Source organism: Sphingomonas sp. S-NIH.Pt3_0716 (assembly GCF_003950715.1).
Lineage (GTDB): Bacteria > Pseudomonadota > Alphaproteobacteria > Sphingomonadales > Sphingomonadaceae > Sphingobium > Sphingobium yanoikuyae_A.
In genome coordinates, this window is sequence record NZ_QLJK01000029.1 from 1 (window position 1) to 57671 (window position 57671).

47 protein-coding genes (1 of these 47 running past the window's edge) are annotated in these 57671 nt (G+C 65.1%); 17 read left to right on the top strand and 30 right to left on the bottom strand.

The window, feature by feature from the left end; genetic code table 11:
* Positions 1-259: 259 nt before the first annotated feature.
* Genes BRX37_RS20300 through BRX37_RS20325 form a run of 6 tightly spaced genes read left to right on the top strand, consistent with a single transcriptional unit; the run spans position 260 to position 7978 of the window.
* Complete coding sequence (locus tag BRX37_RS20300; protein ID WP_125989086.1) at positions 260-526, top strand: hypothetical protein; 267 nt, start codon at positions 260-262, stop codon at positions 524-526.
* Positions 527-545: 19 nt separating this feature from the next.
* Positions 546-2132: a hypothetical protein gene (locus BRX37_RS20305; RefSeq protein ID WP_125989088.1), complete on the top strand. Its 1587-nt coding sequence runs from the start codon at positions 546-548 to the stop codon at positions 2130-2132.
* Position 2133: 1 nt separating this feature from the next.
* The gene (locus BRX37_RS20310; RefSeq protein WP_125989090.1) at positions 2134-2955 is read left to right on the top strand and encodes a hypothetical protein; all 822 of its coding nucleotides are present in this window, start codon (positions 2134-2136) and stop codon (positions 2953-2955) included.
* A gap of 28 nt (positions 2956-2983) precedes the next feature.
* A complete protein-coding gene (locus tag BRX37_RS20315) occupies positions 2984-6838 on the top strand; it encodes a hypothetical protein (RefSeq protein ID WP_125989092.1) in 3855 nt (1284 codons plus the stop codon).
* The gene (locus BRX37_RS20320) at positions 6835-7413 is read left to right on the top strand and encodes a hypothetical protein (protein ID WP_125989094.1); all 579 of its coding nucleotides are present in this window, start codon (positions 6835-6837) and stop codon (positions 7411-7413) included. Before BRX37_RS20315 ends, BRX37_RS20320 begins: the two co-directional genes overlap by 4 nt.
* 25 nt (positions 7414-7438) lie before the next feature.
* Positions 7439-7978, top strand: coding sequence for a hypothetical protein (locus BRX37_RS20325; protein ID WP_125989096.1), 540 nt, complete (start codon positions 7439-7441; stop codon positions 7976-7978).
* Between the two features lie 23 nt (positions 7979-8001).
* On the opposite strand, the gene BRX37_RS20330 is transcribed toward BRX37_RS20325, so the two are convergent.
* The 16 genes from BRX37_RS20330 to BRX37_RS20395 all read right to left on the bottom strand — a co-directional run bounded on the left by BRX37_RS20330 (position 8002) and on the right by BRX37_RS20395 (position 27263).
* Complete coding sequence (locus BRX37_RS20330) at positions 8002-8670, bottom strand: response regulator transcription factor (RefSeq protein WP_164522497.1); 669 nt, start codon at positions 8668-8670, stop codon at positions 8002-8004.
* A 107-nt stretch (positions 8671-8777) separates the two neighbouring features.
* Positions 8778-8948, bottom strand: a complete 171-nt coding sequence (locus BRX37_RS26835) for a hypothetical protein (protein ID WP_164522498.1) — start codon at positions 8946-8948, stop codon at positions 8778-8780.
* 611 nt (positions 8949-9559) lie between these two features.
* Complete coding sequence (locus tag BRX37_RS20335) at positions 9560-10801, bottom strand: TolC family protein (protein WP_125989100.1); 1242 nt, start codon at positions 10799-10801, stop codon at positions 9560-9562.
* The gene (locus tag BRX37_RS20340; protein ID WP_125989102.1) at positions 10798-11097 is read right to left on the bottom strand and encodes a DUF3240 family protein; all 300 of its coding nucleotides are present in this window, start codon (positions 11095-11097) and stop codon (positions 10798-10800) included. The genes BRX37_RS20335 and BRX37_RS20340 overlap by 4 nt, the downstream gene beginning before the upstream one ends.
* Positions 11094-14165 (bottom strand): efflux RND transporter permease subunit, encoded by a 3072-nt coding sequence (locus tag BRX37_RS20345; protein WP_125989104.1) that lies wholly within the window; start codon positions 14163-14165, stop codon positions 11094-11096. The genes BRX37_RS20340 and BRX37_RS20345 overlap by 4 nt, the downstream gene beginning before the upstream one ends.
* 6 nt (positions 14166-14171) lie before the next feature.
* Positions 14172-15272 carry an efflux RND transporter periplasmic adaptor subunit gene (locus BRX37_RS20350; protein WP_125989106.1) on the bottom strand — a complete coding sequence of 367 codons (1101 nt, stop codon included), beginning with the start codon at positions 15270-15272 and terminating at the stop codon, positions 14172-14174.
* Positions 15273-15327: 55 nt separating this feature from the next.
* Entirely contained in the window at positions 15328-16347 is a 1020-nt protein-coding gene (locus BRX37_RS20355; protein WP_125989108.1) for a sensor histidine kinase, read from the bottom strand.
* Positions 16344-17021: a winged helix-turn-helix domain-containing protein gene (locus tag BRX37_RS20360; protein WP_026108710.1), complete on the bottom strand. Its 678-nt coding sequence runs from the start codon at positions 17019-17021 to the stop codon at positions 16344-16346. Before BRX37_RS20360 ends, BRX37_RS20355 begins: the two co-directional genes overlap by 4 nt.
* A gap of 18 nt (positions 17022-17039) precedes the next feature.
* Entirely contained in the window at positions 17040-17207 is a 168-nt protein-coding gene (locus BRX37_RS27660; RefSeq protein ID WP_419248230.1) for an ArdC-like ssDNA-binding domain-containing protein, read from the bottom strand.
* Positions 17153-17422 (bottom strand): ArdC-like ssDNA-binding domain-containing protein, encoded by a 270-nt coding sequence (locus BRX37_RS20365; RefSeq protein WP_412457941.1) that lies wholly within the window; start codon positions 17420-17422, stop codon positions 17153-17155. The genes BRX37_RS27660 and BRX37_RS20365 overlap by 55 nt, the downstream gene beginning before the upstream one ends.
* A 544-nt stretch (positions 17423-17966) precedes the next feature.
* Positions 17967-19547 (bottom strand): alpha-N-arabinofuranosidase, encoded by a 1581-nt coding sequence (locus BRX37_RS20370; RefSeq protein WP_125989110.1) that lies wholly within the window; start codon positions 19545-19547, stop codon positions 17967-17969.
* Between the two features lie 25 nt (positions 19548-19572).
* The gene (locus BRX37_RS20375) at positions 19573-20394 is read right to left on the bottom strand and encodes an NAD(P)-dependent oxidoreductase (RefSeq protein WP_048938501.1); all 822 of its coding nucleotides are present in this window, start codon (positions 20392-20394) and stop codon (positions 19573-19575) included.
* Between the two features lie 42 nt (positions 20395-20436).
* Positions 20437-21615 carry an L-rhamnonate dehydratase gene (locus tag BRX37_RS20380; protein ID WP_017498931.1) on the bottom strand — a complete coding sequence of 393 codons (1179 nt, stop codon included), beginning with the start codon at positions 21613-21615 and terminating at the stop codon, positions 20437-20439.
* On the bottom strand, positions 21612-22826 hold the full coding sequence (locus tag BRX37_RS20385; protein ID WP_125989157.1) for an MFS transporter: 1215 nt from the start codon (positions 22824-22826) through the stop codon (positions 21612-21614). Before BRX37_RS20385 ends, BRX37_RS20380 begins: the two co-directional genes overlap by 4 nt.
* 55 nt (positions 22827-22881) lie before the next feature.
* Positions 22882-24564 (bottom strand): GH39 family glycosyl hydrolase, encoded by a 1683-nt coding sequence (locus tag BRX37_RS20390; protein WP_125989112.1) that lies wholly within the window; start codon positions 24562-24564, stop codon positions 22882-22884.
* Positions 24565-24590: 26 nt separating this feature from the next.
* A complete protein-coding gene (locus BRX37_RS20395) occupies positions 24591-27263 on the bottom strand; it encodes a TonB-dependent receptor (RefSeq protein ID WP_125989159.1) in 2673 nt (890 codons plus the stop codon).
* A gap of 195 nt (positions 27264-27458) precedes the next feature.
* Between BRX37_RS20395 and BRX37_RS20400 the strand changes: the two genes are divergently transcribed.
* Entirely contained in the window at positions 27459-28187 is a 729-nt protein-coding gene (locus BRX37_RS20400) for a FadR/GntR family transcriptional regulator (RefSeq protein ID WP_017498927.1), read from the top strand.
* Positions 28188-28259: 72 nt separating this feature from the next.
* Here the strand turns inward: BRX37_RS20400 and BRX37_RS20405 are convergent, their stop codons facing one another.
* From BRX37_RS20405 to ectA, 8 genes are all read right to left on the bottom strand, one after another.
* Positions 28260-29564, bottom strand: a complete 1305-nt coding sequence (locus BRX37_RS20405) for a mechanosensitive ion channel family protein (protein WP_125989114.1) — start codon at positions 29562-29564, stop codon at positions 28260-28262.
* Positions 29561-30895 (bottom strand): MFS transporter, encoded by a 1335-nt coding sequence (locus BRX37_RS20410; RefSeq protein WP_125989116.1) that lies wholly within the window; start codon positions 30893-30895, stop codon positions 29561-29563. Before BRX37_RS20410 ends, BRX37_RS20405 begins: the two co-directional genes overlap by 4 nt.
* Entirely contained in the window at positions 30892-32127 is a 1236-nt protein-coding gene (locus BRX37_RS20415) for an MFS transporter (protein WP_097384403.1), read from the bottom strand. The genes BRX37_RS20410 and BRX37_RS20415 overlap by 4 nt, the downstream gene beginning before the upstream one ends.
* A 20-nt stretch (positions 32128-32147) precedes the next feature.
* Positions 32148-33590 carry an aspartate kinase gene (locus BRX37_RS20420; protein ID WP_125989118.1) on the bottom strand — a complete coding sequence of 481 codons (1443 nt, stop codon included), beginning with the start codon at positions 33588-33590 and terminating at the stop codon, positions 32148-32150.
* Positions 33587-34507 (bottom strand): ectoine hydroxylase, encoded by a 921-nt coding sequence (thpD, locus tag BRX37_RS20425; RefSeq protein WP_125989120.1) that lies wholly within the window; start codon positions 34505-34507, stop codon positions 33587-33589. The genes BRX37_RS20420 and thpD overlap by 4 nt, the downstream gene beginning before the upstream one ends.
* Positions 34508-34683: 176 nt before the next feature.
* Positions 34684-35097 (bottom strand): ectoine synthase, encoded by a 414-nt coding sequence (locus tag BRX37_RS20430; RefSeq protein WP_004208301.1) that lies wholly within the window; start codon positions 35095-35097, stop codon positions 34684-34686.
* Positions 35098-35112: 15 nt separating this feature from the next.
* The gene (gene ectB, locus BRX37_RS20435; RefSeq protein WP_125989122.1) at positions 35113-36423 is read right to left on the bottom strand and encodes a diaminobutyrate--2-oxoglutarate transaminase; all 1311 of its coding nucleotides are present in this window, start codon (positions 36421-36423) and stop codon (positions 35113-35115) included.
* A 14-nt stretch (positions 36424-36437) separates the two neighbouring features.
* Positions 36438-36929, bottom strand: a complete 492-nt coding sequence (ectA, locus tag BRX37_RS20440) for a diaminobutyrate acetyltransferase (RefSeq protein WP_125989124.1) — start codon at positions 36927-36929, stop codon at positions 36438-36440.
* A gap of 264 nt (positions 36930-37193) precedes the next feature.
* Here ectA and BRX37_RS20445 point away from each other — a divergent pair, with 264 nt between their 5' ends.
* The 6 genes from BRX37_RS20445 (at position 37194) to BRX37_RS20470 (ending at position 42309) form a co-directional block, all read left to right on the top strand.
* Entirely contained in the window at positions 37194-37682 is a 489-nt protein-coding gene (locus BRX37_RS20445; protein ID WP_169861750.1) for a MarR family winged helix-turn-helix transcriptional regulator, read from the top strand.
* A gap of 156 nt (positions 37683-37838) precedes the next feature.
* On the top strand, positions 37839-38111 hold the full coding sequence (locus tag BRX37_RS20450; RefSeq protein WP_125989128.1) for a hypothetical protein: 273 nt from the start codon (positions 37839-37841) through the stop codon (positions 38109-38111).
* Positions 38112-38244: 133 nt separating this feature from the next.
* A complete protein-coding gene (locus BRX37_RS20455; protein WP_125989130.1) occupies positions 38245-38742 on the top strand; it encodes a Csu type fimbrial protein in 498 nt (165 codons plus the stop codon).
* Positions 38743-38763: 21 nt separating this feature from the next.
* Positions 38764-39507: a fimbrial biogenesis chaperone gene (locus BRX37_RS20460; protein ID WP_125989133.1), complete on the top strand. Its 744-nt coding sequence runs from the start codon at positions 38764-38766 to the stop codon at positions 39505-39507.
* Positions 39494-41803 carry a fimbria/pilus outer membrane usher protein gene (locus BRX37_RS20465; protein ID WP_318276811.1) on the top strand — a complete coding sequence of 770 codons (2310 nt, stop codon included), beginning with the start codon at positions 39494-39496 and terminating at the stop codon, positions 41801-41803. Before BRX37_RS20460 ends, BRX37_RS20465 begins: the two co-directional genes overlap by 14 nt.
* An 11-nt stretch (positions 41804-41814) precedes the next feature.
* Positions 41815-42309 carry a Csu type fimbrial protein gene (locus BRX37_RS20470; RefSeq protein WP_125989137.1) on the top strand — a complete coding sequence of 165 codons (495 nt, stop codon included), beginning with the start codon at positions 41815-41817 and terminating at the stop codon, positions 42307-42309.
* Positions 42310-42330: 21 nt separating this feature from the next.
* Here the strand turns inward: BRX37_RS20470 and BRX37_RS20475 are convergent, their stop codons facing one another.
* The 3 genes from BRX37_RS20475 to BRX37_RS20485 are packed head-to-tail and all read right to left on the bottom strand — an operon-like array spanning position 42331 to position 46498.
* Positions 42331-43275: a diguanylate cyclase gene (locus BRX37_RS20475; protein ID WP_125989139.1), complete on the bottom strand. Its 945-nt coding sequence runs from the start codon at positions 43273-43275 to the stop codon at positions 42331-42333.
* The gene (locus tag BRX37_RS20480) at positions 43272-46109 is read right to left on the bottom strand and encodes a response regulator (RefSeq protein ID WP_125989141.1); all 2838 of its coding nucleotides are present in this window, start codon (positions 46107-46109) and stop codon (positions 43272-43274) included. Before BRX37_RS20480 ends, BRX37_RS20475 begins: the two co-directional genes overlap by 4 nt.
* Positions 46106-46498, bottom strand: coding sequence for a hypothetical protein (locus BRX37_RS20485; RefSeq protein WP_048938471.1), 393 nt, complete (start codon positions 46496-46498; stop codon positions 46106-46108). Before BRX37_RS20485 ends, BRX37_RS20480 begins: the two co-directional genes overlap by 4 nt.
* Before the next feature lie 441 nt (positions 46499-46939).
* Between BRX37_RS20485 and BRX37_RS20490 the strand changes: the two genes are divergently transcribed.
* Genes BRX37_RS20490 through BRX37_RS20500 form a run of 3 tightly spaced genes read left to right on the top strand, consistent with a single transcriptional unit; the run spans position 46940 to position 52567 of the window.
* Entirely contained in the window at positions 46940-48469 is a 1530-nt protein-coding gene (locus BRX37_RS20490; RefSeq protein WP_037507621.1) for a Wadjet anti-phage system protein JetA family protein, read from the top strand.
* The gene (locus BRX37_RS20495) at positions 48459-49127 is read left to right on the top strand and encodes a DUF4194 domain-containing protein (RefSeq protein ID WP_099232737.1); all 669 of its coding nucleotides are present in this window, start codon (positions 48459-48461) and stop codon (positions 49125-49127) included. Before BRX37_RS20490 ends, BRX37_RS20495 begins: the two co-directional genes overlap by 11 nt.
* On the top strand, positions 49124-52567 hold the full coding sequence (locus tag BRX37_RS20500; RefSeq protein WP_125989143.1) for an SbcC/MukB-like Walker B domain-containing protein: 3444 nt from the start codon (positions 49124-49126) through the stop codon (positions 52565-52567). Before BRX37_RS20495 ends, BRX37_RS20500 begins: the two co-directional genes overlap by 4 nt.
* A 50-nt stretch (positions 52568-52617) precedes the next feature.
* On the opposite strand, the gene BRX37_RS20505 is transcribed toward BRX37_RS20500, so the two are convergent.
* The 3 genes from BRX37_RS20505 to BRX37_RS20515 all read right to left on the bottom strand — a co-directional run bounded on the left by BRX37_RS20505 (position 52618) and on the right by BRX37_RS20515 (position 56318).
* Positions 52618-54042 (bottom strand): CapA family protein, encoded by a 1425-nt coding sequence (locus BRX37_RS20505; RefSeq protein ID WP_125989145.1) that lies wholly within the window; start codon positions 54040-54042, stop codon positions 52618-52620.
* Positions 54043-54134: 92 nt separating this feature from the next.
* Positions 54135-55625: a sensor histidine kinase gene (locus tag BRX37_RS20510; protein ID WP_125989147.1), complete on the bottom strand. Its 1491-nt coding sequence runs from the start codon at positions 55623-55625 to the stop codon at positions 54135-54137.
* Between the two features lie 27 nt (positions 55626-55652).
* Positions 55653-56318 carry a response regulator gene (locus BRX37_RS20515; protein WP_010338501.1) on the bottom strand — a complete coding sequence of 222 codons (666 nt, stop codon included), beginning with the start codon at positions 56316-56318 and terminating at the stop codon, positions 55653-55655.
* 279 nt (positions 56319-56597) lie between these two features.
* Between BRX37_RS20515 and BRX37_RS20520 the strand changes: the two genes are divergently transcribed.
* Positions 56598-57671, top strand: the 5' portion of a protein-coding gene (locus BRX37_RS20520; RefSeq protein WP_125989149.1) for a serine hydrolase domain-containing protein. It continues 561 nt past the right edge of the window; only the first 1074 of its 1635 coding nucleotides appear in the window; the start codon lies at positions 56598-56600; its stop codon lies off the right edge, out of view.

Sequence of the window (57671 nt, forward strand, 5' to 3'; positions counted from 1 at the left end):
CCGCGGGGTGGGTCTCGTCCGGTGCGTCCTACGGACGCCGTCACGCGCGTGCCGCAGACCCCCCTGTCGCGTAATCGGCCCCGCCGGCGGGTTCCCCCCCGTCCCGCTCGGCGGCCGCCCCCCCGGCGGCTAAGTGCTGCCCCCCTTCCGGCCGGGCCCCCCCGCCGCCCGCCGGGGGTGGAACGCCGGCCTCGTCCGCGGCCGTACCCCGCTCGGCTGCCCCGGCGCGCCGAGCGTCAGCCGCGCGCCGGAGCTGTTCGTGGAGATCCCCGCCCCCCCCGCCGAAACCCGCCGCTACCGCATGGTGATCGAGGCGATGCTTGGCCGCCTCGTCCCCGCCGGCGTCCGCCTTCGGACCCGCTGGACCGCGCTGGCGGCGGCGACGGGCGCAGATGTCCTTACCGTCCTCGACGATGGCCGCCCCATCATCCTCGGCGATGCCCGTCCGCTCGGGATCGCGCCGCTCGGCGGCGACGACAGCCTGATCGGCGGCGCCGGCTCGTCCATCCCGGTGACATTGCCATGATCCAGCAGGAGACATCATCATGAGCTGCGACCCGCCAGCCCCAAAGGCCGCGACCACCTGCGGCCCGTGCAGCGCGTCCGAGCGCAACCGTTACTTTCCCGGCCGACGCCTGACCGTCGCCGACTATCAGCTCGAACAGCGCCATCTGATCGAACGGCGACGCCTCATCAACCGCGCCATGCTCGGCTGGGGCGTTGTCGAGGGGATGGCGGTCGAAACCATCACGCAGGACGCCGAGAAGAACCGCGGCGTCGTCGTCGGCCCCGGCTTCGCGCTCGACCCGCGCGGCCGCGAACTGGTCGCCTGCGACGCGGTGGAGCTTCGTTCGGCCTGCGACATCCTCTGGCTCGAACGCAGCAAGGGCTGCCCGGAGCCTGCCGAACCGCCGCAGCAGGAGGAAGGCGACGCCGCGCCGCGCCATTATCTCGTCAGCGCCCATTACGCCGAGCGGCCGGTGGACTCGGTCAGCATCGGCGACGACTGCACGCCCGCCCGCTGCGAAGCGACGCACATCTGCGAGACGGTGGTCTATTCGCTCATCCGCATTGATGCCTGCCCGTCCGGCCTCGCCCCCTGCCCCGACCCGTTCTGGCCGCGCGGCGACTGTCCCGCCGTCGACGAACGCTGGTGGAGCTTGCCGGAGCCGGACCCCGGCGCTGATCCCGCCATCGCCCGGATCAGCGACCGCGGCACGCATCGCCAGCTCGCGAAATGGAGCCTCGACCGGCTCGACAAGGGGCTGTGCCGCATCGACTGCCTGGACCGCCTCGGTCCGCTCCTCGTCGCGCTCGACGACGGCGTGCCGCTCGCCTGCGTCACCGTCGGCTTTGATTGCGGCAAGCCCTATGTCATGAGCGTGGACGACAACTGGTATCCGCGCCGCCTCGCCAGCCCCAACCCGACCCTGTTCGACCTGATCCGCGGCTGCGACCTCACCCGCATCAAGGATGTCGGCTGGGCCGAATGGTTGCCGCACGACAGACGCGTCGTGCCGTTCAACGCCTTCGCGAAGAAGTTCTCGGCCCCGCCTCCGGTCAGCAACCCCAAGGCCAAGCGCTACAAAGGCGAGCCGGTCGCGACCGACTTCTGGCTCTGCTTCACCGGGCCGGTGCAGACCGCCTCGCTAACGGCGGACATTTTCGCCATCACCCTCATCCAGCGCGACGAGAATGAGGATGTGGGCGAGGTGCGCCGGATGCCGGTACGCGCCATCGACGTCGCGCCGCAGACCGCGGGCGATCCCGACGGCACCACCCGCGCCTGCCGTCCCCGGGTCAGCTTCCGCTTCTGGAACGGCGAGATCAATCCCGACAACAGCTCCGGCTTCGAGCAGGAGACGCTGGTCGAGATCGAGGTGCGCACCGCCTTCATCATCGACGCGCTCGGCCAGAAGGTCGCGGGCGGCGGCCGCTACGTCCCCAGCGACGACTGCGCGCCCGGCGGCCGTTTCCTCAGCAGCTTCGTCGTCGAACCGTCGCCGGAGGAGCCTGACGGCGGAGAGGCCGATGGCGGAGACAGGGACAATGTGCCGGCAGGTCCGCCGGACGTGAAGAAGCAGGACGACCCATCGCAGCGAGCGGCCAGGCCGCCAGCGCAGGAGGCTTGAAATGACCCATGACTGCAACTGCCACGGCGGCGGCGACCACCGGCTGGCGACCATCGTTCCCGGCAGCCTCGAACGCCCGCTCTACGCGCCCGGCCTCATACTGCAGGACAGCGACCTGACGGCCGCGGTGGACTATACCCGCGAGTTGAACCGGCTGCTGTTCCGCACGCTGTTCGGCTGCGGCGTGCTGTGCGGCCTCACCGTTTCCGTCAAGGAGAATTGCGGCCTCATCGTCACCGTCGCCCCCGGCCTTGCGCTGGATGGCTGCGGCGACCCGCTCCACCTGCCCGGCTCGGCCGTGATCAAGCTGGAGGAACGCGACGGCGTCCTCTCGCCGGCCGGAACCAATGGCGCGCCGCGCTTCACCCAATTCTGGGTACTGGCCTGCGCGAAGGACGGCAAGTCCCGCCCGCGCCCCACCGTCTGCGACGACTCCCTCGACGACCGCACGCAGGCGACGCGGGCGCGCCTCAACACCGAAATCTCAGTGACCTTCGATCCGCCGACCTGCGCCTGCGGCTGCATGGATTTCAGCAATCAGCATGGCGATGAGGAAGGCGGGAGCGAAGGGGAGATCGGCAGCGGCGATATCGAAGTCGACAACTTGCCCGACCGCGTGACGGACTGTTACGACAAGCACAATTATGATCCCGCCTGTCCCGAGGATTGCGGCTGCGGTTCCGCCTGTTCCTGTGGCTGCTGCGTCCTGCTCGCCGAGGTGCGCTGGGTGGAGAATGACGGGCGGAATGGCTGGCAGGTGCGCCACAAGGGCGTGCGCCGCTTCGTCCGCCCGGCGCTGATCCCCGACCCCATCTCGTCCTGACGTCCACGGGCGACAGGGGAGACGCGGCGTGGAGCCAGTCCGCAAGCCCGCCAAGACGCTGCCTCCGCCGACGCCGGCGAAGGCGCCGCCAAAGGCCGCGCAGGTTCCGCTGTCACAGGCGGCTCTGTTGCAAAGCCGGATCGGCGCGGCGGGCGTCGGCAAGCTGATCGCAGCGCGCTCGGGCGGCGGCAAGGCGCCGGCCGCCACGCCCGGCGCCCCCTCTCGCCACGCATCCAATGATCAAGCTCCGCAACCCAAGGGGCCGCATGCCGCAAAGGCGAAGAAGGACGCCGACGGCCCCCCCGGCAAGGCGCGGGAGGCCGTCCCCGAGGGCGAAGCGCCTATGGCAGCCGGCGGGGAAGGCAAGGATGCGAGCGGCGTCAAACTCCACATGCCGGAGCCGCCGACCAAGCCGTCCAAGGCCACCATGGACCGGATCGCGGGGGTGCAGAAGCGCGCGGGCGGCGCCGCCACCGCGCAAGGGGCGCTCCCCACCGCCGACAAACAGGTGGCCGACGCGCAGAAGGCGGTGACCGAACCGGACGCGCAGCGCATCGCCGAAGCCCGCGCGCAGCTCATTGCGGAGATGCACGCCGCGCCCAGTCCGGAAATCGAGAAGCTCTGCACCGACATCGCGGACGCCATCCGCCGCCGCCGCCCGCCCGACGAGGACGCGCTGGACAAGGCCGAACCCGCCAAGGAGGCGATGGAAGCAGGCGCGACGCTCAACTCCACGGTCGAGACGCAAAGCAAGAAGGTCACCGACAATTATGGGCCGCTGGACAAGCCGCCCGAGCCGGTGCCCGGCGCGCCCGCGCCGCCCCTCGCCCCACAGCCCGCCGCCGCCCCCGCAGCCGCGCCCGGCGCAAAAGCAGCCGTTCCCGATGCAGTGGGCGCCGACAAGCTTTCGCTTGACAAGGACGCAGAGGAAGCGCGCAAAAAGGTCGACGACACCGGTATGAACAAGCCGGCGGCCGCGCTCGTCCAGTCCGGCCCGGTCGCAGAGGCGCGCGAGGCGCAGGGCGAGCTGGACCAGACAGCGAAGGAAGATCCCGCCAAGATCGTCGCGCAGCAGAAGGAAGCGCTCGCCAAGGCCAATGAGGATATGGGCGCGCTTCAGGTGCGGGCGCTGGCCGCCCTCACCGCGCATCGCGCCGGCACGGTCGGCAAGACGACGCAACGCCAGACCGCGATGGTCGGCACCGAGGCGCAGATGCGCGAACAGGCGGGGACGCAGGCCCGCGCCGCCTTCACCAGCGCCAAGGAGGATGTGCAGGGCCTTCTCAAAGACCTTGTTCCCAACGCCATGAACAAGTGGGAGGCGGCGAAGACCGACCTCACCACTACTTTCAAAGCGGACCTCAAGGGCGTCGCCGATCAGGTCAAGAAGCGCCATGAAAGCACGCTCGCCGCGATCGCGGACTATTTCACCGGCCTGCCCGACTGGGCGACCGAGGGCTATGACCGGGCGGAGAAGAACTTCGCCGACGGCGTCATCAAGAAACTGCGCGAAATCTCGACCGAAGTCGACGCGATCATCAAGGCGTGCGAGGCGCGCATCAAGCAGGCGCGCGACGAGATCGCGGTCATCTTCAACGCCCTGCCCGCCTCGCTCAAGGAGTGGGCGACCAAGGAACAGGCCGGCTTCGACACCCAGCTCGACAAGCTGGGGCAGGAAGTCCACCAGACCCGCGACGCATTCAACAAGGATCTGGGCCAGCGCGCGGCGCAGGCAGTGGACGAGGTGCGCGCCGAGATCGCTGAACTGCGCAAGAAGGCGGGCGGCCTCGTCGGGCGCATCGTGGACGCCGTCAAACGCTTCGTCGACGATCCCGTCAAGTTCATCATCGAGGGGCTGCTGGAACTGCTCGGCATTTCCCCGCCCGCCTTCTGGGCGGTGGTCGCGAAGATCAAGAAGGTGGTGCGCGACATCATCGACGACCCGGTGAACTTCGCCAACAACCTCCTGAAGGGCATCGGCCAGGGCTTCAGCCAGTTCTTCGACAATTTCCCCACCCACATGATCAAGGGCTTCCTCGGCTGGCTGCTGGGCGACCTCAAGGACGTGCAGGTTCCCAAGGACTTCTCGCTCAAGAGCGTCATCACCTTCTTCCTCCAGATCATGGGCATCACCTGGCCCAATATCCGCAAGATCATCGTCAAGAAGATCGGCGAGAAGAATGTCGCGCTGATCGAGCAGGTCTGGTCGCTCGTCTCAATGCTCATCGACAAGGGGCCGGAAGGCATTTTCGAGATGATCCGGGAGAAACTCGACCCGCAGTCGATCCTCGACCAGGTGATCCAGATGGCGGTCGACTATATGGTGACGGCCATCGTGAAGGCGGTGGCCGCGCGCCTGATCCTGCTGTTCAACCCGGCGGGCGCGATCCTTCAGGCGATCGAAGCGATCTACAAGGTGCTGAAATGGGTTTTCGAGAACGCCGCGCGCATCTTCACGCTTATCGAGACGATCGTGAACGGTCTGGCGGACATCATCGCGGGCAATGTCGCGGGCTTCGCCAATGCCGTGGAGAAGGGACTGGCGATGCTGATCGCGCCGGTGTTGGGCTTCATCGCGGACTATCTCGGGTTTGGCGACCTGCCCAAGGCGGTCGCCAAGCAGATCAAGAGCTTCCAGAAATGGATACTCGGCATCATCGAGAAGGCGTTCGACTGGCTGATCGAGAAGGGCAAGGCGCTGCTGGCGGCCCTCGGGATCGGGGGGAAGAAGGACAAGGATAAGAAGGACGACGACAAAAAAGACTTTGACGGCAAGATTGGCGCGGTCGCCCACTGGGCCGGCCCGCACGAAAGCCACGAAATGTGGATAGCCGAGACAACTGGCGGCGTCGAAGTGATGATGGCGAGCGGACAAAAGGGGCCGGTGCGCGCGAAGCTCACAAAATATGAGAACAAGGCGATCAACCTCTCGAAGGGGCCGGGATCGAAGGAGGATATCGAAGACCGCCAGAAGCGGGCGTCCGATGCGATCAAAAGCGCGCGCCAGAAGCTCGACGCGACCGAACAGGCCGCCAAGGCCACCAAGGCGGCGATCGCGAAGAACGACGCCAAGCCCGACGATGTGAAGGCCAAGGACCAGCAGACCGAGGACTGGCAGGAGAAGCTCTGGCCGGAACTCCAGATCATCGAGATCGCGATTGACGATATCCCAATGCCCAAAACCAAGATTCATGGCGGATCAGGGCAGGCCACCATCGTCACGGCGCGACCGCTCAGCAAAGACGGCAGCAGCGGCAGCAAACCGAGAGGCAAGCTACGTGGCTGGCCGCTCGTTGCGGGGAGAAACCCGCAATGGGTCGCCGCGCACCTCCTATCTGAAAAGCTGCACGGCCCGGGCGACCCATGGAACACCACACCCATGCGCACCGGGGACAATACACGGATGGAGATCGCCGTCGAAGACGACGCGAAAACGGCGGTCGCCCGGGGCGAGGTGCTCTATTACACCGCGTCAGTCACCTATCATGATGATAGCGAAGACCCCCGAATGAACGACTTTCCCGCGTCCATTTCAGTTCAATGGGGAGCCATGCGCTTCAGAGACAAGGCGTGGGCCGATGAAAAGGAGTACAAGCCCTATTACGCCAACCTGAAAAAACCTGATCTGGAGGACGGCGCCCGGCCAGACATCAACGAACTCCGCCGCACCGCACTGTATAAGCGCAACGTGCCAATCCGGTTCGCAATGGCGATGGACGAGGAACGCGACCTACGCGGAGCCTTCACCGACCCCGGAACGTTCACCGCAAGGATGACCGCATTCTACAAAACGAAGGGCGGCAATCCGGATGACAAGCTGAGCGAAGGAGTCGCCGCCGTTCTGCTGCTGATCACGGAGAAAAAGGCGAAGTGGCCAAAATGACGAAAGCTGCTGACAAACGCCTGCATGAGGCGTTGACCGACATCCGGACGATGGCCGAAGAAATGGCGCAGCGTTCCTCCTTCCATGTCACATTCGAGGACTTCCGCGTGATGCCATCGGATGAGATACGCGACTGGCAGGACATCGTTCGGGAGGAAACTGACGACAGCGGCTACATGTTGCCGGCCGATCTGATCGAACTCTATACGGCCACAGGCGGGTTCGACTTTCGTTGGAGTTGCGACGCGGGCGTTGTCGAGGGCGTGATCGCCCTCGCCTCCTTGCCGGAACTATTCCAGCGCGACGACGAACAGGACAGGAGCATGGGCCAGTGCCTGACCGAATGGCGCCGCTTGGACAGCGTCACGCCCGACAGCTACACCGCGATCCGACTGGATGACGGTGTAGCTGGCCTGAAATGCGTGCATTTCAAGAATCGCCAGCCGATCCGGATGAACCTCACGCCCCGTGACTATGTCATCGCAGCCGCCGATCATTTGGGCGTCATTGGCTGGCAGATTAGCGACACCGACAAACAGGAACAGATCGTCCGTAACCTCGCGGCGCGAGAGTGAAGGGAGATGCGCTGTGGCAGGAGAGATGAACGACATTCTCTGGCGCAACGAGGAGGACCAGCGTCACTTCATCATCCCCACCGATGCGCCCTTGCGTAATGGATGCTACCGCATCACGCGCTTTGACGGAGGCGAGGCGCACTGCAGCGAATCGTGCCTCGCCAGCTTCGAAGTCACCGAAGCCCAGGCCCATGAATGGGCGAAACAGGAATTCGGGGCCGCGCTCTCCGACATCCGCCAGCGCATCGACCGCAAGATCGGCCGCACTCGCGCCGCGCTCAAGGCGGCCCGCGATACGCCGATCGCCCCGGACAGTGCCGTCACGGCCGACGCCCTGCCGGCACTTCTGGCCCTCGCCAAAGCGCTGCCCGGCGCAATTCTCGGCTCGCTGTCCGGCGACCCGGAGAAGCTCCGGACCGCGCAAAGCAATCTGTCTGACGTTCAGAAGCGGCTGAACGCCGCTGGGGTCGACGTGGAAGACAAGCTCGCCGCCTTCCCCGATCGCCTGGCGGCACTGCGCGAGGATTTTCGGCGGCGGGCGAGCAAGACCGGCGAGAAAAGCTAAGTCAGTGGATTGCGAAGTCGGCCTCAGCTCGACGCACGGGTCGGCTCGGTCACCATGTCGAACATCCGCGTCCGTCGTATCAACTGCCGGCGGGTGGGCAGCTCCAGCTTGCTAAGGATAGAATGAACGTGATGCTTGACGGTGGACTCGCTCAGGTCGAGCAGCAGCGCGATCTCCTTGTTAGACAGCGCATCGGCGACATGCCTTGCGACCTCCTCCTCGCGGGTGGTCAGCGTCGCGTTCCTGCCATGGCCCGGGTCCGCGCTAGCCGATCCGGGAGCGCGAAACAGGGCGCGCATGATCGAACCGGCAATTTCCGGCGAGCAGGTCATTCGTCCTGCAATCGCATCGCGCACCGTGGCGTACAGCCGCTCGATCCCGTCCTCCCGGCGCACGTAGCAGCCAAAGCCGGCACTGCCATGCGCCACTACGGCCTGCTCCTGCTCCTCCAGGCCGAGGGCGAGCAACGCCAGATCGGGATAGCGACGATGAAAGGCGCGCACGGCGTCGAGATCCACGCCCTGTGTCAGATCCAGAATGGCAACATCGAACCGCAGGCCGCGCGCCATGAGGTCGCTCAGATCCGCAATCGTACCCGTCAGCAAGACATCGAGCGCCGAATCGCGCGTCATCAAGGAATGAGCGACGCATTCGCCAAGCAGTCGGATTTCGCTGGCAATCACCACCCGCATATACACCCCACGCATAAGCAAACTCGAACTCACCCGTCAGTGGTCGTCGCATTTGCGCAGGGCTGTATGAATTTTGCGACCGATTGCCCTCGTCGCTTGCCATGAAGCTACACCTTCAGCGCCGGTTCCGCGATATCGACCGCTCTGTTCGGGCGCGAAATCAACTCAATCCGTCGCGAGAAGCGGAAATCGGGGAAAAATTCCGGGTCAATTCGCCGACGATCGGCAAAGTCCCCGAGCGTTTTTGAACACCGGCGATCAACAAGCTCGCTCGCCATGCAGATTGGGCCGTGAGCTCATAAATGGGTTGATTGGGCGATAAGGGCTGTTGGCGCGAGTGGTTCCCATGGGAGCGATTGTCCGCCTGCTCCCGTTGGCAGCTATGGGAGTAGGGCCGTGGCGATGTGGTTCTTGCCGGTACCAGGCAGGTCGGTGAGACCCGCTCGGCATGTTCGACAAAGCCATCGAAGGCTCGTCCCAGCGCCATCAGGTTATCATGAACAGAAGGCAGCTAACAGGTGGCTCAATTCCGGCCCGCAATGTCTGGAATGTTGGCGGATGTGGCGAGCACATACATGCGATCCGAATGTCCGGTTTTCTATTTTTGCACTCAGAACCAGACCGAACAGAATGTCCCATCGTTCGCCATTATTCGCTGGTCCAAAATCTATCAGATGCAGATAAAAGTAACCCCACCGGAAAGATCTCCACGGCGGGACCAGAATTCAGGGAGGGCCGCTCCACAGGGGAGGAGCGGCGGGCCGGCTACGGTGCACCGCGATGACGTTATGATGACGATGCCCTCTGCCATTTGCCGAAATCCTAGACCGTCCAGAACATGGGATTGCGCAGCCAGTCGTCGATGGCAGATTCGCGCCCATTGTAGACTTTAATCCTCATGCCCTTCCTGCGAGGTCCAGACCTCGTGCGCGTCGATCTGGATGCGCAGGATGGCGCGCAGCAGGGTGGCGCGGGCGTCAATTTCCTGGCGGCGCGTCTCGTTCGCCTGGCGGCGGGCGAGCAGCGTATCGGCGAGGTCGATCTGGCCCAGCTCATAGCCTCTCTTCGTCCGGGTCGCGGCGGCGGCGGCGCTGGCGGCAGCGCTTTCCATGCTGCGCCAGACCGCTTCGCGGGCGCGGACATTGCTGAGGTCGGCGGCGGCGGTCGCCTCTATCTCGCGCCGCACGCGGGCGAGTTCCAGCTCGGCCGCGCTGGCGTCTGCGGTTGCCTGGTCATGCGCGGCGCGGCGATAGCCACCGCCCAGCGGAATCGAGCCGACCAGACCGACGCCCTTTTCCAGCCCGCCCCGTTCGCTGAAGACGCGCACGCCGAATGACGGATCGGCGATGCGATCGGCCGAGGCGCGGCGGGCGACCATGGCCAGCCGCTGCGCCTCCCGCTCCGACGCGCGGATTTCATGGCTGCGCTCGATCACCAGATTGCGCAGATCCTCCAGCGCCGTGGCGGGCATGGCCGGATCGGCGAGCAAGGGCGCCTCTTCAGGCAGAGCAAGGCCGGGGAAGCCGGCGGCGAGCTTCACCCGCGCCTCATCCCGCGCCGCGCGGGAGGTCGCGGCCTGCGCTTGCGCCTGAGCCAGCGCGGCTTCAGCCTGGTCCACGTCCAGTAGCGACGCGTCACGCAACTGGGCACGGCGGCGCACGGCCGCCATGTCCTGCGTCAGGCTGGCAGCGGAATCGAGGTCGGTGCGATGCTGGGCACTGGCGACCAGCCAGTCATGCCAGAGATCGGAAAAGGCGAGCGCGGTCTGATGCCGCACATCCTCCATCAGATTATGCGCCACCTCGACGCCCAGTTCGCCGGCCTTGCGGTCCAGCGACGCCTTGCCGGGCAGGCGGAACGGGCGGGTGAGGTTGACGTCATATTCGCCATAATCGCCCTCCCCCTCGGCCGAGCGACGGGAGACCGTGCCCTGGAAGGTAAACTCATGGCTGCCCCGGCGGAGCATGGCGGCGCCGGCCTCGGCCGAGCGCACGCGCGCTTGTGCCGCAGCCACGGCGGGATAGCTATCAAGCGCTTCGACCACCAAGGGTTCGGGCGGCAGGTCGGTGCGCTGGGCCCAGGCGGGCGTAGTAATGAGGGCGGTGGCCGACAGGAGAAGCGCACGGATCATGCGATACGCCCCCGTGCCGCGACCGGGCAGGCATGCCAGCGCACCGCATGGCCCCGCCGCGCATCGGTGACGGCGGCGACCAGCGGGGCGATATCATCCGCCGGCACGATCAGGTCGATCGCCGCCCGGCGCAGCGTGCCGCGCACCTGCTCGGCCGCGCGGGCATCGCCGAAATCGCGACCCAGCACCTGCTCGTCACGCAGATGGAGCGGCGCCTGGGTGTGGCCGCGCAGCGCGTCGGCCACACCGTCGCGGTCGATCGCGGCGCAATAGAAGGTCAGCAACATGTCGGTCATGATCGGGCTTCCGTGGCGCCTTCACCGAAGCGCTCGAACAAAATGGGCAGGAGGATGAGGGTGAGCAGGGTCGAACTGATCAGCCCGCCGATCACCACGATGGCGAGCGGTTTCTGGATTTCCGACCCTGGCCCGGTCGCGAACATCAGCGGGACAAGGCCGAAGGCGGTGATGCTGGCGGTCATCAGCACCGGGCGCAGCCGGCGTTCGGCGCCCAGTCGCACGGCCTGGGCCATGCTCTGCCCCTCCTCGCGCAATTGGCGGAAATAGGCGACGAGGACGAGGCCGTTCAGCACCGCGATGCCGAGCAGGGCGATGAAACCGACCGAGGCAGGCACGGAGAGATATTGGCCCGATACCCAGAGCGAGATGATGCCGCCGACCATGGCGAAGGGAATGTTGGCGAGGATCAGCAGCGACGCGCGCATCGAGCGCAGGGTCATGAGCAGCACCAGCAGGATCAGCAGCAGCGCGGCCGGGATGACCAGCATCAGCCGGGCGGAAGCGCGCTGCTGATTTTCGAACTGGCCGCCCCAGACCATGCGATAGCCGGCCGGCATCTTGATTTCGCGATCGACGGTGGCGCGCGCCTCATCGACATAGCCGACCAGATCGCGGCCCGAGACGAACGCCTGGACCAGCGCGTAGCGCGAGCCATTTTCATGGTCGAGCTTGACCGGCCCCTCGGTGCGCTCGACCCGCGCCATGTCGCTGACCCGCGCGACGGTGCCGTCCGGCGTGCGCAGCGGCAGGTCGGCAAAGCGGGTCGCGTCGCTGCGGATCGTCTCGTCGCCCTTGACCAGGATCGGCACTCGCTTCTGCCCGTCGGCGACGACGCCGGCATGCACGCCCTCGATCTGGGCACGCAGCGTGTCCTGCATCTGGTCGATCGGCATGCCGAAACGGCCGGCGGCGGCGCGATCGATATCGAGCTGGAGATAGTCGACATGATCGTTAGCGACGGTCATCACCTCCGAAGCGCCGCGCGTCTTCGACAATATCTTCTGCACCTGTCCGGCAAGGTCCGACAGGGTGGCGAGGTCCGGGCCGAAAATCTTGACGGCAAGGTCGCCGCGCGATCCGGTCAGCATTTCCGAGACGCGCATCTCGATCGGCTGGGTGAAGGTCGGCTCGATGCCGGGTAGCTTGTCGAGCGACTTGCGGATTTCATCGACGACGAACTCCTTGTCGCCGCGCCATTCTTGCTGGGGTTTCAGCACCACGAAACTGTCGGTCTCGTTCGGGCTCATCGGGTCGAGGCCGATCTCGTCCGTGCCGACGCGGGCGATGATCTGCGCGATTTCGGGCACGTCCTGCATCAGGGACCGCTGCACCGCCGTGTCGCCCAGCACCGACTGGTCGAGATTGATGGTCGGCAGCTTGGCGGTCTGGACGATCACCGAGCCTTCATCCATCGAGGGCATGAAGGTCTTGCCGACCGCGCCATAGGCCAGGCCCGCCAGCACCAGGCCGAGCGCGGCCAAGCCATAGACCAGCCGTTTGCGGCCAAAGGCACCGTCGAGCAGCGCCCGATAGCGCGGCGTCAGCTTGCGCATGATCCAGGGTTCGCCATGATGGCCGGGCTTGAGGCCGAGCGAAGCCAGCACCGGCACTAGCGTGAGTGCGATCAGCAGCGATCCCGCCAGCGCGAAGATGATGGTGAGCGCGACCGGGGCGAACAGCTTGCCCTCCAGCCCTTCGAGCGAGAGCAGGGGCAGGAAGACGAGCGCGATGATGACGATGCCGGCCGACACCGGCACCACGACTTCGCCGGTGGCGCGGTAGACATGGTGCAGCCGGGGCGGGCCGTCATCCTTCGCATGATTGAGCCGTTCGACGATATTTTCGACCACCACGACCGCGCCGTCGACCAGCATGCCGATGGCGATGGCCAAGCCGCCCAGGCTCATGAGGTTGGCCGACAGGCCCATGCCGCGCATCATCAGGAAGGTGACGAGCGCCGACATCGGCAGGGTGGCGGCCACGATCGCCGCCGCGCGCCAGTCGCCCAGGAACAGGATCAGCAGGATGACGACCAGGATGGTCGCCTCGATCAGCGCCTTTTCAACCGTGCCGACGGCGCGGCCGATCAGGTCGGAGCGATCATAGAAGACGGCGATCGTGGAGCCCTGTGGCAAGGTCTTTTCCAGTTCAGCGACGCGCGCCTTGACGCCATCGACCACGGCGCGGGCATCGGCACCGCGCAGCGCGATCACCAGCCCCTGCACCGCCTCGCCCTTGCCATTGGCGGTGACCGCGCCATAGCGGGTCAGGCTGCCGGTGCCGACGGTGGCGACGTCGCCCATGCGGACAATGCGGCCATTGCGCGTGGCGATCACCATCGACTGGAGGTCCGCTTCCGACTGGATCGCGCCGACCGCCCGGACGATCAGCGATTCCTCGCCCTGCGACAGGCGGCCGGCGCCGTCATTGCGGTTGCCGCGCTCGATTGCTTCCTGAAGATCGGCAATGCTGAGGCCCGCGCTGGCGAGCGCGATGGGATCGGGCCGCACTTCGAAGGTGCGGACATAGCCACCCAGCGCATTGACGTCGGCGACGCCGGGCACGGTGCGCAGCGCCGGCCGGATCGTCCAGTCGAGCAGGGTGCGCTTTTCCTCCAGGCTCAAAGGCCCTTCGATCGTGAACATGAAGATGTCGGACAAGGGCGTCGAGATCGGCGCCATGCCGCCCGATACCGCCGGCGGCAGATTTCCCATCACGCCCGCCAGGCGTTCGGCGACCTGTTGGCGCGCCCAGTAGATGTCGGTGCCATCGACGAAATCGATGGTGATGTCGGCGATCGCATATTTGGCCGAGGAACGCAGGATCGCCTGCCCCGGAATGCCCAGCATCTCCATCTCGATCGGGGTGATCACGCGGCTTTCCACCTCCTCCGGCGTCATGCCGGGGGCTTTGAGAATCACCTTCACCTGGGTCTGGGCGATGTTGGGATAGGCATCGACCGGCAGGTTGACGAAAGCCCAGGCCCCCAGCCCGGCGGTCAGCAGGGCGAGCGCGATGACGATCAGGCGATAGGAGAGCGCCCAGGCAGCCAGCGATTTGAGCATCGGGCCTTACTCGCCCATCGCCAGCGGCTTGAGCGCGCTGGTGCCGGCCACGACCACCTGTTCGCCCGGTTCCACGCCGGAGAGGATCAGGACATGATCGCCATCCTTGCCGCCGGCCTTGACTTGGCGCGCGACGACACCGGTGCGGGTGCGCACGAACAGCGTGTCGCCGCCGGGCAGCGTCGTGACGGCGGCGGCGGGCACCATGGAGGCACCGGCCGGCGCCGGGCCGAAGATCGACAGGCTGGTGGCGCGGCCGGCCATGGCACCGGGGCCGGCCGGCAATTTGGCCTTCAACGTCACCGACCGGGTCGCCGGATCGATGGTCGATCCGACCGCCGTCACCGTGCCGCGCAGATCATCGCCCAGCGCCACGGTCATGCCGGGCTTCACCTGCCCCGCCAGCCGCTCGGGCAATTGCGCCTGCGCCTCATATTGGCCGGCCGCATCGATCACATAGGGCGCGGTGGTGCCATCGACGACGCTGCCGGCATGGATCGCGGCGCTGGTCACGCGCCCGGCGATCGGCGCGGTCAGCGTGTAGGTGCCGCTGGCGCCCGATCCATTCACCATCGTCAGGATGCGGCTCTTTTCCGACACGTCGGCGCGGGCCTCACCCAGCACGGCGCGGGCCTCGTCCGCGCGGGCGCCGGCGATGATGCCTTCGCGTTCCAGTTGCGACAGGCGGCTGGCGCTCGACTGCGCCACGCCCAGCCGTGCGCTCGCCCGATTGAGGTCCGCGCCCATGGACAGGACATCACGGCTGGAGACGATCGCCAGCGGCTGGCCGTGCCGCACTTCCTCGCCCTCGACCACCAGAATGCGGGTGACGATGCCGGGGAAGGTGGCGGCGACAGCGACACGGGCGTTGGGCGGCGGCGCGATCAGCGCGGGCACGACCGCAATCGGCGCCTCGATGGCCGCGACGGCCGCGCCGAATTTCAGCCCCAGCCGGGCGATATTGTCCGCCGTCAGCGGGATCGATCCGTCCGCCGGTTGCGCCGCAGCACTGTCATTGGCGGGCGCGGCCTGCTCCCCCGAACAGGCGGCAAGCGACAGGAGAGCGAGGGCACCGGGCAGGCGCACGAATCGGAATAGCGGGACCATGGCCCTGCCCTATGGGATCAAACTGACGAGACCCTGACGAGGGGTTTTCGGACGATCAACGCGGTGGCGTGAAATCCAGCACCAGTTCCTGTGCACCGGCCACGCTGGAGAGGGTCCCGCCATGCGCGGCCATGATGCGGGCGACGATCGCCAGCCCCAGCCCGGCGCCTTCGCTACTGGCATGATCCGCGCGGCGATGGCGCTGGACCAGTTCGGCCAGCCGCTCGGGCGTCAACCCAGCACCGCCATCCTTCACTCGCAGCCGGGGACCAGGACCGGCGATCACGGTGACGGCGCCACCCGCCGGCGTCACCCGCAGCGCATTTTCGACGAGGTTGCGTAGCGCCGCCGCGACCGTCTCGCGCTGCCCCATGATCGGCGCGACATCGCCGACGCGGGTCAGCGACAGGCTCTTGTCGGCCGCTATCGCGCCGGGCGCCATCAGGCTGACGATGTCGGCACTCACATCCTCCAGCCGGACGCTGTCGCGGATCGACTGGGCCACGCTCTGCGCCTCGACCCGCGCGAGCAGCATCAGTTGGTCGATCAGCCGGCGCATCGCGATCACCTCGGCGCGCAGACGCGGCGCGTCGGGATGGTCGAGCCCGTCCAGTTCGAGCGCCAGCACGGCGAGCGGCGTGCGCAGTTCATGCGCGACGTCAGCGGCGAACGCCTCATGATCGCGCGCCGCCTGGTCAAGTTGGCCAAGCAGGCGATTGACCGCCTGGGCGAAGGGCACGGCCTCGGTCGGGAAGGCGGCATGATCGATCAACACGCCGCGCTGATGACGTTCGGCCACCTGCAACTGGGCGACCGCCTCCCCCAGCGGCGCCAGCGCCTTTCGGATCACGATCAGGCTGGCCATGCCCATCGGAATGATCAGCACCAGGATCGGCAGGATCACATGCTCGAACAATTCGCGAAAGGCATGGCGGGCGGCCGCCGGGTCGCCCAGCGCAGTGAAGCTTTGCCGATGTTCGTTGATGATGAAGACCAGCAGCAGCGTGGTGCCGATGAAGCCCACGATCGACAGGCCTATGAAGAGCCGCCGGGCAATCGAGCGACGCTGGCTCATGCCGCCGGCTCCCGCAGCATATAGCCGACGCCGCGCACGGTATGGAGCATGCCGCGTGCGCCAGCCTCCTCCAGCTTGCGGCGCAGGCGCGACACCGTGGCCTCGACCGCATTGGGGGTAACCGGCTCAGCAAAGGAATAGAGCGCGCTTTCGATGCTTTCGCGCCGGACCACAGCGCCGGCCTGGCGCAGCAGCAGTTCCAGCAAGTCGGTCTCACGGCGGGACAGGTCGATCGCCTGCCCTGCGCACAGTGTCATGCGCCGCGCCGAATCGACCAGCAGCGGACCGAAGCGCAATTCGGTCTGGGCACGCGGCCCCGGACGGCGCATCAGCGCACGGATGCGGGCAGCGATCTCGTCCACCTCGGCGGGCTTTACCACATAATCGTCGGCGCCGGCGTCGAGGCCGGTGATCCGGTCCTCAAGGGCGTCACGCGCCGTCAGGATCAGGGCCGGCTGCATATGCCCCTGCCGCCTGATGTCGCGCAGCCAGGCAATGCCGTCGCCATCAGGCAGGCCGCGATCGACGATCAGTACATCATGAACTTCCGCTGCGACGGCCTCTGTCGCAATGATCAGCGTTTCGGCATGGTCGCAATGGAACCCCCGCCGCTCGAGGCCGGCAATCAGCAATCCGGCCAGTCGACTATTGTCCTCAATCAGCAAGAGACGCATGATGAGTCTCATCCCGTTTCATCCATGGTGGATCAACAGATTTCTCTGGAAGTCGCCAAGTTTCTTGGCCCTCGCCGCCTTCTCCTGCTCATCCTTCGGCGTGAAACGGTCGGCATAGCAGACGCTGGTCCCTACCTCGCCCTTGCGGACATTGCCGCCCAGCGCCTGCGCCTGCCGATAGGCGATCCAGCGCTGCGCGCCATAGCCCCGCTCGACAGACGGTCCAACAGGATCAGGATATTGATGCCTGAATAGCAGCGGCCCGTTGCCGCATTGCGGAGAAGCCCCGTGACAGTGAGGCTCGTGTCCCAGGGCTGCACCCATGGCAGCCGTCCCTCTTCCAGCTGTGCGATGATATGCTGCGTCACATCGTCATAGAGCGATCCATTACCCGTACCCATGTCTTTTCTCCTGCCTCTCCAGCACCGGCCGCCGGAATGGCGGGGATGGGCGGCAAGGAGCCGCACGGCAGGCCCGTGCCCATAAGGCGGGCTGCACCCGCAGGGCCGCAACGCAAGAGAAGGAGCCGGTGCAGCCGCGCTGGCAGCAGCCAGCAGCCCAAAAGGCTGCAATGCGTCAGCGACCGACCTATATGGGACGAGTTAGGCAAAGCCGTCTCGAAGGCGCCAGGGCGCCATAGGGCGTGGTCCGCCAGAGGCGGAGACGCCAAAAATAAAGATCCCATCGACAGAAAAATATGACAGACTTCAAATATTTTTACGCACCTCATGAGCATTACAGAAAGATAAATTCAGAACTTTAAAACATTTTAATTTTATGACTGTCAGAGATTTACGTATAAATTGTCGTGACTGCAGTTGAATATATCTGAAATATTATATTTGATTTTAACCGATTTTTTCTCGGCTATTAATTCCACCACTCCACCAATACAATCAGTGAATTTTTGATAAATAAGCAATAATCGCAAAGGACACGGCGACATCAATTGCGCGTGACCTGCCCCAGCGTGAGCATCACCACACTGTGCTCGGGCAATGTCACGGTCAGAGCGCCTTGCGAGAGGGTCGCGCCACTGAACGGGACAGGCCTCACCACATCGGGCGATCCGAAATCATTGTGCGACTGGACACTCGGCGCGGTCAGGATACGCCCCTCGACCATAGAGGCGGTTACCCCCTCCAGTTTCGCGGTCACTGTCATCGGTCGATTGGGGTCGGTGTTGGTAAGGGCGATATGCACAATGCCTGCGCTGTCGCGCACCGCCGCTGCGCTGAGCGCAGGCATCGCCCATTGATCCCTGCTGTACCAGGGGGATGCCAATTCCAAGGGCAGGAAGGTCGCATCCTGGAAGGGCTTGTACATGTCGAACACATGATAGGTGGGCGTCAGCACCATCTTGTCGTCGCGGGTCAGGATCATGGCCTGGAGCACATTCACCATCTGGGCGATGTTGGTCATGCGCACCCGGTCGGCATGGCGGGCGAACAGGTTGATGTTGAGCGCGGCGATGATCGCATCGCGCATACTATTCTGCTGATAGAGGAATCCGGGATTGGTGCCGGGTTCAACATCGGTCCAGATGCCCCATTCGTCCACCGCCAGGTTGACGCGCTTTTCGGGATCATATTTGTCCATGATCGCGCCATGCTTTTCCAGCAGTTCCTCCATGACCAGGGTGCTGGCAAGCGTGCGGGCATAGTCCGTTTCGGTGAATTGGGTCGCCGATCCCTTCACCTTGCCGCGCATGGGATGGGTGTAATAATGCAGGCCGATGCCATCGATCGACTTGCCTGCAACGCGCATCATCACATCGGTCCAATCATAGTCGCGGCTGTTTGCCCCGCTGGCGATCTTGAGGATTTTCACGCCATATGGCGCCTTCACGAAAGTTGCGTAACGGCGTGTGATGTCAGCCGCATATTCGGCGCGCATGTTGCCGCCGCACCCCCATAGCTCGTTCCCGATGCCGAACATGGGAAGTTTCCAAGGCTCCTTGCGGCCGTTCTTGGCGCGCTCCTGCGCCAGCGTACCGGCCGGTGCGGTCATATATTCCACCCACTCCGCCATTTCCGCCGGCGATCCATTACCGACATTGCCCGACACATAGGCTTCCGCACCGATCAGTTCGGCGAAATCCATGAACTCGTGCGTGCCAAAGCTGTTGGGTTCAGCAACGCGGCCCCAATGGGTGTTGATCTTGACCGGACGCTTGCCGCGCGGGCCGACCCCCTCGCGCCAATGATATTCGTCGGCAAAGCAGCCTCCCGGCCAGCGGACCAGGGGCACCGACAATGCCTTGAGCGCCGCGACGACATCATTGCGATAGCCGCGCGTGTTCGGAATTTTCGATTCCGGCCCGACCCAGATACCGCCATAAATGCCATAACCCAGATGTTCGGCAAATTGGCTGAAGATCCGACGATCGACCCTCGCTCCAGGCTTGTCTGCATGCAGCGTAACGGTCGCGGCGGGCATCGCGGTTTCCTGCGCCGTCACCTGTCCACCGGACGTCAGGATCGTCGCTGCAAGCAGCGCGATGGACACCAACAAACGCTTCTTCATTACCCCTCTCCCAATCCTGCGCGTCTCACGCCTTTCTGAGCGGCTCCACGATCGCGGCGATGTCGCGGTCACCTTCGCCAACCAGATCCGCGTCGATGAAGCGCTGCCGTGCGGCCTGCGCAATGGCGGAAACAATCCCTACATCAGCCAGCGCCTGCGCCGCATAGCCCAGATCCTTTGCCATCAACGGGACCACGAAATGCGGGGCATAATCGCGATCGAGCATCCGACGGCCCACGCCCTTCACCATCGGACTGGCGGGGGCACCGTCAAAGAGGATGGACATGGCCTGCTCGATGTCCAGTCCATGTTTCTCGAACAGGGCGATGGCTTCGGCCAGGCTGGCCGCCTGCACGCCGCACAGGTAATTATTGGCAAGCTTGACCGTAGCGGCGCTGCCGACAGGTCCGAGATGGACAAGCGCCCCGCCCATGGCATCGAAGGCTGGGCGAGCGAGTTCGATCGCCTCCGCGTCACCGCCGACGAGGAAGCGGAGCGTACCCTGTGCCGCCTGATCCCGGCTGCCGGTCACCGGCGCTTCCAGGAAGCGCACGCCTCGGGCGACCGCTTGGCGGGCAAGGTCGAATACCCAGTCGCCGGTCAGGGTGCTGGATTCGATCGCGATCGCGCCGGCCTTCATGGCGGCAAGTGCGCCATCCTCGCCGGTCCAAACGGTTTTCGACACATCGTCATTGGCCAGCATGGCGATGACGATGTCGGCATGTTGCACCGCATCCGCCGGCGTCGCGGCCACGCGTCCGCCAGCCGCGCGCAACGCCTCGGCCTTGCCTGCGCTGCGGTTCCACATAGTCAGGTCGAAGCCGGCCGCCAGCAACTGGCGCGCCATGCCCCCCCCCCATGATGCCCAGCCCCAATATTGCAATCTTCATCATCCGATCACCTTGAAACGCGAGAGTGCAGCTTCGTCGATTTCGAGCCCCAGACCCGGGAGATTATCGTCGAGATCGATATGGCCATCGACCGCCTGGGGCTCGCCCTTGAAGATGTACCAGAAGAGCTCGTTGCCCACCTCCACATCGACCATCGGGAAATATTCGGCGATGGGGCTGTTGAGGCTCGCCATCACCACATGATAATTGTGCATCTGGCCGGCATGGGGGACGACGGGGATGGAATAGGCTTCTGCCAGCGCCTGTATCTTTCGCGCGGCGGTGATGCCGCCGACGCGGTTGGTGTCGAACTGGAAATAGTCGAGCGATTTCGCCTCGATCATCTGGCGGAAGCCATAGCTGGTAAATTCATGCTCGCCCGCCGCGATCGGCGTCGTGCCGAACCGGCGCAGTTCATGATAGCCGTTGATATCGTCGGGGATGATCGCCTCCTCCAGCCAGCGCAGGTTGAAGGGTTCGATGAGGCGCATCATGCGCTTCGCATAGTCGAGGCTCCAGCCCATATAGGCGTCCGCCATGATGTCGATTTCGTCACCCACCGTTTCGCGCACGGTGCGGATCAGTTCGACATTGCGTGCCATGCCCTCCGCCCCGTCGATCGGCCCCCAGCCGAAACGCAGCTTCATCGCCTTGTAGCCCTGCGCCTTGTAGGCGGCGGCTTCCTGCGCCAGTTCGTCGAGCGGGATCGAGTAGAGGCGGCTCGCATAGACCGGAATCTTTGCCTTGGTCCGGCCGCCCAGCAGGCGGAAGACGGGCTGTTTCGCCGCCTTACCCATCAGATCCCAGATCGCGATGTCGAGCGCGGAAATCGCAACCAGCGCCACGCCCTTGCGCCCGAACGCCATGGTCTTGCGATACATATGCTGCCACAGAAACTCGCTGTCCCACGGATCCTGGCCGATCAACAAGGGGGCAAGATACTGGTCGATCAGTTGCTTGGTCACGAACGGCGCGAGCGCGGCATTGCCGATCCCGACCAGCCCCTGGTCGGTGAAGATTTCGACAATCAGCCAGCCATGGAAGGTGAAGGTGCCCATGGTTTCGGGCGACAGCATTGGCGACACCATATCCATGGGATTGGTGCAGAAGTGCGGCGGCAGCGGCACGGTTTCGCCTTCCCACTGGACGACGCGGGTGCGGATTTCGGTGATTTTCAAGGGACGACCTTTCGAGTGAAGCTGAGAGGCGAAATGCGAGGAATCGAGCGGCAGATCAGCGCAAAGGCGATCAGGTGCAGGGTGGCAGCAACGGTCAGCACCGGCGCGTAGCCAAGCCCGGCGTCGAGTGCCCAGCCAGCCGCCTGACCCATGACGATGCCACCAAAGGCGCCACCAAGGCCGACCAGCCCGGCAAGACGTCCCAGGGCGCTGCGCGGCGCAAGGTCGGTCGGCAGGGTCATGACGAGGGTCGACCAGCTTTGCTGCCCGAAGAAGGCGAGGCTGAAGATGCCAATGACCGCTGCGACCGAGGCAGTCGCGGGCGCCAGCATGACCCAGGGCATGCAGGCGGCGCTCAGGCCCAGAGCGATCTTGCGGGCGGCATCGACCGAACGGCCGGCGGAAAGAAGGCGGCTGGAGAGCCAGCCACCGCACAGACTGCCGACACCCGATGCCGCATAGGGAATCCAGCCGATGGTCGCCGCCTGTTTCAGGTCGAAGCCATGCGCCTCGAACAGATATTTGGGCAGCCAGAAGAGGTAGAAATACCAGGCGCCGTCGCTCAGGAACTTGGCGCCGACAAGGCCACGCACTTCACGGCGGGCAAGGAGCATGGCCACGGTCGGCGCCAGTCCGGCGTCCTCGCCTGCGGAGACGACGTCCCCGGCGGGCGTGCGATAGGTCAGGAACCACCAGAGCGCCCAGGCGAGGCCGAACCCGCCGGTGATGAAGAAAACCCACCGCCAGCTCGCCAGATCGAACCAGTGCCCGTAGGCTAGAATGCCCGCGATCAAGGGCGGTGCGACGACGGCGCCCACTGCCGTCCCGGCATTGACGAGGCCCATGGCGGCCGCGCGGCGTTCAGGCGGAAACCATTCGGCAATGGCGCGGGTGGCGGCGGGGAAGCCCCCGCCCTCCCCTATGCCGAGCAGCAGCCGGCTGACCACCAGCGCGGCGATGCCGCCCGCCACGCCATGGCTGGCGCAGGCCAGCGACCAGAAGATCATGATCGCCAGAAAGCCGCGCCGCGTTCCCACTCGATCCAGCAGCCAGCCGCCACCCAGATACATGAGGCCGTAGGTGGCGAGGAAGGCGGAATCGAGAACGGCCTTGGTCTGGTTGCCGATGGGGATGTCGGCTTCGATATATTTGATCGCCCAGGGAAGCGTCTGGCGATCAAGGTAGGAGATGGCGATGGCGACGGTGATCATCGCCGCAATCGCCCAGCGTTCCCGGTACGGCTCCGATGCGGCCACAACGGCCATCCTATTGCGCGTCCAGGATCAGCAGGGCGACACCCTGGCGCGGAAGCGCAAGATCGATGCTGGCCGCGCCACGTGGGCCGGCGACAGCGACCGTCTCCGCCTTCATGACCGACGCGGCCTCCAACTGCGCATATTGATCCTGATCGGGCGACTGGGGCGAGCCCATCTTCTTCCAGGCGGCAAAGGCATTGGCATGATCGCCATCCACTCGCCACAGCGTCGCCGAGGACGGCGCAGCCTTCAGTCCCTTCAAGCCGATCTTCAGCTGCGCATCCGGCCCAGCGACATCATCGTCATGATAATGCCAGAGTAGCAAGGCGACCTTGCCGTCCGCTGTGCGGGTGGCGATCGACCCAATATCGGCATCACCCTGGATGCCCTTCGTCATCGCCTGATCGAGCGGGATCTGCGCGCTGTTGACGGTTGAGAGCTTCGTTTCGCCAAGCTGCGCAAACATGCGGAAGACATTGAGAACCGGCAAGTCGACGCCATTGGTCGAGAGCTGGCGATAACCTGCGAACCAGGGCTGATCCTCGAACTCGAACGACCAGGACAGGACACCTTCCAGATTGACCTTTCTCCGTTCCGCCAATTCCCAGATGCGCGCGAAGCTGGCGGCGGTGTAGCTCGAATACATGGTGCCATTGCGATAGTCGTTTTGCGGTCCCGGACAGGCCGCGCAGCCTTCGGGATCGCTTTCGCCGATCACCACCGGCTTCCCGGCCAGCGACGGGATCGACAGCACTTTGGTAAAGCCGCGATCCGCTTCCCGCAAATGGGTCGCGATCCCCATGCGGACATGGCCATCGACAAATTCCGGCCGGCCCTTGGCATGGAAGGACAGGAAGTCGGTGGGCGTCCCGGTCTGGCCGGTCACATAATTCTTGCCGGACGACACATGCTTCAGGAAGCCGTCCATGAAAGCGCCGCCAGCGCCCGCAACGTCCGGACCACCGACCCGCGCGGTTGGCAGCGCGCGGCGCACCGCGCTGATCGCATAGTCATGCAGCTTGTAGAATTCCTCTGGCGAAGCGGTCCAGTAGAAGGGCGAGTTCGGCTCGTTCCAGACCTCGAAATACCATTTCTCGACCTCGGCCTTGCCGTATTTCTCGATATTGTGCAGCGTCCACTGATAGACCAGTTCCGCCCATTTCTCGTAATCCTTGGGGGGATAGGTCCAGCCAGTCGCGATCAGCTTGTAATCGAACCCGGGCCGCCAGCTATGCTGATAGGGCGTGCCCGCCGGCGCGGAAGACATGGCTTCGGGCATGAAACCGATCTGGAGATAAGGTCGGACGCCGCGTGCCAGATAGGTGTCGATGATGCCGTCCACGACTTTCCAGTCATAGACCGGCTTGCCGTCCCTGGTTTCGGTATAGGCGTTGCTGCTGCCCCATTTGAAGGCGGCCGTGCCATCCCCGCTGCTCAACAGGTTATGGGCACGGAAATAGACCTCGCCCTTCTTCAGTTCGCCCAGTTCGACCAGCAATTTCCGGCCGTCCTTCATGGTCGCATAATTGGGCTCGTCTGCGCCGAAGAAGCGCCAGACGGGCGGCAGCTTGCCTGCTGGCTTGGCCGCGTCCACGCTGATCGCGACCTGCCGGGCCGGCGCTGTCTGGGCATGGGCCAGTTGCGGCAGCGCGAGCAGCACCGACAGGGACGTGATCACTCGGGAAATGGTCATGGAACATCCTCTCGATATGGGCTTGTTCAAAGCTTTGCCCGGAAACCAAGGGCGAAGGTGCGCGTGTAGAGAACCGTGTCGCGCGGATAGAGATTGGGGTCGTTGAACGAGGTTTGATAGAGATTTTTCAGAATGTTGGTCGCGTCGAACACGACCGTGAACTGAGGATTGATCTCATAGGACAAAGACAGGTCGAGATTGCTGATCGCGCCATTCGTGATGAAGTTGGGATTGACCCCGGTAAAATGCAGACCGGCATTATATTTGTCGCGCCAGACATAGGAGGCTCGACCGGAAAAGCCGCCCTTTTCATAGATGAAGGTGGCGGTACCGGAATATTTGGACACATTCTGGAAGGGGATGTCCATATAGCCGGTGACGCCGGGCAACGGCGAGAGCGCCTTGTTTTTGCCATCGATATAGGTGCCGTTGGCACTGATGCCGATGCCGTCCAGCCATTGCGGCAATCCCTTGGGGAAAAAGGTGAAGCCGCCCTCGATCCCCTGAAGCCGGCCCGAACCGGAATTTTCCGGGCGGGTGATCTGATAGACGCCATTGTCCAGGCCCAGATAATCGATGTCGAAATTGCTGGTGACCGACTGGATGAAGCCCTTGACGTCGCGACGGAAGATGGTCGCGGTGATCGAGCTGGAGCGGTCGATATACCATTCGAGCGACAGGTCGTAATTGTCGGAACGGATCGGTTTCAGATCGGCGTTGCCGCTGGTGCCACGGCCGAACGGTTGCTGACCGGGTACCGGTGGCGTCAAAGTGAGCGCCGGATTGAGCTGTGCGAAGCTCGGGCGCGTGATCGTCTTGCTGGCAGCGAAGCGCAGGAAGAGATTGTCCTTCAGCTTGTAGCGCAGCGCCAGGCTGGGCAACACATCCGTGCTCTTGTTCCGGATCGTGACGGGTGAGGTGGCGCCGCGCAGAACCAGGAAGGCATTGGATGTGATGTCGGTGCGGATCACGCGCACGCCGACCTGCCCGTCCAGTTGTCCGACCTCGATATTGGCCTGGCCATAGCCAGCCTGGTTTTTCTCCTTGATGTCGAAATGCTGGGTATCCTGGAAAGCCGGATCGCCGGGCGCGAGACCGAATAATTGCCGCAGCGATCCGATATTGTTCAGCAGATAGTCGGTGCCCGGCGTTGCCCATTGCTCCACGAACTTGCCGGTTCCCGTATCGAATCCGCCAGGTGTCACCGTCATCAGCCCCGGCAGGCTGGCCGCCTTGACAGCATAGCATTTGACCGAAACCGCCGGACCGCAATTCACGGTCTGGGTGAAACTGTCCGACTGCGCATCGCGCTGGCTGAGCCGAAGGCCCGTATCCAGCCCGGAAAAGATCAGGAAAGGCGCGCGGTAGGAGAGATCGCCCCGCCAGGCCCATTCCCTGCCGTCGCCGATCGTGCGCGTGGTGGACAGGCGAGACAGATAATAGCGGTCCGGATCGGCAATGTCGTCATTGGGCAGGGAGAAATAGGGGGTGCCCGATCCATCATTGAAGACGGCATCGGTGCGGGACGCGATGAAGTCGACGTCCAGATTATTGCCGACATCGGTGGCCTCAGACCTTGTGTAGGACAGTTCCGTCGCGGCCTTCCAGTCGTTGGCCTCCCAATCCGCACCGATCGCCCCTTGCCAGCGATCCGCCTTGTTTCGGTAGGCCGTGCCGAAATTGGCGACACGCCCGCCGCTGATGCTGAGCGATTCTACCAGCTTGGTATCGCCCACGAATGCGAGCGGCGAGCGCAATGTGCCGTTCATCGACGTGAAATTCTGATTGCCGTTGCCGCGTTCGCGATAGCCGTAGAAAAGGCCGTCGGCATGAATGGTCAGGCGATCATCCGGCGCCCATTGCAGCGTGGCATTGACGGCCGGGCGGGTCCGGGTACCGATGCGGTCGAAGGCACCGATAACGTCGGTCCGAAACACGGCAGGGTCATTTGCGCCGTTACCGCGCGGGTCGAGCGGGACGCCCGGGGTGTAGGGCGCGCGGCTATTGTCGAGATTATAGCCGAAATATCCGCCGCTATAGACCGTGAAGTCGCGATAGCGGGTCTTGTGGTAGGAGACGCTCACCAATGCGCCAATCTCGCCGATGCCGGTCGACCAGCGATTGCTGATGAGCGCGCTGGCATAGGGATCGATCGTATCGGGCTGCTCGCTATAGACTTCGCGTCCGGCCAGCGCGACTTCCAGCCCCTTGAAGTCGAAGGGCCGGCGGGTGCGCACGTTGATGAGCCCGGCAATGCCGCCTTCCAGTTGATCGGCGGAACGCGATTTGTAGACGTCGACGCCGGCAACCAGGTCTGCCGGCACATCGGCCAGCGACAGGGAACGGCCGGTGGTACTGAAAATGTTGCGGCCGTTGACCAATGTCACGACGTCGGGAAGGCCACGGATCAGCACGGTCGCGGATTCGCCGCGCGCGCGGGGCGAAACCTGGATGCCGGGCACGCGCTGAAGCGCCTCGACCACATTGTTGTCGGGTAGCTTGCCGATATCCTCGGCAACGACAGAATCCACCAACTGCTGCGCATTACGCTTGATGTTTTGTGCCGACGAAAGGCTGGCTCGCATGCCGGTGACGATGATGTCGACATCGCTCACGCCCGTCCCGCTCGCCTCCGCATCACCCTGTGCCACGGCCTCTTGCGCCGCCAGCAACGCGACCAATGAGATGGACAGCTTCATAGCGCCTTTCATCACAGCAATCCCTCCGAGTCATTTTTATTTCTCATACTAGATTATGCGAATTAAAGGTGGTTTCAAGCGATATTTTGACGGAGTAATAGGGACATGTCGAAAATTCTCCACTTTTCCTCATACCAGTTCTGGCAAATGTCGGATCTGGCTTGACGATCGCAGCCGCAAATCGGACGAGAACCTATGACGCAAGCAGATGAGCACCCACTGTCCCGCCCCGCCAGCCAGCCCCAGCGCGCCGTGCACGACAGGATCGCGCATGACCTGGGCATCGCCATCGTGGGCGGCCGCTATCAGCCGGGAGACATATTGCCAGGCGAGGAGCGCTATAGCGCCGAACAGGGCATCTCGCGGACCGCCTATCGTGAGGCGGTCCGCGTCCTGTCAGCCAAGGGGCTGGTCCATAGCCGGACGAAGAGCGGCACGCGCATCAACGACCGGCTTCGCTGGAACATGCTGGACCTGGACGTTCTTGCATGGATGTTCGAAGCCGGACCCACGCCCGAGTTTCTCCGCGACATCTTCGAATTGCGTATCGTAGTGGAGCCGGCCGCGGCCCAGTTTGCAGCGCTGCGCCGTGATACGCAGGACATTTCACGCATGGGTCATGCGCTCGAGGAAATGCGGCGCTGCGGACTCCAGACGATGGAGGGACGCGCAGCCGACCAGAATTTTCACCGCCAGATCTTGCTCGCAACCCGCAATGAATCCCTCATCACGCTCGCGACATCGGTCACGGCGGTAGTTGCCTGGACCACGCGCTTTGCGCGCGATGAGCGCCAGGAGTCGCGCGATCCGATGCCCGACCATGACGCCGTTTTCGACGCGATCATGCGAGGAGACGGTGAGGATGCACGTTCGAAAATGCTGCTGCTGATCGGCAATGCATCGAGCGATGCCGGCATGCTGTGAACGAGAAAAACTATTTCTCATACCAGATATTGCAGTATCCGGCAGCAGACCGAACGGAACAACCCGCGCCGTTCACCCCACCTGACACAGCGCTCGCGCTTCGAGCGCGCCCTGCCCGTTCCATATCCGGGTGCCCGACATGAGCTGCCCCAGATCGCTTCCCGCAGGCCGCTGGAACAGGCGCAGCCCGAATTCGGGCAGGATCGCGATCAGATGGTCGAAAATATCGGCCTGTATGCCTTCATATTCGGCCCAGACAATGGTGTTGGCGAAGGCGTAGATTTCCAGCGGCAGTCCATGTTCGCTGGGCGCCAGTTGGCGCACCAGCAGGGTCTGGTCGGGCCGGATATTGGGATGCGCGCGCAGATAGGCCAGCACATAGGCGCGAAAGGTGCCGATATTGGTCAGCCGCCGGCCATCCAGCCTGTTGTCTGCCGCATGGTCCCCATTCCAGCGCGCGAGATCATCCTGCTTGTCGTGCAGATAGGTCCGGAGCAGGCCGAAGCGCGCGACCGCCTCCAGCCCTGCCTCATCGAGAAAGCCGACGCTGTTCTGGTCGATCACCAATGCCCGCATGATCCGGCGGCCGCCCGATTCCTGCATCCCGCGCCAGTTGCGAAAACTCTCGCTGATCAGCCTGTGCGTCGGGATGGTGGTGATGGTGCGATCGAAATTCTGGACCTTCACCGTGTGCAGCGCGATGTCGATCACGTCGCCATTGGCGTCGAGCTGCGGCATCTCGATCCAGTCGCCCACCCGGATCATGTCGTTGGAGCCGATCTGGACGGATGCGACCAGCGACAGGATCGTGTCCTTGAACACCAGCATCAGCACGGCCGCCATCGCCCCCAGCCCCGACAATAGCAGCAAGGGCGACTGGTCCATCAGCGCCGCGATCATCAGGATGCTCGCCGCGCCATAGACCAGCAGCTTGGCCACCTGGACATATCCCTTGATCGGCCGGTTCGCGGCATCGGGGCGGCGCTGATACAGGTCGTTGCCGAGCGTTAGCAGGCCGCTCAAGGCGATGGCCAGCGTCAGGATGATGAAGGCGGTGCTCAGGCTGGCGATGAAGCCGGCGAGCCTGACCGGCAGATGCGGGACAGCGGCGACGCCCGACTGGATGATAAGCGCCGGCACGATGTTGGACAGGCGCGCAACGACGGCACCAATATGCGCGGCCTCGACCCGGAACGGCAGATGATCGATCAGTCGCAGCAGCAGGGTCAGGACGATACGCTTGGCCACCCAGTTGGCCGCCCAGGCGAATGCGCCAAGCAGCAGCAATCCCGTCACGGCCTGCAACCAGACATTGTCGACATAGCCGCGGGTCAGGATCTGGAGGCTGTCCGACGCGATATAGAGCTGGCTGATCATGCGGGACGCTCCCGTCCGAACGGATCGTCGCGGAGCGACCGGCCTGCCGTTTCCGGCATGAAGCGGAGCGCTATCAGGCCGATGATGCAGGCCGCCATCATGTAGAAGGCCGGCATGAGTTCATTGCCGGTCACGCCGATCAGCGCGCTGCCGATCGCCGGCGCCGTGCCGCCGAACAGCGAGGTCGACAGATTATAGGCGATCGCGAAGCCGGCGAAGCGCGCGGCGGTGGGGAACAGCGCCGGGAAGGTCGCCGAAATCGTCGCCAGTTGCGGCACATAGAGCAGGCCGAGCAGGACGAAGCCGATGATCGCGCCGACCAGGCCCGTCGCCATAAGCATGTAGAGCGGCACCACCGCGACCAGCAGGCCAATGAGCGACAGCCGCCACATCGGCCGCCGCCCGATCCGATCGGACATATGGCCGGCGATCGGCAGGAAGAGCATCATGAAGAGCATGCCGATGATCGGCACCACCAGAGCCTCGTCCGGGGACAGGCCGATGCGGCGCTGCAAATAGGTCGGCATGTAGCTGAGCAGCGTATAATTGACGACGTTGAGCGCCACGACCAGCCCGCCCACGACCAGCATCGGCCGCTTATGATCACGCAGCAGCCGGGAAAGGGACGGCGATCCGCTGCCTTCGGCCGCCTGCTCGCGGAAGACCGGCGTGTCCTCCATCCGCGACCGCAGATACATGCCAATGAGGCCCATGGGCGCGGCCACCAGGAAGGGAATGCGCCAGCCCCAGGCATGCATGACCGCGTCCCCCAGCAGCAACGAAAAACCCAGCATCAGCGCCGCACCGAAGGAGAAGCCGGCGAGCGTGCCGAACTCCAGGAAGCTACCATAGAAGCCGCGTCGGGCGTCGGGCGCATATTCGGCCATGAAGGTCGCGGCCCCGCCATATTCTCCGCCAGTGGAAAAGCCCTGCACCATGCGCAAGATGATGAGCAGCGCGGGCGCCGCCCAGCCGATCTGCGCATAAGCGGGGATGAGGCCGACGGCCAGCGTCGCGCCCGACATCAGCAATATGGTCAGCGCCAGCACCGACTTGCGCCCCAGCCGGTCGCCCAGCGGTCCCCAGAACAGGCCACCCAATGGCCGGACGAGGAAGGAAATGGCAAAGGTCGCCAGCGCGAACAGAATGGCATCGTCCACCGCGCCGGGAAAGAGCGCGGCGGAAATATAGGTCACGCCATAGGCATAGATGCCATAGTCGAACCATTCGGTGGCATTGCCCAGCGCCGACGCGGCGATGGCCCGGCGCAGGGTGGCCTTGTCGGCCTGCACCGGGACAGCAGGGCTGGCAGGAACGGCGGAAGCGGTCATTCAGTCTGTCCGTCTACGGTATTGGGATCGAGCAGCGAGGCCACCGGCGTGGTGCGCGGCACGATCTGGAAGTCCTGCTGGTCGGGCACCGGCACGGGCGGCGTCGCCGTCTGGCGCCAGAGGCCGAAGGCCAGCGTCGCGCCGGCACACAGGGCAATGAAGAGAAAGAGGCCGCTCGTCGGCGCCAGGCTCATCAGCAGCGCAGCGCCGAGCGGACCGATCGCCGCGCCGACCGAATAGAGCAGCACCAGCCGCCCGCTCGCCGCGACCCGCTCGGTCGCCAGCAGCCGGTCGTTGCAGTGGGCGACGCAGAGCGGATAGAGGGCGAAACTGAGGCCGCCGAACAGGGCGCCAAGCGCCAGCAGCAGCGGGCCGCCCGACACCAGCATCGCCAGCGCCGTGCAGACAGCCAGCGTCGCGGCAAAGCAGCCGACGATCACCCGGCGCCGGTCGAGCCGGTCCGACAGGCGCCCCAACGGCCATTGCAGCGCGACGCCGCCCAGGATGACGATCATCATGAAACTGGCGGTCGCGCCAAGATCCAGCCCCAGCCGGCGCACATGCACCGCCGCCATGCCATAGAAGGCGCCCAGCATCAGCCCGGTCGCAACCGAGCCGACCGTGCCGAGCGGCGAGGCGGCATAAAGGGCGCGGATGGTGAAGGCTTGGGCATCGACCGGCGCGGGCGCGCTGCTGCGCGTCAGGCAGAGCGGGATGATGGCCAGGGAAATGAGAATGGAGGCGATCTGGAATGGCACCGCCGGCAACGCACCGCTGGCGCCCAGCAGCAATTGCCCGACCGCCTGCCCTGAATAAAGCGCGACCATATAGGCGGCGAGCACGCTGCCGCGCGTTTCCGCCTCCGCCCGGTCGTTGAGCCAGCTTTCCAGACAGATGAACACGCCCGCCACGCAGATGCCGTCGATCAGGCGCAGGCAGGCCCAGAAGAGCGGATATTGGACGAGTGCATAGGCCAATGTGCTGGCCGACAGCAGCGAGACGAAGGCGGCGAAGGCGCGGATATGCCCCACCTGTCGCACGATCGCCCCGGCGCGCAACGCACCCACCACAAGTCCACCGAAATAGGCGGTGGCGACCGCACCGATCGCCATCGTGCCCGCCCCTGCCCGCTCCAGCCGCAGGCCGATCAGCGTGGACAGGAAGCCGCTGCCCGCCATCAACATGAAGATGGCGAGCAGCAGGCTGCGGACGGGGTGGATCGCGGCGAACATGGGGGATGACCGGAGGCGGATCAGGCCGCGCGCCGATCCTCCGCCGGTTCCGCCCCGTCCTCCACCAAGGCGCGGTGCAGCGCCCCCACGGCGGTTTCATAATGATCGACATCGACGATGAACTGGACGTCGACATTGCGGATCTGGTGCTGCATCGCGACGATCGGCACATGGGCATCGGCCAGCGCTCGAAGGGCATCGGGCACCAGCCCCGGCCGCGCGATGTCGCTGCCGATGACCGACACGATCGCCACCGGCTGGGCCGATATGGCAGCGTCGGGATAGCGCGCCTGCAAATCCGCGATCACCCGCTTCACCGTCGCCGCATCGGCGGACAGATAATGGGTGATGGTGTTGGCGTTGGACGCCTTGCTGACGATCCAGGCGCCATGGCGGGCCAGCGCATCCAATATCGCCGCGTCATAGCCTTTCACGCCGACCATATCCTGCTCGAAGAACTGAAGCGCCTGCGCTTGGCGCACGCCAGTGACGATCTCGACGCGCGGCGTGTCGGAGACATAGGCGCCGCAGATCAGCGTCCCGCCATCTTCCCGGTCGAATGTGTTGCGCACCCGCAGTGGAATGTCGGTCTGGCGCAGCCCCCGGCCGGCGCCGGGATGGATCGCCTCCATCCCCAGATTGGCAAGCTGGTCCGCCACGTCATAGTTGGTGCGGCCGATCTTGCGCGCCTTGTCCGTGCCGACCAGGCGCGGGTCCGCACTCGACAGGTGGAACTCCTTGTGGATGATCGCCTCGCGCGCCTTGGTCAGTACGGCAATGCGCGAAAAGGTCATTTCCGAATAGCCACGGGCATAGAGGCGCACCATGCCCTCGCTGCATCCGGCATAGCCGGTGACGATCGGCAGGGTGGTTGCCAGATCGATCGGCGCGAACGCCTGGCCGATCCGGTCGTCCAGCTCGCGCATGTCCTGCTGGTCCCACAGGGTCAGGTCGACAAACTGCGCATTGACGCCCCGGTCGCGCAGCAGCAGCGCGGTCGAATGCGCGCTATGCGCTTCGCCGAGACCCGCCAGCAGTTCGCGCACCGTCACCAGCTGTTCCTTGACGCAGAAGCGACCATGGCTGCGCAGCCGCGCCAGATCGTCAAGGCAGGCGGCGACCGCATCGATCCGCATGTCGACAAAGGCATTGGCCTCCGCCAGCCGGTCGGCGCGGACGAACATCGTCGCATTGCGCTCCTGCATGGCGCGGCGCACCGCCTCCATCGCCTGGCGCCAGCCGTCCGCATCCTCGTCCGCCACGAAGCGGGCATAGACACCCGGTTCGCCGCTTTTCTTGTGCTCCAGCAGCAGGTCGGTCATGCCGGCATAGGCCGACACGACGAAGATGCGGTTGTAAAGGTCCGCGCCCTTGCGGCCGGCAATCAGCACATTGTCGAACAATGTCGCGGTCGCGGCCATGGATGTGCCGCCGATCTTCTCGACGCTATGGGGATTGCTCATGCCAGCGCCTCTTCCATCAGGGGGCCGGTGATGGGCGTGATGACCGGCGGTTCGCCGCGCGCGGCGATGAAGGCAGGGCGCGGCCGGTCGACACCAAAGGGCGCCTCCAGCCGGTTGGACACCGCATTATAGACCAGAAAGGCATTGGCGCGCGGGAAAGGCGTGATGTTGCCGTTCGACCCGTGCATGATGTTGCAGTCGAAGATCACCACCGATCCGGGCTTGCCGGTCGGCGCGACAATGCCATGATCGTGCGCCAGTTCGGCCAGGCTGTCCTCGTCGGGAACGCCATATTCCTGGCGCTTGAGCGACTGGCGATAATGGTCCTCGGGCGTCTCGCCGACGCAGGTCAGATACTGGCGATGCGATCCGGGGATCAGCATCAGCGGGCCGTTATGCGGCGTATTTTCCGCCAGCAGCACGGACATGGACAGTGCGCGCATGCGCGGCATGCCATCCTCCACATGCCAGGTCTCGAAATCGCTGTGCCAGTAGAATTCCTTGCCCTGGAAACCGGGCTTATAGTTGAGCCGCGACTGGTGGATATAGACATCGTCACCCAGCAGGAAGCGGGCCACGCCAGCCAGGCGGCTGTCCGCCGCCAGCCGCTCGATCACCCGGCTCTGGGCATGGATGCGGAAGATGGAACGGACTTCCTTGCCGCCCGGTTCGGTGATCACCGTTTCGGCTTCCAGCGCATCGGGATCAGCCAGCAGCTTGCGGGCCTCGTGCTGGAGGAAGGCGACTTCCGCGTCGGAGAAAATGTCTTCCAGCACCAGATAGCCGTCGCGGTCGAAGGCATCGGCTTGGTCGCGGCTAATCGGCGCGCCGGCGCTCCAGTCGGCATGGACGACCGGATCGTGGCGCGGCAGGAATTCCGCCATGTCGGCATGGCGGGACGGGTAGAGGTCTTTCATGGGACTCCCCCTTTTTCAATCTAAGGTAATAAAGGCGTGGCTGGCTCGGGCAGGCCCCAAGCCAGAGCTTGATCCGTTCATACTGAATCGGATCAAGCTCCAATTTTCGTTGTTGTCCGCATTTTCCGAGTCAGCAGATGTGGCCATCTGCTTTGAAAATGCTGGAGCGTCACGCATCAGTCGGCCAGCGCAGGCTCGCGCGCGGCGCTGATATCGGCGGGATAGGCGCCATTCTCGTCATGCACTTCCTTACCGGTGACCGGCGGATTGAAGGTGCAGGCGCACAATATATCGGTTTCCGGCCGCACGATATGCTGGTCATGGGCATTGAGCGCATACATGACGCCGGGCGCCAGCTGATGGGTGATGCCGGTGCCCAGATCCTCGATCGTGCCGGTGCCCTTGAGCACCAGCACCGCCTCCAGATGGTTCTGGTAGTGCATGTGCAGTTCCTCGCCCGCGTACATGGTGGTGACGTGGAAGGAAAAGCCCATATTGTCGTCCTTCAGCAGAAGGCGGGCGCTTTCCCAGCCCTTGGACTTCACATTGCGGTCGGACTTGCGGATGTCCTGAAGCTTGCGAACGATCATGTCTGAAATCTCCTCTTATTCTGCGGCGACGCCATAGGTGACGGTCAGCGCGGACCGGATGCTCTCCTCGAGAATGTCGAGCCCGGCCGACAGCACGGCGTCCTCGATCACGAGGGGCGCCAGTATCTTGACGATCTCGTCATGCGCGCCGCTGGTTTCGATGATGAGCCCCTGCGCAAAGCAGGCGGCGGTGATGGTCTGAGCGACTTCGCCCGATCCGACGTCGATGCCGCGCATCATGCCGCGGCCGCGCGTCGACAGGCCATGTTCGGCCGCCATCGCGTCCAGCCGCCGTTCCAGCAGCGCGCCGCGACGGGCGATATCCTGTTCGAACTGCGCATCGCCCCAGAAATGGCGCAGCGCGGCGGTGGCGGTGACGAAGGCATGGTTATTGCCTCGGAAGGTGCCATTATGTTCACCCGGCGCCCATTGATCCAGTTCCGGACGGAACAGGGTGAGCGCGAAGGGCAGGCCCATGCCCGACAGCGACTTCGCCATGGTGACGATGTCGGGGGTGAAGCCCATGCCTTCGAAGCTGAAGAAATTGCCGGTGCGGCCACAGCCGGCCTGGATGTCGTCGACGATCATCAGCGCGCCATGGCGCCTGGCGATCTCGGCGATCCGGCGCAGCCATTGCGGCGAGGCGGCATTGAGGCCGCCTTCCCCCTGCACCGTTTCCACCAGGATGGCGGCCGGCGCGTCGAGGCCGCTCGACGGATCGGACAGGCGCCGTTCCAGTAGGTCGGCGGTATCGACATTGGGACCATGATAGCCGTCATAGGGTTCATGGGCGACATGGCTCAGCGGCACGCCCGCGCCGCCGCGCTTGGCGGCATTGCCGGTGCAGGCGAGCGCGCCCAGCGTCATGCCGTGAAAGCCGTTGGTGAAGGCGATCACCAGTTCGCGACCGGTGATCTTGCGCGCCAGCTTGATCGCGGCCTCGACCGCATTGGTGCCGGTCGGCCCGGTGAACATGGCGCGATAATCAAGCCCGCGGGGACGCAGGATCACATCCTCCAGCGTGGCAAGGAAGTCGGCCTTGGCATCGGTGTGCAGGTCGAGGCCATGGGTGATGCCGTCGCCGGCGATATAGTCGACCAGCGCGGCCTTCAGGACCGGGTGATTGTGGCCATAATTGAGCGTGGAGCAACCCGACAGGAAATCGAGATAGCGGCCGCCCTGATTGTCGTGCATCCACACGCCTTCCGCACGGTTGAACTGACGCGGCATGGCGCGGGCATAGCTGCGCACGGCGGACTCGCGCCGCTCATAAATGGCCGTGTCGGGCATGGTGCTGGTGGGTTTGGGCTGGGTCGTGACGGTCATGGTTTCAATCTCTCTCAACTCTGTGCCGGGGTCGGCAGCGGGCCGATGCGCGCCTGCCATTCGGTGGCGTGGGCGCCGGCAAAATGGGCCTGTTCTTCAAAGCGGGCGGTCTTTTCGATCCGAACGCCCCACCGCCGCGCCAGCCCCTGGAACAGGGCCCAGGAGGCGCGATTATCGTCGGTGATGGTCGTCGTCAGATGGGTGACGCCGGCCTGCGCGGGCCGGGCCAGCAGCGCCTCGATCATGCGCCCGGCAAGGCGCTGGCCACGCGCGGCGGACGACACCGCGACCTGCCACACGAAAAGATTGTCGGGCGCTGCCGGCGGGCGATAGCCCGATACCCAGCCGACCACCGCACCGCCGCGCTCGGCGACGATGCAGTTGTCGGCAAAGTCCGTGCATTGCAGCAGGTTGCAATAGGCCGAATTGGGATCAAGCGGCGGACAGGCCGCGATCAATCCGCTGATGGCTGGCCCGTCCGTGGCGACGGGCTTGCGTAAGACGATGTCCTGCCCCTCGCCCGATCGAGAGCGCGCAGAAGCCCGTGGCGGCGAAGCAGCCGCTGTAGCTTGGGAATCGAAGATTGTTCATCTCCCGAATTATATTTTACTCGGAGAAGCAGATTCTCCGGCGAGACGGGCGGTTATATGCCGATCATCAGCGCCATCTTCAACCCCGAAGCCGAAATTATATTTCATATGATGAAGTATAGGATGAGGAACTTTTGGCCCCGTTGGCGCTTTGCGGGACTTCGCGCTATGCGCCTTCCCATGGATTCCGAAATTGCCTCCCTGACCCTGCGCGCGCTGCGCCGCGTCCTGCGCGCGACCGAAATCGGCAGCCGTCAGCTGGCGACGACGACCGGGCTCACCCCCTCACAATTGCTGGTGCTGCGGGAAATCGACACGCGCCTGTCCGTCACCCCGTCCGCCGTGGCGCAGGCGCTGCAATTCAGCCAGGCGACGATCACCGCGATCGTCGACCGGCTGGTCGCGCTCGGCTTCGTCCAGCGCCAGCGCGGCGAACGCGACAAGCGCCAGATTCACCTGACCCTGCTGCCCGCCGGCCGCGACGCCCTGGCCGACGCCCCCGACCCGCTGCAGAAGCGCTTCACCGATCGCTTCGACGCCCTCCCCACCTGGGAACAGGCCATGATCCTCGCCGCGACGGAAAGGCTGGCGATGCTGATGGACGCAGATTCGATCGACGCCGCGCCCCTGCTCGACAGCGGCCGGATCGACCGGTCCGAGCCGCTTTGACGCCCCACGGCGCCCCGCCGTCAGCGTCCCCCCCCTTCATAGACTATGCATAGATTCCCTATTCGACGCATCGTCTGCCCTTCGGCCGCCGGTCAGGAATCGCTGTCAGTTGCCGCTTCGATCCGTTAGGAGGGCGCGATGAACGGGGTTATTTGCATGTTTCGCCATTCCGGCCGCACCCTCCTGATTGCAGGATCGATGGCCATCGGCACTGCTGTGCCTGCGCAGCAAGCCGCGCATGGCTCGCTGCTGGTCGGCGCGGTGGTCGTGCAGCCCTGCCGCATTTCCAGCGAACAGGCTGCTGGAAATTGCGGACAATATCATTATCGCATGGTGAAATCGTCCAGCGACAACGGAACAGTCGCCTCCCTTCGCAGCGGCAATATGGATCACAGCCGGCAGGACGACATCCTGTCCTATGAGTTCTGAGGGACCGCCCCCTTGCCTTGCGACGAAGGCGATTTACGCAAAATATTGGTAAAGCCGCCTTTTGCCCAAAAGCGCGTTATTAACCGACATTGACGATACTCCCTCCATCAAAGCTTGAGGTGTTGGAGGACACATGTTTCGTTTCAAACTGGCCGCATCCCTCGCAGCTACGGCCCTGCTCACGGGTCTTGCAGGCACGGCCCAGGCAGCCACCACCACCACGACCTTCCCGGTTACCGCAACCGTGATCAAGGCCTGCGTCGTGTCGGCGACGGCGCTGGCGTTCGGCAATTATGACCCGACCGCAACCGGGCCGACCGACGCCACCTCCACCCTGTCGGTTCTCTGCACGGTCGGCACCACCTACACGGTCGGCCTGACCGCGGGCACGGCATCGGGGGCAACCGTGACCACGCGCAAGATGTCGAGCGGAAGCAATCTGCTGAGCTATGCGCTGTATCAGGATTCGGCGCACACGACCAACTGGGGCAACACGCCTGCGACCGACACCGCCGCCGCGACGGCGCCGGTCGGCACCAATGCCCTGACCGTCTATGGCCGGATCACGGCCGGCCAGAATGTCCCGATCGGCTCCTATAGCGACACCATCACCGTCAACGTCGTCTATTGATCGATCCGGAGCGAGGCGGCCATGCCCAAGATGTTCGCACGACGCGCGGCAGCGGCCCTGCTCGCCCTAGCACAGCCAACCACCGCCTGGGCCGCGACGCTGAAAATCTATCCGGTCCTGGTCGCGCTTGACGACAAGACCCCGGTCGAGACGATGACGATCGAAAATAGCGGCGATGCCCCCGCCCGCATGCAGGTGCGGGTCGTGTCATGGCGGCAGGATAATGGGCAGGATCTGTTCGAGGAAACACGCGACATCCTGGCCAATCCGCCGCTGTTCGAAATAGCCGCAGGCGGGCAGCAGATTGCGCGCTTCGGCCTGCGCACGGCCGCCACACCGACCGAGAAAAGCTATCGCGTCTTCCTGGAGGAAATCCCGACCGATCGCCCGACCGCCGCTGGCGAGATCCGCACATTGCTACGTGTCAGCATCCCCATCTTCGTGACCGCGCCCGGTGCGCAGGCATCCCTGGCGTGGCAGCTGACCGCCACCAGTGACCGGCAGCTCACGCTGACCGCACGCAATGAAGGCAGCGCGCACGTTCATCTCAATCGCCTTGACCTGAAGCGGGCCGACGGCACCGCATTGGCGACGAGGCAGGAATCGATCTACATCCTTCCCGGCGCGACACGCAGCTTCCTGTTCGACATGCAACGACCGGTGCGCGGCGGAGAGAAGCTGACGCTGGAGGCGGCCACCGGCCAGCGCAGCCTGACCGCGGAGCTCGTCCTCCAGTCGGCATCCCATGCCGGTGGGACGCGCTAGCACCCTTCTTGTCCTGCCCTGCGTCGTGGCCAGTTGCGGCATCGCCAGCGCGCAGGACAGCGCGCCGACGACAGGCGCGATTGCGACGACGGCAGACGCGACGGCGCCCACAATGATGCTGGCCTCGGTAACGCTCAACGGCCGGCTGTTGCCAGGCGACTATCTGCTTGCGCAGCGCGCCGGCACATTCCTGGTGCGCGTGAAGGATCTGGCCGCCTGGCGGATGCGCCCGCCGACCGGCACGGCAATGATGATCGATGGCGACGCCTTTGTCGCGCTATCCGCGCTCGGCGGCGTCGCGGCCGCCTTCGACGAGCCCAACCAGGCCCTGTTGCTGACGGTGGCGCCCGAAGCCTTCGAAGCGACCAGCGTTGCGCCGGCCAGCGCCGTCGCCGCGCCCAGCGACAATATGCTCGCCGCCTTCCTCAACTATGACATTTCTGCCGAATATGCCGGCAAGGCGCGCCTGGGCGCCTTCGTGGAGGCGGGGCTGTCCGATGACTGGGGCGTGGTGTCGAACAGCATGCTGCTGGGCAACGGCACGGTCTATGGCCGGGCGACCCGGCTGGACAGCTATTATCTGCGTGACGATCCGATCAACCTGACGCGCCTCGTCATCGGCGATGGCGTAACGGATGCGCGCGACTGGACGCGGCAGATCCGCTTTGGCGGCGTGCGCTTCGGCACCGAGTTCGCCCTGCAGCCAAGCCTCCTGACCTTTCCGACCCCGTCCCTTGCCGGCAGCGCCGCCGTGCCGTCGAACGTGGAGCTGCTGGTGAACGGCACCCAACGCTTCCAGACCGACGTCGGCCAGGGGCCCTTCTCCATCAATCAGGTGCCGCTGGTCACGGGTGCCGGCCAGGTGACGCTGGTGATCCGCGATCCGCTGGGTGTGGAGCGGCGCGTCACGTCCAGCTATTATGTGAGTTCCCGCCTGCTGCGCGCGGGCCTGGCGTCCTGGTCTATGGAGGCAGGAGCCGAACGGCGCGGCTATGGGCTGCGCAGCTTCGGCTATGACAATCCCTTCCTGGCCGGCACCTATCGCCGCGGCCTGACCGACCGGCTGACGATCGAGGGACGGGCCGAAGCCAGCGCCGACGTCACCATGGCCGGCGGCGGCGTCAACATGATCATCGTTCCGATCGGCGAGATCAGCCTGGCCGCAGCGGGATCGACGAGCCAGGCCGGTGAGGGCCTGTTGTATCGGGCGGCCTTCGCCCGCAACGCGCCGACCTGGAACGTCGCTCTCAGTTACCAGCGGGCGTCGAACCGCTATCGCGAAATCGGCGTGGAGCGCGACAGCGAACGGATCGTGGAACAGGTGCAAGGCTCAGCCGGATGGAGCCTGGGCACCATGGGCACGATCGGCGCATCCTATACCAGCCTGACCTATGCCGACAGCCAGTCCGCCCGTGTCCTGTCGGGCAATTACAGCCTGTCCCTGCGCGACAAGGCCTTTGTCAGCGCCTACGCGATCCGCAGCCATTTTTCGGAAAGCGGTCATGAAAACAGCATCGGCTTCAACCTGACCATCCCCTTCGGCCCGCGCAGCAGCGCCTATCTCCAGGCCGATCGGGGTGGCGTGCGGGCGGAAATGCGCAGCACCCCGCCCCAAAGCGGAGGCTGGGGCTATCGGGCGGCGATTTCGACCGGCAGCAATGCGCAGCAACAGGGCGAGATTCTGTGGCGCGGCAATGCGGCGGAGATGACCGCGCAGGTGGACCGTGCCGGCGGACAAACCGGCTGGCGTGTCACCGGCCAGGGCGGGCTGTTGCTGGCCGATGACGCGCTGTTCCCGACCCGCCGGGTGGAAAGCGGCTTTGCCGTGGTGCGCGTGCCCGGCCAGGCCGATGTGCGCATCTATCAGGAAAACCGACTGGTCGCGCGGACAGACGCCCGTGGCATGGCCGTCATTCCCGACCTGCGCCCCTATGAAGTCAATCGCCTCAGCATCGCGGCGGCGGACGTGCCGATCGACATCCGGATGCCCAATGACCAGATCAGGGTGGTGCCGCGCTACCGGGGCGCCGTCAGCGCACGTTTCGTCGCGGTCCGGGAGCATCCGGCGACATTGCGCATCGTCATGCCGGACGGCGCGCCGGCGGAAATCGGCGCCAGCGTCACCGCGGAAGATGAAAGATCCTTCGTCGGCAATGATGGTGCCGTCTTCATCCGCAGCCTTCACCCCGGCATGATGCTGACCGTCGATACGGCACACGGCCCCTGCCATGTTCGGGTCGACGCCGTGCCGGACGAAATGCTACCAGTGATCGGGCCGCTGACATGCGTGCCATAAGGAGGATGAGGATGCGCACTGGCCATGCCCTCTACGCCGTTGCGGTCGCGCTGACCGCCCTGATCATGGCGGCCCCCGCACAGGCGGCGTGCGATCCCCTGGCCCTGTGCACCTGCACCGTATCGGCAAGCGGCCTGAGCTTCGGCAATTACAACCCGGTCGCCAGCGGGGATAATGATTCATCGGGAACGGTGCGCGTGCGCTGCTCGCTGGTGGTCGCGCTGGGCGGCAGCTACACGATCCAGTTGAGCAAGGGGACATCGTCCACCTATGCGCCGCGCGTCCTGACCAGTGGCGGCTCGACGCTCGCCTATAATCTCTACACCAGCAATGCACGCAATCAGGTCTGGGGCGATGGGACCGGCGGATCGCAGACGGTGACCAGCAATTTCATTGCGCTATTGAGTCTGGATCAAACCACGACCGTCTATGGCCGTATCCCGGCCGGGCAGAATGTCCCGCCCGGCAGTTATTCGGACACGGTGCTGGTCACGGTCATCTTCTGATCAGGCGACTCTGAACAGCGCCTATTCATTGGCTGCCAGGGAATAGCCATGGCAGGTCTGCGCGTCGAACTGGGTGGTCGTGATGCAATCGCGGCCGCGCTGCTTGCTGGCGTAAAGCTGGCGATCGGCTTCCACCATCCACAGCTCGGCGGGCAGGTCGGCATGGCAACGGGCACTGGCGACGCCGATGCTGACGGTGATGAAGGGACTGACCTGCGACTGGGCATGGGGAATGTTGAGCGACTGGATCTGCAGCCGGATTTCCTGCGCAACCAGTTCTGCCCCCTGGGGGTCCGCGCCGGGCAGGATGCAGGCGAACTCCTCGCCGCCATAGCGCGCCGGCAGGTCGGTCGCGCGCTTGACCGCGCGGGTCAGTGCGGCGCCGACCATCGCGATGCAGCGATCCCCGGCGGGATGGCCATAGGTGTCGTTGAACTGCTTGAAGAAATCGATGTCAAGCATGATGACCGACATCCATTCCCCGGTCCGGGTCAGCCGCGCGCTCTCCGCCTGCAGCGACCGTTCCATGTGGCGACGATTGCTCAGGCCCGTTAGCGCATCGGTGACGGCCAGCGTCGCGAGCTGATCGCGCAGGCGCTTGAGTTCGACATGGTTGCCGACCCGCGCGCGCAATATCGCCGGCTGGATCGGCTTGGTCACATAGTCGATCGCGCCCAGCGACAGGCCGCGCATCTCATCTTCCGTATCGCCAAGCCCGGTGGTGAAGATGATCGGTATATCGACCAGCATGATGTCCGCCTTGATCTGGCGACAGACTTCGAACCCGTCGATGCCCGGCATCAGCACATCCAGCAGGATCAGGTCGGGCTGCACCGTGCGTGCAATGTCCAGCGCCTGCTGGCCCGACGTGGCGAAGCAGATCTCATAATCATCCTCCAGCACGGCGTTCATGATTTCGATGTTCGAAATCTCGTCATCGACGATCAGGATGGTGGCCTTGCTCATGATGTCGCTCCTGCCCGATCGATCGACCGGCCTGCTGTGCCCGCGCCCGGCGCATCGATCAGCGCGAGGGCGGTTTCATAATCCAGTTGCTCCAGCGCCCGCTGAACCGGATGGCCGGCGCGCTGATCGGGCGTCAGTCCCATTGCCTGCGCCAGCCGCTCGAACCCGGCGCGGGCGCTGAGGCTCCGACGCGCGAGCAGCCCGCGCAACTCGGTGCGCGCCTGTTCGACCGCGTCATCATCCTGGACGGTGACGATCGCAACGTCCGATGCCTCTGCCCCCGCCGTCAGGCTGCGCGCGGCGGCGATCGCTGGTGCTATCGCCACCTCCAGATCGACGATCGCGGCCAGCGCCGGCCCGGTTTCATCCGCCGCCAACATTCGTTCGATGTCCGACGCGATCTGCTGGACGCCGGGCAGCTCCAGCGATCCGGCCACGCCCTTCAGGCTATGGGCCAGGCGCCGCGCATCGGGCAGCAACCCTGCCGCCAAATGCGCCCGCAAATCCCGGCCGACATGGTCATAGCTGTCACCGAAGGTGACGATCAGCTTGCGCAGCAGCCCGGTCTTGCCATTGACCCGCGCCAGTGCGGCGGGCAGGTCGAAGGGCGGCAGTCGATCGGGCAGCGACGAACCGGCAACCGTCGGCACGACCGGCGACGGCAGCGGCGTGGTCACTCGTCCCGCCTTCAGCCAGCGATCCAGCACCCGGACCAGCACCGGCGGCTCTACCGGCTTGGCGATATGATCGTTCATGCCCGCGGCCTTGCAGCGCTGCTTTTCCTCCTCATAGGCATGGGCCGTCATGGCGATGATCGGCAGATCCTCGGCGTTCCATTGCTCGCGGATGATGCGGGTGGCGCTGATGCCGTCCATTTCGGGCATTTGCACGTCCATCAGCACGGCGGCATAACCGGCCCCCTTCTCGCGCACCATGTCGCAGGCGATGCGGCCATTTTCCGCGAAATCCACCTTCAACCCGGCATCGTCCAGCAGTTCGGCCGCAATCTCGCGGTTGATCTCATTATCCTCGACCAGCAGCACGCGCAGCCCGCGCAGCGCTTCGGCCACCATCGGCAGGGCGGGCGTGGCCGAAGCGGCGACATGGACGATGGGCGCATGTTCCTCGGCGAAAATCTCGGTGATCGTATCCAGCAATATCTTGGGCACGACCGGCTTGGTCAGGAAGGCGGCAACCTTGTCGGTATCGACACCCTGCAACAGATCGTCGGCGCCATAGGCGGTGATGATCAATGCCTTGGGCTGGGGATGGCGCAGCGCCGTGGCGCGCAGCGCATCGACCGTCTCCATCCCGTCCAGGCCGGGCATCTTCCAGTCGAGCAGGGCCAGGTCATAGGGCTCGCCCCGTTCGTCGGCATGTTCGATCGCGGCGATCGCCTCGCCACCCGACGCCACCAGGTCCACCGCCATGCCCCAGCCGGCAAAGACGTCATGGATGATCTGGCGCGACGCCGGATTGTCGTCCGCGGCCAGCACGCGCAGCCGGCGGACATGCGCCGACATCGGCATTTCCAGTCCCATCGCCCGGTCGTCCGCATCCATCAGCATGTGGCAGATGAAGCTGCTGCCCTGGCCGGGTGCGCTTTCGACCGCGATATCGCCGCCCATCTGCTCCACGATCTGGCGACAGATGGCGAGGCCAAGGCCGGTGCCGCCGAAGCGGCGCGTGGTCGAACTGTCCGCCTGGGTGAAGGAATGGAACAGCGATTTCTGCTGCTCGGGCGTCATACCGATGCCGGTGTCGCGCACCGTCAGCTTCAGCCGCACCCGGCCATTCTGCTCGGACGCCGACAGGCCGATGGTGACGGTGCCTTCCTCGGAAAATTTGACGGCATTGCTCATCAGGTTGAGCACCACCTGGCAGAAGCGCATTTCGTCGCCGATCAGCCGCTCGGGCACATCGGCGTCGACCCGCGAGACGACCCTGACCTGCTTCGCCTCGGCATTGGCCGCGACCAGCTGGATCTGGTTCTCGATCGCGCTGCGCAGGGTGAAGGGATGCGCCTCCAGCGTCAGCTTGCCCGCTTCATTTTTCGAAAAATCGAGGATGTCGTTGATCAGCCGCAGCAGCGACACGCCAGCCTGGTTGATCTTGCCGATATAATCCTGCTGCTTGGGGTCGAGGTCGGTCCGGGCGACCAGATGGCAGAAGCCCAATATGGCATTCATCGGCGTGCGGATTTCATGGCTCATATTGGCCAGGAACAGGCTCTTCGCGCGATTGGCCTCCTCCGCCTCGCGGGTCCGTGCCTCCAGCGCCTGATTCTTGGCCAATATCTCCTCGCCCATCTTCTGGTTGCGCTGGAAACTCTCGACCAGCTTGTCGCTCAGCCAGACCAGCACCGCCGTCTGGAAGGCGACGATGCCGGCATGCAGCAGCACCCGTTCCAGATTGCCCTGCCCCGGAAACACCGCATAGGGCAGAAGATAGAGCAGCAGCAGATGATGCAGCGCCGTCGCCGTCGCCGCCGCCAGGATGGCACGCTTGTCGCACCAGGCGATGGTCAGCGCCAGCATGGCGAAGAAATACATGTGCATGTCCATCTGCCAGGCATGGCCGCGCAGCAGGAACAGCAGGATCGCCGGCTCGCCCATCAGTGCGACGGCGGACAGATAGCGGGTCGCAGGGGCGATCCCCTGGCGCCACCAGGTCAGATGATAGGCCCCCGCCAGCAATGTGCCGCCCAGCGCCGCCGCGATCGGCGAATGGCCCGTGAGCAGGGCCACCGTCGCCAGCAACGGCACATGCGCCCAGAAGAGCGGCACGAGGAAGCGGCCGAAATGGAAACGCAGCTTGTCCAGTTCGATAATCATGATGTCTGCCCCCCCGGCAATGGTTCGCCGCATTCGATCCGCGACGGCGTCGCGATCACGCCCCAGGCCCCCGCCCTGCGCAACGCCGCCGCGAAATCCGGCCGGTTCGACCCGGCAATGATGATGTTGGACAGGCGCCCCATGCCGACCAGCCCCCCGTCGGCCGCCCGCACCAGGTTGATCGCCTCGGCCCGCGACGCGCCCCAGGGCGCGATCACCAGATAGCGTCCCGAGCCGCTGCCGCTCATGATCCAGGCGGCGGCCAGCCCGACCAGCCCCGCCAGCAACAGCAAAGCCGCAGGCAAATAGGCGGACATGGCGCAGGACGCGTCCATGCTGCCCGCGCGCGCGGGACGGTTCAAACCCTTGAGCAACCCTGCCTCATCCATCGCATTATTAGGCCATGGAAGCATTTTACAATGGTTAAGAGGCCTTTGCCCGTTCTGTTCGCAAAATGATCGCCTGCCTTTCTCGACATGGCCAATATTTACATATGAAATTACAGAAAACGGGCTTGGATTGGCGGCATAATTTACAAGTTATACGTCAACCGCGCGCTCTTTTCTGCAATTCCGGCATCGGCTTGCCCGGCTCGCCCGAACATGGCATCTGCGCCGCCCGAACCCATATTTTTGCCGGACGAGCCCCTGTCTATGGTCGTGTGCAACGCTGCGCCCGGCCCTTGGAGGCGCTTCTCCGGCATCGCCGAGGACAATGCGCCAGCCTGCCCGTCATCCGTCCCTGTCCGACCATCAGCGCACCGGCGATGACTCCATCGCCGCGACCGCGCCAGATCGCGCGTCCCGCCCGGCCGTTCATGGTGCCACCTGATGCTGTTCGGCCAACTCCATTCCGATATCTTCGCGCTGTTCGCCGGGTCGAACCGCTTTCTCTACGAGCGCGTGCTGATCGGCCTCTATGAAGGCTTCTACCGTTCCGACCTGCATTTCCCGACCCAGGGTGAGGTCGTCCAGCTGATCTATACGCTGCTGGGCGACAATGCGGAGCTGTGGCGCGAGGATGAAAGCCCGGTGGTGCTGGACAAGCTGGCCGCGCGACCGGGCCGCCGCGTGCGCCGGCGCAAGCTGGAAGCCGCCGACGCGCAGGCGACCAGCGCGGCTATGATGCGCGCCCGGCATATCTACAACCGACTGCAGGCGACCGGCTGGATCGAGGAAAGCCGCTATGGCCTGAAGGTCACGGTCGACATGCCGGCCGGCGCCATGCGCCTGGCCGAATTTCTCTGCAGCCTGCGCGAAGGCCTGTCCGACCAGCTTGGCGGCCTTGTCATCCAGGTGAAGAACGAGCTGGAAGCGCTGCAGCGCAACGCGCGGGAAAATGCCCCTGGCCTGCACAAGGCGGCGCGCGACGCCGCCAGCTTCGGCCGCTATCTGCGCAGCGTGCTGAGCGCGCTGCGCGACATCGACAAGCGGGTGGTGGAAAGCGACAGCGTCGGCCGCCGATTGCGCCATTATTTCGAGGATTTCGTCGAGAAGCTGCTGCTGCAGGATTATGCGGCCATCTCGACCACCTCCCACCCCTATCGCTTCCGCCATCGCATCTTCACCGCGCTCGACGCGATCGAGGATTCGATCGCCGACGTCGCCGCCATCGCCGAAGCCTATCATGAGGCCCGGCTGGCGCCCGATCCGTCCGCCGCCCGTGATCTGGTCTATGACGACCTGCACAAGGTGCGGCGCGTGTTCGACCAGATCGAGGAGGCTTTCGAGCGCATCCAGCAGCATCGCAGCCGGCTGGAGACGCGGCTGCGCAACACCGTCCGCTATGCCGGACGGCGCGGCAACAGCTTCCTCCAGCGCAGCGAGCCGATGCTGCTGCAACTCGACCGGCTGCTCGCGCGCACGGATGGACAGGATATGGCGCCGTCCATGTCCGGTCTGCTGGAACCGCGCCGGTCCTACTGGTCCCCCGCCCTGCTCGCCCGGCCGCGCACCTATCGTTCGACGGTTTCGGGCGGCCTGCTGGTCCTGCCGCCGCCCGATCCCCTGCGCGAATGGCGCAAGCGGCTGGACCGGGACTATCTGGCCCGCCTTGCCGTCACGCCCGAACAGGTCAGCCGCTTCCTCGAACGGCGCGTGGCGCCCTTCGGATCGGGCGAGGCCAGCCGCTTCGCGATCGAGACGGTCGATGATTTCCTGACGCTCGAAGCCCTGCGCCTGTCCGTGCTGGCCGCCGATGCCGACGGCCGGGGCAATGCCATCGCCAACCATCTGGCGCCCCATTTCCGCTTCTCGGTCGATACCGGATCGACCATCGACAATGACTGGCTGCACTGCGCGGGCTTCACCGTCTCGCGCATCGGCGACGCCGTGACCCCAGAGATACAAGATGCTCAGTGAATTTCAGACCCTGGAGGCGCGCGATCCGCGCCGGATGCACCGCGTGACCCAGGCGATCAGCCAGTTGCTGCGCCATCAGTTCCTGCATGTGCAGGATCGCGGCTCATCGGCCCTGCTCGAAGTCCTGCTCCGCCCCGATGTCGAGCGGCTTGTGGCGGATTATTTCGAAGTCGCCGGCTATCGGCTGGTGGTGCGCGAAAGCGAGGGCTGGGCCGGCATCCTGCCCGACACCGAACAGATCGGCCATCCGCGCATGCGGATTGACGAAACGCTGGTGCTGCTGCTGTTCCGCCGATTGTGGGAAGAAGGCATCCAGGAAGGCGATGTCGAACGCTATGGCAGCGTGATGGTGACGCTCAACGCCGCCTATGACGCCTATCAGGACATGGTCGCCCGCGCCCGCCGCGCGACGCTGGGCATCAACGAGTTCAAGGCGCTGGTCACCGCGCTCGACCGCCGGGCGATCGTCCATATGGGCGACATCGACGACGAGCTGGAGGACATGCCGATCACCATCCGCGCGCTGATCGCTACCGTCGCGGGCGAAGAGTTCATGGCCCATCTCGAACAATTGCTGGCCGGCGGCGACTATCAGGAAAGCGAGACGGAGGAGCCCGTCATCGACCTGGATGATGCCGACGAGGAGGAGGTCGCATGATGCAGCTTGCCCATATCGCACTGGTGCAATGGCATCTGTTCGGTCGCGAAGACCTGGCCGTCGGCGGCGACACCGCCGTGCTGGGCCAGAACCGATCCGGCAAATCGACGCTGATCGACCTCATCCAGGCGGTGATGACCGGCGGCTCGCGGCGCTGGTATCAGTTCAATCGTTCCGCCGGCGAAACCGGCAGCCGCAAGTCGGAACGCACGCTGCGCGGCTATTGCCTCGGCCAGCTCAACGAACATGAATTTCTGCGCCAGGAATCCGTCACCCACATCGTGCTGACGTTCGACGATCCCGACGGCGTGCGCCCGCCGGTCAGCGTGGGCCTGTGCGTCGAGGCGTCCGCGATCGAGGATGCACAGGTGGTCGGCCGCTATATCGCGCCCGGCGTGCGGGTGGATACCGACCTGCTGATCGAGCATCTGGATGGCGGGCAGCAGCGCTCGGCACCCTGGAGCCTGGTGCGCGAACGACTGGAGCAGGCCTGCGCAGCGGCCGGCACCCAGCTCATTCGCCCCGATGGCCCGCGCAACCATATCCGCGAATATATGCGCCAGCTGTTCACTGGCCGGCGCCACAGCGATCCGGATCGCTTCATCCGCGCCTTCGTCATGGCCCTGTCGTTCGAGGATATGCGTTCGGTCGAGGGCTTCGTGCATAATTTCCTGCTCGCCCGGAACGACATCGACATCGGCGAACTGCGCGAGGGCATCCAGCGCTATCGCGACATCCAGAAGGATGTGCATGAGCTGGAACGGCGGCTCGACGCGCTGCGGGCGCTGGCCGAACTCGTGTCCCGCTTCGTCACCTTGCTGGAGCGGGAGGATGTCGCCCGTGGCACCGCCCGCCTCGCCGCCATGATCGAGGCGGGCGCCGCGCTGATCGCCAATCTGCGCGAACGGCGCGACACGCTGGCGGAACTGGACGACATCCAGCAAGACATCGGCCGCTGCGATGCGGAGATCGCCGCGCTTGGCGATCGGCAGGACAGCCTGCTCGCCCAGTCCGTCGCGGAAGGCGCCGCCGGCAAGCGGGCCGTGGTCGCGAGCGAACTCAAGGCCGTGGACCTGACCCGCACCGGCGTGGTGCAACGGCTCGAAGCCCGCTTCCGTGCGGCCGCGCTCGGCGCCAGCCTGCTCGACCATCGCGAGCGGCTCGCGCCCCTGAAGCTCGGCGCCCTGTTCCAGGCGCTGGAGGCGCTGCGGCAGCAGAGCGACGGGCTGGAGCCGCCGACTTGGCCGCGCGATCCGCTGGCGATGGAGGATCTGATCGCCACCGCCCGCCGCAGCGCCATCGATAGCGTCGCCAAGATCCAGGAACGGCGCGACCAGGCCATTGCCCAGCGGCGCGGCCTGCAGGACGAACTGGCCGATCTGGTCGCGCGCCGCGACAAGGCGCGCGCCGGCCAGGTGAGCCTGGATGATCGCACCATCCGCCTGATGGCCGCGCTGGAGCGGGAGGATATGCGTCCGCGCACGCTCTGCCAGGTGGCCGAAATCGTCGATCCGCAATGGCGCGAAGCGGCCGAGGCCCTGCTTGGGCGCGACCGCGAGGCGATCCTGGTCGATCCCGAACATGCGTCCCGCGCGGTCGAGATCGTGCGCGCCAATCGCGACGGCTTCCGCGGATGCCGGGTCATCAACAGCCGTCGCCTCGCCGAACAGCCGCCCGGCTTTGACACCGATTCCCTCGCCACCGTCTTTGCCAGCGACGATCCGCTGGCGATCGCCTTCCTGCGCTTCCGCACCGGCCAGGTGCGGCTCGCCGGTACCCAGGCAGAATTGCTGGCCGGCGGCCGCGCGATCATGCGCGATGGCGCCTATAATAGCGGCATCGTGGTCGAGGTGCTGCGCACCCGTGATCTCAAGATCGGCCGGGCCGCAGCCCCGCTGATGGAGGCCGAACTGCTTGCCCGGATCGAGGATCGGCAGGCGCTGATCGCCGTCCATGCCGAAACCGAGCGGTTCCATGACGATATTCATCGCAAGCTGCTGCCGCTGATGGCCGATGTCGATCCGGCCGACCGGCTCGACCTGCTGGTCGCCGCGATCGACCAGCATGAGGAAAGCCGCACCGAATTGCAGCACCGGATCGACAAGATCGCGATGACGGTCGATCCGGCAATCCAGCACAATCTGGACAAGGTGAAGCTGCAACTGCGCAGCGCCACCGAGGAAAAGGAAGAACTGATCGGACGGCGCGGCCAGCTTGGCCAGGCCAGGATCGAAATCCAGCGGCGGCTGGATGCGGGCGATGCCCAGCCCGGCTCCTGGCTCTGCCTGCGCTCGCGGCGCGCCCTGTTCAAGGATCGGGTGCGCTCATCGGCCAGCCTCTCGATCCTGCGCGAGGCCTATCGCCAGCAGCGCGGACGCGCCCTGCCCCGACTGGTGCAGGAGATGACGAAGCGCGCGGACGAGGCCCGCGACGCCTATCAGGCGTTGCAGGGCGAAATTCGCGAGACGCTGGGCCATTACCGCGCCGATTTCGACAATAGCGCGCCTATTGCCCTGCCCGGCGCGATTGCGACCGAGGTGAAGCCCTGGCTCGCCGCCAATATCGCGGCGCTGGAGGAAAATGAGCTGATCCAGTATCGGCGCCAGGCCGACGAAGCCGCCGAACAGATCGGCCAGCTGTTCCGTACCGCCTTCATCCATGAGCTGAACGCCCGCTTCAACGATCTGCGTTCGGAGCTGGACAACCTCACCCGCGCGCTGCGGATGCGGCCGCTCCATGGCGAGATCTACACGCTCCATGCCCGTCCCAAGGAGGAATTTGCAGCGCTCCACCGGCTGGCGCGCGAGAGCGAGCATGACGAACTGACCTTCGACGCCCTCTTTGGCCGGGCCGCCCCGCGCGACGCCGAACATGCCCAGGCGCTGGCGGAGGTCGAACGGCTGCTGAGCGACGAGTCCCTCGATTTCTCGGCCTATCAGGATTACCGCAACTATTTCACCTTCGACCTGCGCATGGAGGATGTGAACAAGGGCCGCACCACCAGCTATGACAAGCGCAAGGGCACGGCGAGCGGCGCGGAGCGGCAGGTGCCCTATTATGTGGTCATCGGTGCGGCGCTGGCCAGCATCTATCATGGCGCGCGCCGGCAATATGAGCGGGCGGAGCTGGGCCTGGGCCTTGCCGTGTTCGACGAGGCGTTCAGCAAGATGGACGGCCCCAACCAGCGCACGCTGCTCGAATTTTACGACGATATCGGGCTGCAGGTGGTGATCGCTGCGCCATCGGAAAAGCGCGCGGTCGTCTATGAAAATCTCGACAGCGTGATCGACGTGTTCCGCCATGGCGACAATGCCAGCGCCGAAGCCGTCCGCATCAAGCCCCATGCCCGCACCCAGATGCGCGCCGCCAATCCGCAGCATCTCGACGATGCCGCGCTGGCCGAACGGCTCGACCTCTTCGCGCTCGACAGCGCGGAATAGGCAGGCCGGCTTCAGGGGCGCCGTCCCGCGCCCCTGAAGCCGCCATTCGATCAGGGGCGCGACGCTGCCACGCGGATCACGCCTACGCCCTTGACCGTCTCGATCTTCGTGCCGAAGGGCGCGGACAGGCGCTGCAGCCGTTCCAGGATGCGCGCACCGACCGTGGCATCGGCCAGGTGCGGCACGCCCTTGCCCGCGCCCGTCGCGTTGACGCCCAGGTCAACGGGATAGAGGCGGATTTCACTCAGCTGGCCATCCTTGTAATGGCTCACCGCGATCACCGTTTCATAGAGGTTGGGATCGCCAAATTCCTTCGCGCCGCGCGCCTGCAGCAGCTCGGGCGCGGTCACGCTGCCCGGCGTGATGCCGAACTGGTCGTACATGTCGGCCGGCAGGTCATCCAGGCTGTTGTTCATCATCGCGAAGTTGCCGAGCGAATAGAAGATCGGCTTGCCCTTGTAGATCTCGATCCCGCGCAGCTGGTGCGGGCCATGGCCGACATAGGCATCCGCGCCGGCATCGATCGCCTGATGGGCCAGACCCCGGGCGAAATTGGCGGGCGTCTGGCTGGCATTGCCGGGCTCATGATTATGCAGCGAGAAGACGGCGAAATTGCCATTCTGCTTGGCCTGGCGCACGGCCAGCATGTTGGCGGCGACATCCCTGGCGTTGAGGTCATATTCGATCGTCATCGGTGCGGTCGGGGCTGTCGTCGCCCGATATTCGCGGCCCTTCATCTTGACCGGCGCCCCCGCCTTGGTGCCCGCCAGCCGCGCGATCGTCGCCAGATCGGTGTCGGAGACCAGACCGACCTCGACGCTCCGGATGGCATTGGCGCCGCCACGGCCGGGCACCTGGCCCAGCGGGTCGGAGGCCGGCGACATCGGCGTGAAGCTGGTGGTGGCCGACACCAGTCCGACGCGGCCATGCGGCCCGTCATAATAGGCCGGCGCGCGGGCCGCGGTCATCGAACGGCCAGTACCGGCATGGACGATATGCGCGCCGTCGAGCAGCGCCAGCGTGTCATACAGCCCCTCCACACCCCAGTCGGTGGAGTGGTTGTTGGCGTGGCCGACAATGTCGATGCCCATCTTCGCCACATCGGCCGGGACGGCGGGGTCGGCCAGCATCCAGGTGCCGCCCGACTCCGCCTGGGGGGAGCCCTTGAAGGTCTTGAGGTCGAGCGCGGTCGTCTCGAAATTGCCGAAGGTCACATCCGCGCCACGCAGGATGCGCAGCATGTCAGGCGACTGCTGCTCGATCGTCGCCAGCATTGGACGCAGATAGATGAGGTCGCCCACCGCCGCGAAGCTGAAATCACCGGTGATCGGGCTGGTCGGCACGCGGCTGGTCGACAGCTGGCCACCGCTTTCCTCTTCCTCGGCATGGGCCGCGATCGGCGCGGTCAGCATCAGCGCGGCGCCGGCCAGCGACAGGCTGCGGACCGCGCGGCGGCGAAGGATCATGGACAGCATCAACGGACTTCCCCTTTGTAACTTTGTGTCGGGGATAGCCGGTCGGGCTGACATGAACCTGTCGCCGGGACAGGCTTTTCTGTTCGGTGGCGCTATTCGGCGCGAAACGCGATGGTGACGCACAGCCCCCGGCCGGTCCGGCCGTCGGCCAGACTGATCTGCGCGCCCATCCGGTCGGCCAGAGCGCGGGCGATCGGCAGGCCAAGGCCGGTGCCCGGCGTCGCGCTGTTGCCCGGCATGCGGTAGAAACGGTCCCACACCTTTTCGCGCTGCGCCTCGGGAATGCCCGGACCATCATCGTCGATATCGACCATCGCCTGCCCCTCGCGGCGATAGAGATGGACGGTCACCGTGCCGCCCGGCCGATTGTAGCGGATCGCATTGTCGAGCAGATTGCCGATCAGCTCCGCCGCCAGCCCCGGCTGACCGACCGCCATGGCCGGGCCGACCATTGCCTTGTCATAGCCGATCTCGATATCGGCCGGCGCCTGGGCCGCGCGATCGGCGATCACGTCCGCGGCAACTTCGGATAGGTCGAACGGCCCCATGCGCATGTCGCCATCCTCCTCGCTGCGGGCGAGCGCGATCAACTGGCGCAGCAATTGTTCGAGGCTGTCGATGGCGTGGGGAATATCCTGCAACGCCGCCTTGCCCTGGGGCGAGGCCGCGCCATAGCGATCAAGCACGTCGAGATGGACCCGCGCCACGGCAAGCGGCGTGCGCATCTGGTGCGAGGCGTTGGAGGTGAACTGCCGCAGCGAATTGGTCGCCCGCTCCAGCCGCGCCATCAGCCCGTTGAAGGCCGCGACGAACGGCTTGATCTCGACCGGCGTAGCTTCCGCCATTTCCATGCGGAAGGCCGGCGACGCCTCGCGCCGGGCGGCCTCCACCTGCCCCGTCAGGTCCGACAGCGGTCGCAGTCCCCAGCGGATCGCCCACCAGAAGAGCAGCCCGGTGACCAGCAGCACCGCGACGCCGACCAGCAGCACCTGGCGCAGGAACAGCCGTTCATAGGCGGACCGATCATCCAGATAGTCGGCAATCTGGATCGCGATCAGCTTGTCATCGCCATAGGCACGGCGCATCTCGGTCGCGATCCGCACCGGCTTGCCGTGCAGCGTGCTGCTGCGCAGATAGGCCGCCTGGGTAACATAATGGGCGTCCGCCGGATCGAGATAGCCGCGCACCAGCGGCGTCTTGCGATAGGCGTTCTTGAAGGTCGCGGGCGGATGGCGATCGGTCACGCCGTCCCAGTCCGCGCGATAGTCGGCAGGCGGCTTCAGGCTTGGATCGCCGGCGACCAGCGTATCGCCACGATAGACGCTGTAATGGACCACCGGCCGGGCGCGGCGCTGGAGCAGGTGGATGACCAGCGGCACCAGCCGCTTCTGGTCGGCCGGCGGGCTGTTATAGGCAAGGCTGAGCGTGCGGACCGACCCCACCAGCACGCGGTCGACCGTGTCCGCCTCCGTATTGTGATTGACCAGTGCGGTGATGACGGAAAAGACCAGCACCAGCGCCGTCAACGGCATCATCACCGCGCCGGTCAGGCGCAGCCGCAGCGAGGAAGACAATCTGCGCATGTGCGTGGCGGTCGATCAGTCCGGCGCTCAGGCCGCTTCGATCATATAGCCCAGGCCGCGGATCGTGCGGATCGACGGGCCTGACGGCTGCAACTTGCGGCGCAGGCGGCCGACATAGACCTCCAGCGCATTGGGCGTGACCGCATCGTCGAAGTTGAACACTTCGGCCGACAGCCTTTCCTTGGCCACCACCTTGCCCGGCCGGCCCATCAGCGTTTCCAGTACAGCCAGTTCGCGTCGGCGCAGGTCGATCATGCTGCCTTCCAGATAGACGGTGCGGCTGGAACGGTCGAAGGTCAGTGTGCCGATGCGCAGCACCGGATCGAGCGTGCCCTGGCTGCGCCGCACCAGCGCGCGGACCCGCGATTCCAGTTCGCGCGGATCGAACGGCTTGGCCATATAATCGTCGGCGCCGCGATCCAGACCATTGATCCGGTCGTCGATCATGTCGCGTGCGGTCAGGATGATGATCGGCGTCCGCGCGCCGCGCGCGCGCAGCCGGCTCAGCACTTCCAGGCCGTCCAGGTCGGGCAGGCCCAGGTCCAGGATGATCGCGCTATAGGGTTCCTGATCGGCCAGCCGCAGCGCATCCTCGCCGCTGGTCAATATGTCGACGGCAAAGCCCGCGCCTTCCAGCGAGGCCATGATCCCCCGCGCCAGACGCTCATCATCTTCCACCAGCAACAAACGCATTACAGCACTCCTACCGATCCCGGCAGGCACCCTCGATCGACATTAAATTGCGATACGCATCCGCAGCAAGAATGCAAATACCAAATAAAAAGCCCTTATCTTGCCGTTGATTGCAAGATCGGCCGCATCACCCCTCTCTGTGTCAGGTTCGTGACAGCGACTCCGGTTAGGACTCGCCAGGAAAGACGGACGACGACGGATTTTCCGCCGTACGCGCCGCCAGAAAAAACAGATCGCAGCGCGGCAAGAGCGCTTCGGGCGCACAAGGGGAAAATAGATATGACGACCGTTCGGTCCTCGCTCGCGGGGGCGCTCATCTGCATGGCTGCGGCACTGCCCGCTGCCGCCATGGCGCAATCGGCCAGCCCGGCCCCGGCTGATGCCGCATCGCTCGCCAGCCTCGACGCGCTGTTCGCGCGCTGGAACAGCAAGACGGCCCCCGGCTGCGCCGTTGCCGTCTCGCGCAATGGCCAGGCGATCGCCACCCGCGCCTATGGCATGGCCAGCCTGGAACTGGGCGTCCCCCTCACCCCGGACAGCATCTTCGAGGCCGGATCGGACTCCAAGCAGTTCACCGCCGCCGCGACCCTGATGCTGGCCCATGCCGGCAAGCTGTCGCTGGACGATGACATCCGCAAGGTCGTGCCGGAAATGCCCGATTACGGCACCCCGGTCACGATCCGCCACCTGCTGCACCACACCAGCGGCCTGCGCGACTGGGGCTCGGTCGCCGCGATTGAGGGCTGGCCGCGCAACAGCCGCACCGCCGACAATCAGGACATGCTGAACATCGTCGCGCGCCAGAAGGAACTGAACTTCGCGCCCGGCAGCCATTATCTCTACAGCAACAGCAATTATAACCTGCTCGCCATCATCGTCGCGCGGGTCAGCGGCCAGTCGCTCGCCGACTTCACCCAGGACCATATCTTCAAGCCGCTGGGCATGACCCACACACGCTGGCGCGACGATCATGGCGATGTCGTGCCCGGCCGCACCGGCGCCTATGAATTCGACGATGGCATCTATCGCAACGACCAGGTGATCGAGGACGCCTATGGCAATGGCGGCCTGCTGACCACGGTCGGCGATCTGGTGAAGTGGCAGGCGGCACTCGACGCCGACACGTTCGGCACCGGCTTCACCGCCGAAATGCAGACACCGACCAAGCTCAATGACGGCACGCCGATCGCCTATGCGCTGGCGCTGGTGAATCTCGATCATCATGGCCAGCAGGAAGTCAGCCACAGCGGTTCGACCGGCGGCTATCGCGCCTGGATGGCCCGCTATCCGCAGCAGAAGCTCGCCGTATCGCTGCTCTGCAATACCGGCAATGCCGATACGCCGGTGCTGGGC

Bases quoted from the DNA above. Each gene is read 5' to 3' on its own strand.
- BRX37_RS20355 (WP_125989108.1), bottom strand. From the start codon at position 16,347: ATGAGCCAGCGTCGCTCGATTGCCCGGCGGCTCTTCATAGGCCTGTCG.
- BRX37_RS20455 (WP_125989130.1), top strand. From the start codon at position 38,245: ATGTTTCGTTTCAAACTGGCCGCATCCCTCGCAGCTACGGCCCTGCTC.
- BRX37_RS20335 (WP_125989100.1), bottom strand. From the start codon at position 10,801: ATGATCCGTGCGCTTCTCCTGTCGGCCACCGCCCTCATTACTACGCCC.
- BRX37_RS20350 (WP_125989106.1), bottom strand. From the start codon at position 15,272: ATGGTCCCGCTATTCCGATTCGTGCGCCTGCCCGGTGCCCTCGCTCTC.
- BRX37_RS20475 (WP_125989139.1), bottom strand. From the start codon at position 43,275: ATGAGCAAGGCCACCATCCTGATCGTCGATGACGAGATTTCGAACATC.
- ectB (WP_125989122.1), bottom strand. From the start codon at position 36,423: ATGACCGTCACGACCCAGCCCAAACCCACCAGCACCATGCCCGACACG.
- BRX37_RS20320 (WP_125989094.1), top strand. From the start codon at position 6,835: ATGACGAAAGCTGCTGACAAACGCCTGCATGAGGCGTTGACCGACATC.
- BRX37_RS20310 (WP_125989090.1), top strand. From the start codon at position 2,134: ATGACCCATGACTGCAACTGCCACGGCGGCGGCGACCACCGGCTGGCG.
- BRX37_RS20370 (WP_125989110.1), bottom strand. From the start codon at position 19,547: ATGAAGAAGCGTTTGTTGGTGTCCATCGCGCTGCTTGCAGCGACGATC.
- BRX37_RS20515 (WP_010338501.1), bottom strand. From the start codon at position 56,318: ATGCGTTTGTTGCTGGTGGAAGATGATGAGCGTCTGGCGCGGGGGATC.
- BRX37_RS20385 (WP_125989157.1), bottom strand. From the start codon at position 22,826: ATGATCACCGTCGCCATCGCCATCTCCTACCTTGATCGCCAGACGCTT.
- BRX37_RS20415 (WP_097384403.1), bottom strand. From the start codon at position 32,127: ATGTTCGCCGCGATCCACCCCGTCCGCAGCCTGCTGCTCGCCATCTTC.
- BRX37_RS20470 (WP_125989137.1), top strand. From the start codon at position 41,815: ATGCGCACTGGCCATGCCCTCTACGCCGTTGCGGTCGCGCTGACCGCC.
- BRX37_RS20390 (WP_125989112.1), bottom strand. From the start codon at position 24,564: ATGACCATTTCCCGAGTGATCACGTCCCTGTCGGTGCTGCTCGCGCTG.
- BRX37_RS20400 (WP_017498927.1), top strand. From the start codon at position 27,459: ATGACGCAAGCAGATGAGCACCCACTGTCCCGCCCCGCCAGCCAGCCC.
- BRX37_RS20410 (WP_125989116.1), bottom strand. From the start codon at position 30,895: ATGACCGCTTCCGCCGTTCCTGCCAGCCCTGCTGTCCCGGTGCAGGCC.
- BRX37_RS20500 (WP_125989143.1), top strand. From the start codon at position 49,124: ATGATGCAGCTTGCCCATATCGCACTGGTGCAATGGCATCTGTTCGGT.
- BRX37_RS20325 (WP_125989096.1), top strand. From the start codon at position 7,439: ATGAACGACATTCTCTGGCGCAACGAGGAGGACCAGCGTCACTTCATC.
- BRX37_RS20445 (WP_169861750.1), top strand. From the start codon at position 37,194: ATGGATTCCGAAATTGCCTCCCTGACCCTGCGCGCGCTGCGCCGCGTC.
- BRX37_RS20405 (WP_125989114.1), bottom strand. From the start codon at position 29,564: ATGATCAGCCAGCTCTATATCGCGTCGGACAGCCTCCAGATCCTGACC.
- BRX37_RS20305 (WP_125989088.1), top strand. From the start codon at position 546: ATGAGCTGCGACCCGCCAGCCCCAAAGGCCGCGACCACCTGCGGCCCG.
- BRX37_RS20360 (WP_026108710.1), bottom strand. From the start codon at position 17,021: ATGCGTCTCTTGCTGATTGAGGACAATAGTCGACTGGCCGGATTGCTG.
- BRX37_RS20450 (WP_125989128.1), top strand. From the start codon at position 37,839: ATGTTTCGCCATTCCGGCCGCACCCTCCTGATTGCAGGATCGATGGCC.
- BRX37_RS20485 (WP_048938471.1), bottom strand. From the start codon at position 46,498: ATGGATGAGGCAGGGTTGCTCAAGGGTTTGAACCGTCCCGCGCGCGCG.
- BRX37_RS20480 (WP_125989141.1), bottom strand. From the start codon at position 46,109: ATGATTATCGAACTGGACAAGCTGCGTTTCCATTTCGGCCGCTTCCTC.
- BRX37_RS20505 (WP_125989145.1), bottom strand. From the start codon at position 54,042: ATGCTGTCCATGATCCTTCGCCGCCGCGCGGTCCGCAGCCTGTCGCTG.
- BRX37_RS20460 (WP_125989133.1), top strand. From the start codon at position 38,764: ATGCCCAAGATGTTCGCACGACGCGCGGCAGCGGCCCTGCTCGCCCTA.
- BRX37_RS26835 (WP_164522498.1), bottom strand. From the start codon at position 8,948: ATGGCGAGCGAGCTTGTTGATCGCCGGTGTTCAAAAACGCTCGGGGAC.
- thpD (WP_125989120.1), bottom strand. From the start codon at position 34,507: ATGAAAGACCTCTACCCGTCCCGCCATGCCGACATGGCGGAATTCCTG.
- BRX37_RS20330 (WP_164522497.1), bottom strand. From the start codon at position 8,670: ATGCGGGTGGTGATTGCCAGCGAAATCCGACTGCTTGGCGAATGCGTC.
- BRX37_RS20375 (WP_048938501.1), bottom strand. From the start codon at position 20,394: ATGGCGCGCCAGTTGCTGGCGGCCGGCTTCGACCTGACTATGTGGAAC.
- BRX37_RS20510 (WP_125989147.1), bottom strand. From the start codon at position 55,625: ATGCGCAGATTGTCTTCCTCGCTGCGGCTGCGCCTGACCGGCGCGGTG.
- BRX37_RS20345 (WP_125989104.1), bottom strand. From the start codon at position 14,165: ATGCTCAAATCGCTGGCTGCCTGGGCGCTCTCCTATCGCCTGATCGTC.
- BRX37_RS20365 (WP_412457941.1), bottom strand. From the start codon at position 17,422: ATGGGTACGGGTAATGGATCGCTCTATGACGATGTGACGCAGCATATC.
- BRX37_RS20495 (WP_099232737.1), top strand. From the start codon at position 48,459: ATGCTCAGTGAATTTCAGACCCTGGAGGCGCGCGATCCGCGCCGGATG.
- BRX37_RS20430 (WP_004208301.1), bottom strand. From the start codon at position 35,097: ATGATCGTTCGCAAGCTTCAGGACATCCGCAAGTCCGACCGCAATGTG.
- BRX37_RS20395 (WP_125989159.1), bottom strand. From the start codon at position 27,263: ATGAAGCTGTCCATCTCATTGGTCGCGTTGCTGGCGGCGCAAGAGGCC.
- BRX37_RS20490 (WP_037507621.1), top strand. From the start codon at position 46,940: ATGCTGTTCGGCCAACTCCATTCCGATATCTTCGCGCTGTTCGCCGGG.
- BRX37_RS20340 (WP_125989102.1), bottom strand. From the start codon at position 11,097: ATGACCGACATGTTGCTGACCTTCTATTGCGCCGCGATCGACCGCGAC.
- BRX37_RS20420 (WP_125989118.1), bottom strand. From the start codon at position 33,590: ATGAGCAATCCCCATAGCGTCGAGAAGATCGGCGGCACATCCATGGCC.